Origin of the sequence: Maribacter forsetii DSM 18668 (assembly GCF_000744105.1) — a bacterium.
Lineage (GTDB): Bacteria > Bacteroidota > Bacteroidia > Flavobacteriales > Flavobacteriaceae > Maribacter > Maribacter forsetii.
In genome coordinates this window covers 692,058-749,728 of sequence record NZ_JQLH01000001.1, presented here as the reverse complement: position 1 = coordinate 749,728, position 57,671 = coordinate 692,058, and the positions used below count along the sequence as shown (strand labels likewise).

The 57,671-nt window shown below is 35.6% G+C and carries 54 protein-coding genes and 1 tRNA gene (2 of these 55 cut by a window edge); 24 read left to right on the top strand and 31 right to left on the bottom strand.

Annotated features, from left to right (window positions below):
* On the top strand, positions 1 to 687 hold the 3' portion of the coding sequence (tamL, locus tag P177_RS03160) for a translocation and assembly module lipoprotein TamL (protein WP_036151759.1). 1,635 nt of this gene lie to the left of the window's left edge; only the last 687 of its 2,322 coding nucleotides appear in the window; its start codon lies beyond the left edge, outside the window; its stop codon occupies positions 685 to 687.
* Between the two features lie 4 nt (positions 688 to 691).
* Here the strand turns inward: tamL and P177_RS03155 are convergent, their stop codons facing one another.
* The 18 genes from P177_RS03155 to P177_RS03070 all read right to left on the bottom strand — a co-directional run bounded on the left by P177_RS03155 (position 692) and on the right by P177_RS03070 (position 17,226).
* Positions 692 to 1,693, bottom strand: a complete 1,002-nt coding sequence (locus P177_RS03155) for a metal-dependent hydrolase (protein WP_036151757.1) — start codon at positions 1,691 to 1,693, stop codon at positions 692 to 694.
* A gap of 8 nt (positions 1,694 to 1,701) precedes the next feature.
* Positions 1,702 to 4,101: a hypothetical protein gene (locus P177_RS03150; protein WP_036151755.1), complete on the bottom strand. Its 2,400-nt coding sequence runs from the start codon at positions 4,099 to 4,101 to the stop codon at positions 1,702 to 1,704.
* A 49-nt stretch (positions 4,102 to 4,150) separates the two neighbouring features.
* Positions 4,151 to 5,923 (bottom strand): MutS-related protein, encoded by a 1,773-nt coding sequence (locus P177_RS03145; protein WP_036151753.1) that lies wholly within the window; start codon positions 5,921 to 5,923, stop codon positions 4,151 to 4,153.
* A gap of 88 nt (positions 5,924 to 6,011) precedes the next feature.
* Complete coding sequence (locus P177_RS03140; protein WP_036151751.1) at positions 6,012 to 6,494, bottom strand: ExbD/TolR family protein; 483 nt, start codon at positions 6,492 to 6,494, stop codon at positions 6,012 to 6,014.
* A gap of 4 nt (positions 6,495 to 6,498) precedes the next feature.
* Complete coding sequence (locus P177_RS03135; RefSeq protein ID WP_036151749.1) at positions 6,499 to 7,116, bottom strand: ExbD/TolR family protein; 618 nt, start codon at positions 7,114 to 7,116, stop codon at positions 6,499 to 6,501.
* Between the two features lie 199 nt (positions 7,117 to 7,315).
* Entirely contained in the window at positions 7,316 to 7,852 is a 537-nt protein-coding gene (locus P177_RS03130; RefSeq protein ID WP_051941691.1) for a DUF2199 domain-containing protein, read from the bottom strand.
* A 40-nt stretch (positions 7,853 to 7,892) separates the two neighbouring features.
* Complete coding sequence (locus P177_RS03125; protein ID WP_036151747.1) at positions 7,893 to 8,246, bottom strand: MmcQ/YjbR family DNA-binding protein; 354 nt, start codon at positions 8,244 to 8,246, stop codon at positions 7,893 to 7,895.
* Between the two features lie 78 nt (positions 8,247 to 8,324).
* Positions 8,325 to 8,684: a Dabb family protein gene (locus P177_RS03120; protein ID WP_394330711.1), complete on the bottom strand. Its 360-nt coding sequence runs from the start codon at positions 8,682 to 8,684 to the stop codon at positions 8,325 to 8,327.
* A gap of 53 nt (positions 8,685 to 8,737) precedes the next feature.
* A complete protein-coding gene (locus P177_RS03115; RefSeq protein ID WP_036151740.1) occupies positions 8,738 to 9,364 on the bottom strand; it encodes a DUF4230 domain-containing protein in 627 nt (208 codons plus the stop codon).
* Positions 9,357 to 9,716: a DUF4260 domain-containing protein gene (locus tag P177_RS03110; RefSeq protein ID WP_036151739.1), complete on the bottom strand. Its 360-nt coding sequence runs from the start codon at positions 9,714 to 9,716 to the stop codon at positions 9,357 to 9,359. The genes P177_RS03115 and P177_RS03110 overlap by 8 nt, the downstream gene beginning before the upstream one ends.
* A gap of 2 nt (positions 9,717 to 9,718) precedes the next feature.
* A complete protein-coding gene (locus P177_RS03105; protein WP_036151736.1) occupies positions 9,719 to 10,465 on the bottom strand; it encodes a cyclase family protein in 747 nt (248 codons plus the stop codon).
* 102 nt (positions 10,466 to 10,567) lie between these two features.
* The gene (gene hemW / locus P177_RS03100; protein WP_036151734.1) at positions 10,568 to 11,701 is read right to left on the bottom strand and encodes a radical SAM family heme chaperone HemW; all 1,134 of its coding nucleotides are present in this window, start codon (positions 11,699 to 11,701) and stop codon (positions 10,568 to 10,570) included.
* Between the two features lie 65 nt (positions 11,702 to 11,766).
* On the bottom strand, positions 11,767 to 12,132 hold the full coding sequence (locus P177_RS03095; RefSeq protein ID WP_036151732.1) for a four helix bundle protein: 366 nt from the start codon (positions 12,130 to 12,132) through the stop codon (positions 11,767 to 11,769).
* Positions 12,133 to 12,197: 65 nt separating this feature from the next.
* The gene (gene ruvC / locus P177_RS03090; protein ID WP_036151729.1) at positions 12,198 to 12,755 is read right to left on the bottom strand and encodes a crossover junction endodeoxyribonuclease RuvC; all 558 of its coding nucleotides are present in this window, start codon (positions 12,753 to 12,755) and stop codon (positions 12,198 to 12,200) included.
* Between the two features lie 5 nt (positions 12,756 to 12,760).
* A complete protein-coding gene (locus tag P177_RS03085) occupies positions 12,761 to 13,237 on the bottom strand; it encodes a hypothetical protein (protein WP_036151727.1) in 477 nt (158 codons plus the stop codon).
* 42 nt (positions 13,238 to 13,279) lie between these two features.
* Entirely contained in the window at positions 13,280 to 14,419 is a 1,140-nt protein-coding gene (locus P177_RS03080) for a tetratricopeptide repeat protein (protein WP_036151725.1), read from the bottom strand.
* Between the two features lie 3 nt (positions 14,420 to 14,422).
* Positions 14,423 to 16,867: a M56 family metallopeptidase gene (locus tag P177_RS20315; protein WP_051941689.1), complete on the bottom strand. Its 2,445-nt coding sequence runs from the start codon at positions 16,865 to 16,867 to the stop codon at positions 14,423 to 14,425.
* On the bottom strand, positions 16,864 to 17,226 hold the full coding sequence (locus P177_RS03070; RefSeq protein ID WP_036151723.1) for a BlaI/MecI/CopY family transcriptional regulator: 363 nt from the start codon (positions 17,224 to 17,226) through the stop codon (positions 16,864 to 16,866). The genes P177_RS20315 and P177_RS03070 overlap by 4 nt, the downstream gene beginning before the upstream one ends.
* 144 nt (positions 17,227 to 17,370) lie before the next feature.
* On the opposite strand from P177_RS03070, the gene P177_RS03065 reads away from it, so the two are divergent.
* A complete protein-coding gene (locus tag P177_RS03065; RefSeq protein WP_036151719.1) occupies positions 17,371 to 17,886 on the top strand; it encodes a DUF456 domain-containing protein in 516 nt (171 codons plus the stop codon).
* 8 nt (positions 17,887 to 17,894) lie between these two features.
* Here the strand turns inward: P177_RS03065 and P177_RS03060 are convergent, their stop codons facing one another.
* Together P177_RS03060 and P177_RS03055 are read right to left on the bottom strand one after the other, a co-directional pair.
* Positions 17,895 to 18,452: a nitroreductase family protein gene (locus tag P177_RS03060; protein ID WP_036151717.1), complete on the bottom strand. Its 558-nt coding sequence runs from the start codon at positions 18,450 to 18,452 to the stop codon at positions 17,895 to 17,897.
* A 147-nt stretch (positions 18,453 to 18,599) separates the two neighbouring features.
* Complete coding sequence (locus tag P177_RS03055; RefSeq protein ID WP_036151715.1) at positions 18,600 to 19,493, bottom strand: LysR family transcriptional regulator; 894 nt, start codon at positions 19,491 to 19,493, stop codon at positions 18,600 to 18,602.
* Positions 19,494 to 19,577: 84 nt separating this feature from the next.
* Between P177_RS03055 and hutH the strand changes: the two genes are divergently transcribed.
* The 4 genes from hutH to hutG all read left to right on the top strand — a co-directional run bounded on the left by hutH (position 19,578) and on the right by hutG (position 25,594).
* The gene (gene hutH, locus P177_RS03050; RefSeq protein WP_036151713.1) at positions 19,578 to 21,152 is read left to right on the top strand and encodes a histidine ammonia-lyase; all 1,575 of its coding nucleotides are present in this window, start codon (positions 19,578 to 19,580) and stop codon (positions 21,150 to 21,152) included.
* A 4-nt stretch (positions 21,153 to 21,156) separates the two neighbouring features.
* Positions 21,157 to 22,410, top strand: a complete 1,254-nt coding sequence (gene hutI / locus P177_RS03045) for an imidazolonepropionase (RefSeq protein ID WP_036151711.1) — start codon at positions 21,157 to 21,159, stop codon at positions 22,408 to 22,410.
* A gap of 55 nt (positions 22,411 to 22,465) precedes the next feature.
* Positions 22,466 to 24,466 carry a urocanate hydratase gene (locus tag P177_RS03040; RefSeq protein WP_036151709.1) on the top strand — a complete coding sequence of 667 codons (2,001 nt, stop codon included), beginning with the start codon at positions 22,466 to 22,468 and terminating at the stop codon, positions 24,464 to 24,466.
* 171 nt (positions 24,467 to 24,637) lie between these two features.
* A complete protein-coding gene (gene hutG, locus P177_RS03035; RefSeq protein ID WP_036151707.1) occupies positions 24,638 to 25,594 on the top strand; it encodes a formimidoylglutamase in 957 nt (318 codons plus the stop codon).
* 183 nt (positions 25,595 to 25,777) lie between these two features.
* On the opposite strand, the gene P177_RS03030 is transcribed toward hutG, so the two are convergent.
* A complete protein-coding gene (locus P177_RS03030; RefSeq protein WP_036151705.1) occupies positions 25,778 to 26,131 on the bottom strand; it encodes a hypothetical protein in 354 nt (117 codons plus the stop codon).
* A 105-nt stretch (positions 26,132 to 26,236) separates the two neighbouring features.
* Entirely contained in the window at positions 26,237 to 26,695 is a 459-nt protein-coding gene (locus tag P177_RS03025; protein ID WP_036151703.1) for a COG2426 family protein, read from the bottom strand.
* Between the two features lie 234 nt (positions 26,696 to 26,929).
* Here P177_RS03025 and P177_RS03020 point away from each other — a divergent pair, with 234 nt between their 5' ends.
* Entirely contained in the window at positions 26,930 to 28,321 is a 1,392-nt protein-coding gene (locus P177_RS03020) for a Gfo/Idh/MocA family protein (protein WP_036151701.1), read from the top strand.
* Here the strand turns inward: P177_RS03020 and P177_RS03015 are convergent, their stop codons facing one another.
* Positions 28,322 to 28,795, bottom strand: coding sequence for an Lrp/AsnC family transcriptional regulator (locus P177_RS03015; RefSeq protein ID WP_036151696.1), 474 nt, complete (start codon positions 28,793 to 28,795; stop codon positions 28,322 to 28,324).
* A gap of 504 nt (positions 28,796 to 29,299) precedes the next feature.
* On the opposite strand from P177_RS03015, the gene P177_RS03010 reads away from it, so the two are divergent.
* Together P177_RS03010 and P177_RS03005 are read left to right on the top strand one after the other, a co-directional pair.
* Entirely contained in the window at positions 29,300 to 30,490 is a 1,191-nt protein-coding gene (locus P177_RS03010) for a pyridoxal phosphate-dependent aminotransferase (RefSeq protein ID WP_036151694.1), read from the top strand.
* A gap of 125 nt (positions 30,491 to 30,615) precedes the next feature.
* Entirely contained in the window at positions 30,616 to 31,803 is a 1,188-nt protein-coding gene (locus tag P177_RS03005) for an AEC family transporter (RefSeq protein ID WP_209435179.1), read from the top strand.
* Positions 31,804 to 31,806: 3 nt separating this feature from the next.
* Here P177_RS03005 and P177_RS03000 read toward each other — a convergent pair whose 3' ends face one another.
* A complete protein-coding gene (locus P177_RS03000) occupies positions 31,807 to 33,159 on the bottom strand; it encodes a Gfo/Idh/MocA family protein (protein ID WP_036151691.1) in 1,353 nt (450 codons plus the stop codon).
* A 144-nt stretch (positions 33,160 to 33,303) separates the two neighbouring features.
* On the opposite strand from P177_RS03000, the gene P177_RS02995 reads away from it, so the two are divergent.
* From P177_RS02995 to P177_RS02970, 6 genes are all read left to right on the top strand, one after another.
* Entirely contained in the window at positions 33,304 to 34,182 is an 879-nt protein-coding gene (locus tag P177_RS02995; RefSeq protein WP_036151689.1) for a nucleotidyltransferase family protein, read from the top strand.
* 266 nt (positions 34,183 to 34,448) lie between these two features.
* Complete coding sequence (locus tag P177_RS02990; RefSeq protein ID WP_036151687.1) at positions 34,449 to 34,814, top strand: DUF7009 family protein; 366 nt, start codon at positions 34,449 to 34,451, stop codon at positions 34,812 to 34,814.
* 82 nt (positions 34,815 to 34,896) lie between these two features.
* Positions 34,897 to 37,194 carry an FdhF/YdeP family oxidoreductase gene (locus P177_RS02985; protein ID WP_036151684.1) on the top strand — a complete coding sequence of 766 codons (2,298 nt, stop codon included), beginning with the start codon at positions 34,897 to 34,899 and terminating at the stop codon, positions 37,192 to 37,194.
* Between the two features lie 239 nt (positions 37,195 to 37,433).
* Positions 37,434 to 38,297 carry a UDP-2,3-diacylglucosamine diphosphatase gene (locus tag P177_RS02980; protein WP_036151681.1) on the top strand — a complete coding sequence of 288 codons (864 nt, stop codon included), beginning with the start codon at positions 37,434 to 37,436 and terminating at the stop codon, positions 38,295 to 38,297.
* Positions 38,294 to 39,328 carry a glycosyltransferase family protein gene (locus P177_RS02975; RefSeq protein WP_036151679.1) on the top strand — a complete coding sequence of 345 codons (1,035 nt, stop codon included), beginning with the start codon at positions 38,294 to 38,296 and terminating at the stop codon, positions 39,326 to 39,328. Before P177_RS02980 ends, P177_RS02975 begins: the two co-directional genes overlap by 4 nt.
* Before the next feature lie 74 nt (positions 39,329 to 39,402).
* Positions 39,403 to 40,758 carry a GH1 family beta-glucosidase gene (locus P177_RS02970; protein ID WP_036151677.1) on the top strand — a complete coding sequence of 452 codons (1,356 nt, stop codon included), beginning with the start codon at positions 39,403 to 39,405 and terminating at the stop codon, positions 40,756 to 40,758.
* A 141-nt stretch (positions 40,759 to 40,899) separates the two neighbouring features.
* On the opposite strand, the gene P177_RS02965 is transcribed toward P177_RS02970, so the two are convergent.
* The 6 genes from P177_RS02965 to P177_RS02940 form a co-directional block, all read right to left on the bottom strand.
* A complete protein-coding gene (locus P177_RS02965; protein ID WP_036151675.1) occupies positions 40,900 to 42,078 on the bottom strand; it encodes an acyl-CoA dehydrogenase family protein in 1,179 nt (392 codons plus the stop codon).
* Positions 42,079 to 42,133: 55 nt separating this feature from the next.
* A complete protein-coding gene (locus P177_RS02960; protein ID WP_036151673.1) occupies positions 42,134 to 42,847 on the bottom strand; it encodes a tRNA1(Val) (adenine(37)-N6)-methyltransferase in 714 nt (237 codons plus the stop codon).
* Between the two features lie 10 nt (positions 42,848 to 42,857).
* Complete coding sequence (locus tag P177_RS02955; RefSeq protein WP_036151671.1) at positions 42,858 to 43,571, bottom strand: LytR/AlgR family response regulator transcription factor; 714 nt, start codon at positions 43,569 to 43,571, stop codon at positions 42,858 to 42,860.
* The gene (locus P177_RS02950) at positions 43,568 to 44,653 is read right to left on the bottom strand and encodes a sensor histidine kinase (protein ID WP_084684616.1); all 1,086 of its coding nucleotides are present in this window, start codon (positions 44,651 to 44,653) and stop codon (positions 43,568 to 43,570) included. The genes P177_RS02955 and P177_RS02950 overlap by 4 nt, the downstream gene beginning before the upstream one ends.
* Before the next feature lie 112 nt (positions 44,654 to 44,765).
* The gene (rimM, locus tag P177_RS02945; RefSeq protein WP_036151669.1) at positions 44,766 to 45,293 is read right to left on the bottom strand and encodes a ribosome maturation factor RimM; all 528 of its coding nucleotides are present in this window, start codon (positions 45,291 to 45,293) and stop codon (positions 44,766 to 44,768) included.
* Positions 45,294 to 45,306: 13 nt separating this feature from the next.
* Positions 45,307 to 45,870, bottom strand: coding sequence for a 30S ribosomal protein S16 (locus tag P177_RS02940; protein WP_036151667.1), 564 nt, complete (start codon positions 45,868 to 45,870; stop codon positions 45,307 to 45,309).
* 401 nt (positions 45,871 to 46,271) lie between these two features.
* Between P177_RS02940 and dnaE the strand changes: the two genes are divergently transcribed.
* The 6 genes from dnaE (at position 46,272) to P177_RS02910 (ending at position 53,162) form a co-directional block, all read left to right on the top strand.
* Positions 46,272 to 50,708 carry a DNA polymerase III subunit alpha gene (gene dnaE / locus P177_RS02935; protein WP_036151664.1) on the top strand — a complete coding sequence of 1,479 codons (4,437 nt, stop codon included), beginning with the start codon at positions 46,272 to 46,274 and terminating at the stop codon, positions 50,706 to 50,708.
* A gap of 211 nt (positions 50,709 to 50,919) precedes the next feature.
* A complete protein-coding gene (gene trxA, locus P177_RS02930) occupies positions 50,920 to 51,237 on the top strand; it encodes a thioredoxin (RefSeq protein WP_024481982.1) in 318 nt (105 codons plus the stop codon).
* 127 nt (positions 51,238 to 51,364) lie between these two features.
* Positions 51,365 to 52,294 carry a DUF58 domain-containing protein gene (locus P177_RS02925; protein WP_036151660.1) on the top strand — a complete coding sequence of 310 codons (930 nt, stop codon included), beginning with the start codon at positions 51,365 to 51,367 and terminating at the stop codon, positions 52,292 to 52,294.
* Between the two features lie 72 nt (positions 52,295 to 52,366).
* Positions 52,367 to 52,440: transfer RNA gene (locus tag P177_RS02920), tRNA-Asp, on the top strand.
* Between the two features lie 55 nt (positions 52,441 to 52,495).
* A complete protein-coding gene (locus P177_RS02915; RefSeq protein WP_036151657.1) occupies positions 52,496 to 52,759 on the top strand; it encodes a GIY-YIG nuclease family protein in 264 nt (87 codons plus the stop codon).
* Positions 52,760 to 52,898: 139 nt separating this feature from the next.
* Positions 52,899 to 53,162, top strand: a complete 264-nt coding sequence (locus P177_RS02910) for a GIY-YIG nuclease family protein (RefSeq protein WP_036151655.1) — start codon at positions 52,899 to 52,901, stop codon at positions 53,160 to 53,162.
* 170 nt (positions 53,163 to 53,332) lie between these two features.
* Here the strand turns inward: P177_RS02910 and P177_RS02905 are convergent, their stop codons facing one another.
* Positions 53,333 to 53,602 carry a hypothetical protein gene (locus P177_RS02905; protein WP_036151652.1) on the bottom strand — a complete coding sequence of 90 codons (270 nt, stop codon included), beginning with the start codon at positions 53,600 to 53,602 and terminating at the stop codon, positions 53,333 to 53,335.
* A gap of 244 nt (positions 53,603 to 53,846) precedes the next feature.
* Here P177_RS02905 and P177_RS02900 point away from each other — a divergent pair, with 244 nt between their 5' ends.
* The 3 genes from P177_RS02900 to P177_RS02890 form a co-directional block, all read left to right on the top strand.
* Positions 53,847 to 54,326 (top strand): UpxY family transcription antiterminator, encoded by a 480-nt coding sequence (locus tag P177_RS02900; RefSeq protein WP_036151648.1) that lies wholly within the window; start codon positions 53,847 to 53,849, stop codon positions 54,324 to 54,326.
* Positions 54,327 to 54,896: 570 nt separating this feature from the next.
* Positions 54,897 to 56,243 carry an undecaprenyl-phosphate glucose phosphotransferase gene (locus P177_RS02895; RefSeq protein ID WP_036151645.1) on the top strand — a complete coding sequence of 449 codons (1,347 nt, stop codon included), beginning with the start codon at positions 54,897 to 54,899 and terminating at the stop codon, positions 56,241 to 56,243.
* Between the two features lie 65 nt (positions 56,244 to 56,308).
* On the top strand, positions 56,309 to 57,671 hold the 5' portion of the coding sequence (locus tag P177_RS02890) for a GumC family protein (protein ID WP_036151642.1). The gene runs 938 nt beyond the window's last position; the window shows 1,363 of its 2,301 coding nt (coding positions 1-1,363); the start codon lies at positions 56,309 to 56,311; its stop codon lies off the right edge, out of view.

Genomic DNA, 57,671 nt, shown 5'->3' with positions numbered 1-57,671 from the left:
GACTTAGCAGGAAATGCATTGAGTTTGTTTAGCGGAGGCTCAAATACCATTTTTGGATCAGAATATGCACAATATGCAAAAGTGGATGCTGATCTACGACTCTACTTACGTTGGCAAAAAGAACGCACGTTAGTATCTCGTTTATATGCAGGCTGGGGTGTACCGTATGGAAATAGCACCACTTTACCTTTCGTTAAACAATTTTACTCTGGCGGTCCATATAGCGTGCGGGCATTTGACATAAGATCCATAGGTCCTGGTAATTTTTTACCGGACACCGATGATGATACTACCGATTATTACGACCAATCTGGTAATTTAAAGTTAGAAGCCAATGTAGAGTATCGTTTTCCACTTTTCTCCTATTTAAAGGGTGCATTTTTTGTGGATGCAGGAAATGTATGGCTAACGGGCGATTATTCTAGTCTAATAGAAGATGAGTCTACCAGTACTTCATCTGTTTCACTTTTTACTGATGGCAAATTTGAAAAAGACTGGTTAAGCGAAGTAGCGGCAGGTGTAGGTTTTGGTGTTCGTTTAGATATTCAAAGTTTTGTAATTCGCTTAGATTTAGCTTCGCCACTGCGTATACCCTATTTAGAAGAAAACGAACGTTGGAATGTACCTTTCTTTGGAAATGTGGATAATAACATGACCTTGAATTTCGCTATAGGCTATCCATTTTAAGAAACTAATTTCCCCAAATACGTTGCCATAGCGCAACCATTAAACGTTTGGCGTCTCTTTTGAACTTCGGTCTTTCTTCCACAATTAAATCATCACCATTAGGTACTAGTTTATAACTGAAAGCAAATTGATTTTCATTATCGTCCAAACTAATGAGTCCGAATCTTAGGTCGTTAAAATACAGCTGTCCGTCATTTTCGGTAATCGTATACCAGCCTTCGGTTATTTTTATAAGTCGCTCTATTTTATCGTTACTAGACCATTTACCCAGTAATTCATGATTTTTAGGATACGATGTAAACGAGATAGACTGCGTATCAAAGAAAGAATAATCTCCCATTAAGTACGCATCATCCGTTTCTATATTAGCCATCCAAAGGACTGTATTCAAAGGTGCTGGACGCGTATTTATTTCTCGATAAGATATGTTCTGAGTTTCAAGCCCTTGTTCAAATTTTTGAAAAGCTACTCCTTTTAAAACCAAAGTCAATATTAAATAAGAAGTACTAATTAATAGTCCGAGTTTTATATACTTACTGCGCTTATCAGAAGTCCGTTTTTGAAACATCGCCAATATAACAAATGTGATGAATGGCACCGTATAAAGTGGATCTATCACAAAAATACTTTGAAATGCTAAACGGGTTTTAAAAGGCCAAAACAATTGTGTGCCCCAAGTGGTAAAAGCATCTAACAACGGATGCGTAAAGAGACCCCAGAACATTAACTTAGACCACTCTTTCCAAGTAGCGGATTCTTTTTTATTTATTTTCCACACCAACCAACCGAATATGGGTGCAAACATTATTGAAAAGAAAATGGAGTGACTAACTCCCCTATGCCATTCGGTAGCTGTAACCGTATCTAAAAAATACCGCGTAATTACATCTAGATCGGGTATCGTACCTGCAATAGCCCCATAAAGCATGGCTTTGTTCCCTATTTTCTTACCAAGTACCGCTTCCCCAACGGCTGCGCCAAGAACAATTTGTGTTAATGAATCCATTTAAAATATTATTCGATTATAAGACTTTGTTCTGCTGAAATTAAATCGCCCTCTGCACTCATGCCCTCAACGAAAAAGGTCACATTGGTCTGCAGTGTATTTAAAATTTTAAATGTGCCTACTCCATTTTCATCAGTCTTTAATTCAGGAACCCAATGTATAGTGCCAAAATTCTCGAATTCATTAGAAAGGTACGAAGTGTATTTAGGGGTATAGAATTTCTTAACAGGTTCAAATCCTTTTTTAAGTTCGTACTTAAAAACATTCTCATCTTTACCATACTGATCATTATAATCCCTTGGCAATCTTCTGGTATAAATACGAATTACGCCACCGGCGCCCCTTGCTCCTTCCCACGACCCATTTTTATCAATCATAAAACTTTCTATTTCGCTTGTAGGCATTTTATATAGAATATCAAAGTTTGGTAAACGGGCATTATCTAAATATATAATAGGAACAGGATAAGTATTAGCTGCAGAAAAGGAAGATGGAAGAATTGACCTAATTAAAACCCGAGTTATACTACTAAATTCTAGACCCTCCATCACATTATAACCCCTTGACCGAATAATATCGGTAACATATGGTAATTGAAATTCTAAACTTTCACTAACTTCAGTCATCCTATTTGCCACGTATTTAGGAATTAGAGAGTTCTTGACGACAGTAGTTTTAATCTTATCTTCAACAACCGTAACCTCATTTAGATTTATGGTATTATCAGAAGAAATCAGATCTGGCGCATTATTTATTTTAAAACTATTTTCATCTTCAAATTCTACTTTTTCTTTCCAAATAGTATCCATTTCATCGGGGATTGTCCCTAACTTCATATTCAAACCTATATTTGGTTTTGCCAATTTTCCATTCTTTACAATTAACGTAAAATCCAAGGTTTCACCTTTTACAGGAAAATTTTTCTGAATCAAAAATCTATTGTCTAAAATGTCTAAATATCTACTACGACCATCAGGAAAACTAACTAAAAGCTTTTCTTCTGATGTAACTCCTTTATTATAAATAGTTCCTTCTAAATCTATTCCCTTTTCAAATTCATAAAACTGACCAGGAGGTCCTTTAAATACATCGGTCCAATCATATCTAGACCAACCTTGGGTCATCAATAAAAGATCTAGATCATTCTCTTTCTTAGAGGTAACATCCTTAAAATAATATTTTGGATTTTCAATAAATCCTTTTACATAAGGTTTTAAATAGAATGCACTATAAATGGAGTTTTTTTGATTGTAAGAAATTGTATTGCCAGGTAAAACAGAGACACTTAAATTTTGTTGCACATTACCGGTATCAAGAAGTTTGACTTGAATATTTAAAGAATCGCCCTCTGTAGTTATTTTGCTTACCTTCAACTTAGTGTCTAAAAGATCTGCATGATTAAAAACCAATCGTTCTGCAATTGGCTTACCATCTGGATTAAATAACGTCAAGATATTCAACCCTTTATTAAGCACCTCTTTATTTAAAACTTTTGATACAAATAGTTTATTCTTGGGGAAGGTAATGGGGATTCTATTGGCGTGACCATCTTTATGTACCAGCAAATAAAACTGTTTTTCATTAATAATTTCCTTTGTAGCCTCGTTTGTTGTTAAACTAATAATGAACCGGTCATCATCAACATTCTTTACACTAAAAGAGATACCTACTTTAGAAGGTTTTTGGAGTGTATTGGTTTCCACCCTACCATCGTCAAACTCTATTTTAGCCACGTATTCAACACCCGATTTAGGATTAAAATTAAATTTTCCCAAACCAAAAATTGATGTATAGAATCTGGCTACCTGAGTATTATCGCTATCGAATACAGACCCTTCTACAATTCTAACACCATATCCGTTAGCATCAGTAACTTTAACTCCCATAACACCAGGCGCGTCTTCAACGAAGTTACCGCCTTCAGGCAGAAACTGGATATCATAATCTTTAATAGATTTAGCCTTTTCAATCGGTTTTTCATTTAAAATGGTGATTTTCTGAACAAAAGAATCATCTTCTTTAAAATTCTTCATCCAATTTGTACTTGTACGAAGATAATACTCACCACTAGCAAGCATTGAATCTACGACAATACTACCTTTAAAATAACCATCACCTGCTTTAAAATGATAGTTGTTAAATTTCTTTCCGTCGGCATTATACAAGCCTACATGAACCGTTGTAGTCTGACTAAAGGGTTTATTGTTATGCCTATCGTAAACATAACCCTTTAACCATACTTCTTCATTGGCTATATACGTTGTTTTGTTAGTGTGTAGAAATACAGACTCTCTTGGTAATTCAAAATATTTCAGGAATTTATCCTTGACCAAATTGTTACCAATTTCATTTTGAGCTAGAAGAATATTTGAAAAAAGAAAAAGGAATAAAAGCGAAATTCTATGCATAAAAAAGACGGAAAATGATTACAATTTTAAATCTAAGAATAAAAAAGATTTATTCAATAATCCCCATCTTCTTTAACAAAAAGGAAGCGTTCATATTTTGACAAATACCGTCTTTGAACGTGTAATCAAAATGTAGTTCGTTATCTATGATTTCCGCGTCAAAATAATGGTTCTTTACTGCATTATATTCATTTGCGACTTCGCAAAGACTAAGATCATGCGTAGCAATAATGCCAGTAGATTTACTCTTTACTAAACGCTCTACAAACTTTCTTGAACCCAATGCCTTATCAGTACTATTAGTTCCCTTTAAAATTTCATCTAAAACAATAAAATAACGGTCCGTTTGTATTTCATCTACAATGTATCTAAGGCGCTTTAATTCTGAAAAGAAGTAAGACTCATCATCTGTCAATGAATCTGTGGTACGCATACTGGTAATTAGTTTTATTGGGGAATAACTTACAGATTCAGCACAAACTGGCAACCCCACATTAGCCATCATAATCTGTAATGAAACAGTTCGTAAGAATGTACTCTTACCAGCCATATTTGCACCGGTAATGATAAAGAACTGTCCGCCATCAATAGTAATATCATTCAATACACTTTTCGCTGGATCTAATAACGGGTGACCTGCATTTTTAGACTTTAATACCACTCCGTCATTGGTAATCGTAGGATATGTGAAATTCGGATGATTAAAAGCGAAGTTCCCTAAACTACTATACGCATCAAAAAATGCGATGGCATTGAACCAAATTTCTACACTTTTACCATGCGCCTCAATCCATTTTTCAATAGCAAGACAATCAGTTAATGAGCGAAGGAAAAATCCGTTTGCAAATATTAAATATAGTAGATTATTATTACGGTCTAGGTTGCTTAAAAGTGATGCAAATTTCTTTAGAACTTTAGAATTATGTTCACCATTGCTTAAAATATTTTCTTTTTGCTTTTTCAATAAATCTGATGTAAAATCAGTCTTTTCTATCATTGCCAATAGTTGATTGTACTGGTCAAAAGTAGATTTCATTTTGGTAGCACTCTGTCCTAAATTGGTTACCTTTTTTGTAAATAGACCAACAATAATCATTCCTAGAACTAACCATGAAATCAAAACAGATTCTGGTAGGTAATCCAAAAAGTATGCAATAAAAATAGCCACTGAAATAATTGAAAATACTAGCGGAATAAATTTCATTGCCTTGGGCACAAAAGATTCGTAATTCTTTAACCATTTAGCAATAGTATGTGTAGAAGTTTCCGTTTTCGTTAATGCTGCCATCGCAGAAAACTCTTGTCGCCAATCAACTTTTTTACCAATTTCAGTAATTGCTTCTTGCTTTTCGGCAATATCGTTAATCGAATTCTCCTTATAAATATCGGCTAATAAAAGGCTACCTTCAGTAAGTTTTGTCCTATTTGAAATTTGATAAAAAGAACCTTCACCAAACAAGTCTATATCTTGGCTGAAAAAATGAATGTCATCGGCAAATTCTTTTCCGTTAGGTAATTTAGAAAAGTCTCTTTTTAGCACTTGTAACTCTACTTGATTGAGATTTCTCAACTCTTCAATTTTAGCTTTTTGAAGTTTTAGATTTGTGTACTTACTTACTAAAAACAAGAACAATGGTATACCAACAAATAACACGGCAACCACATATTTGGCATTTACCGAAGCGAAATAAAGTGCAGCTATTGTACCTAAGAATATCAGTAATCGTAACGTGCTAAATAAAAATAGTTTCTTATTTAAAACTTCAATAAGCTCCTCAAACTTTTGTACGCGTTGGGTGTAAAATTCTTCTAAATTATTCATGAATATCAACCTATTATAGAAAAGGTAAAGATAGTCTTAGAAAATGGTTTCTATAAATGGAAAGTAGATTTAAAACATTCATTTCATTCTATAAGTTATCTTCAGCAGCACCTTCATAAGTGGTATAGTTTATTTTCAACAAATTCACCACACGCAGTTCGCTTTTAAGGTCTTCTATTATTCCCATTTTCACACCAACGTCTGCTTTTATGGAGACTGTTGCAACACTTTTTAAATGTTCTGGCATTGACGACAAGGCTTGCAATGCATAATCGCCGACTTCATCTACAGTAATAAATTTATTATCCATTTGAATTCTGGGCTCATCTCCCAAATTTGTATTACTGTCGTTAGTAGGCTTACCCACATAAATTTCAATAACCCTATCTTTCTTGTCCAATTTTTCAGTTTCAGTTGCGGTTGGCAAGGTATTCTCCACCAATAAATTTTGATTCTTCATAACGGTAACCGTCATAAAGAAAAAGAGAAGTATAAAAACAATATCAGGTAATGATGCTGTTGATACAGGAGGCAAGCTTTTACTAGATCTATACTTGTTGAATTTTATCATGGTCTTAGTTATTTACGGTTTCTGGTTCTAGAATTTTCTGTGGATAAAGTGCTCTTATTATTTCCAGTCGTTCTTTCAAAACTTTCTTTTTATCCTCGTTAATTTCTTCATTGTAATAATCGGAATAAATGGTTTTATAAGGAGTATTGAACAATCGTAAGCTCTCTCTATCTCGTAATTCATTATAAGCTGCAATAACTTCATTTTGCACAGTTACATAAACCGGATAACTACTATTACGCTGTGCCTTTAAAGAAATAATAGCTTTATCAGGATTCTCAGAGGAATCTGCGAATCTATTTCCTTTACAATAATTACAATATCCTTCTGCTTCTAATGTTAATCCTCCGTTATCAATAAACGCGATTACTTTCTCTCTAAGGTTTTTAGGGTCTATAATATCTCCTTCTGCCATTATTAAATCAGCATCATTTATGCGGATTTCAAAAAGGTTTCTCTCTTTGATATCTACAATAGCATTATTATCATCAGGAGGCATAATACGGTTTAGTCCCGCATCATTTTCTATAGAAGTGGTAACTAAGAAAAAGATGAGTAATAAAAAAGCGATGTCAGCCATTGACCCGGCATTTACTTCTTGAGGGTTTCTGTGGTTTTTCATAAATAGTGGTTTTATACACTATTAAGTACTGAAAATTGACCGCTAACGAAAAGTTATAATGAGGGAATGGTGGTTTTGAGTGAGGGAATGGGATATTATTTACCGTTTGGTAATATCACAGTCTAGCATTAAATGTATATGACACCCTCATTTTTAAAATAGAATTGACCTATAGATTGCGTATTAGAGCTATTTAAAATTACCCTATATTATTAAGCATTTCATCTATACGATTTACTGCTTCTTTTTTAGAAATACCCTCATAATAGTCTTTAACTAAAGGATGGTCAAAATCTTGATGTGGAAAAATCTCAGGTCTACTATTACCTGTTTTAGTTATAACATCACAAGGAATTGAAAGCGTGTTTCCATATTCAGCAATATTACTACATAACCACCCAAAATATCCCACTTCATGATTAGAATTATTATAATTCTCCTTATAATCAGAATAACTTTTTTCACTTAAGGAAACCCAAAGACCATATTCAAGAGTTTCACAAATATCATTTACTTTTTGGGTAAGCGTCACCCTAATGAAACGGTCAATTTGGTCAGGATGATGAATTTCACAAAAATCCGTATCCAGTTTTCCTATTTCTTGTTTTTCCTTATCAGAAAGATTATGATAGTTAGTAGGAGAATTAAAAGCTAAAGCTGGCCAATCAGAATGTATTTTTCCGCATTCGGAGCATGTAAATGCAGGTGGTACTTTCTTTTTTCTTTTCCAAAACATTAATCTTAATCTTTTATTTATTGTTGAAAGATCAAACAAATCACAACGCCTCCAACTCCGCCTTCACTTTCTTAGTCAATTTAGAAACCACCAAATTGTATGAATGATCAATAAGTTCTTTTGTAAGGTCTTTGGATATTTTATCTAAGTAAACAGTGTTCCAATGCTTTTTACTCATGTGCCAACCTTCAATAATGCCATCATGCTCTTCACGAAGTGCTAAAGCTCTTTCTGGGTCGCATTTTAAATTAACGCGAAGCGGAACATTATCCAAGCCACAAAGGGCAAACATTTTACCCATAACTTTGAATACCAGCGTCGTCTCATTAAAAGGAAAAGATTCTGTTACTCCTTTTTTTGAGATACAATAATCTCGGTATTCTTCAACGTTCATGCTATTGAGGTTTTAGAACATAAATTAATTAAGGTCAAATACAGCAAACAGTACCCGACCTTAAAATTATGGTACTTTTTAGATACTAATAGAATCGTAAACGATGACCTTAGACCATAGGCTTTCAGACTCGGCAATAAACACCTTGTGCGGTGCCTCGTCTTGATATGCCTGCTGAGATTCAGCAGAATCGAAACTTACGATTAAAGAATACGTAAATGAACCATCTACCACATCTCTACTCGCTTTTGGCGGCTTGCCAATAAATTGTGTTTTAGCATATGCCGAGTTATCTAAAAACTTACGTAAAGAAGTTTCAAAAGCAGTTCGGTCTGCTTGATTATCAGGGTTTTTCAACCAAAAAAATACAGTATGGGAAAAATTAGCGTCGAATTCAGTCATTTTATCATCATTTTGACCAAAAGTTACAGAGGTCATTAGTGTTATTGCAAGGATACAAATTACGTTTTTCATAATTAAATCTTAGTTGTTTATTGTTTTTCTTCGAGTAATTCTATTTGTTTCTGCGGAATTTTAAGTGCGGAATAATCTAATGTCCAACCTATGGTCTCTACAATTTTTTCCATTATCAAAACTGTCTGCAAGGCTTCTTTTCTTGCGTTATCCATTAGTCCGCTTTCAGGAATCTTTTCCTTTATATGTGCTTTGGCTTCCGCATTTAATTTGGTTAAATCATCTGGAGCAAAAAAGTTAAAAAATCCACTTTTAATATCATAAAACTCCAGTTCTGGTTCAATACTTAGTACTTCCGGTTGCGGAAAATTATCAAGAACTATTTTTTTCTTTTTCTCATCGGCATGCATTAAAAGTTTACTTAGATCATAGCCTATATGTGCTTTAGCTTTTATAACTACCAAAGCCTTCTTTTTACTACTCACCAAACTCATGAAATCTTTTACATTTTCATACTGGTAGATTTCTGCAAATTCACCTTCTACAGATATCAATTTGCAAACACTTTTCATCTTCTCTAACAACACGGTAGATTGGTGTGTTGTAATCTCTTTACTTTTCTTGCCTTTAAAAAAATTAAAAAGCCAATACATGCCAATAGCCCCTAAAACCAGACCGAGAATCGTATCAAATATATTATCCATTGTTATTTCCTATTTCGCCTAAATGCGTAAACTTAAACCCTTTATCATATTTGAGTCCGTAACCAAAGATACGGTCCATGGCGGTATGTATAAAAAGAATTGTACCTATTAATTGTATTATGGGTAACATAAAATAAATACCTACAAAGTATAATAGTACGGCGAATCCCCTATGGTGAAAGGTATTATAACACACAGCACCTATTTTGGAACCTAGTAAATAACCCAACATTGAAATATCTGGCGTAAGTATCAAAACTGGCAACCACCACCATTGATAACCTAATAGACCGAACATAAAAATACCCAACACCATTAAGGCGAGTTCCTCTAATTTTAGTAGATTTCTCATAATTATTCTATTTTATAAAGCACCGGTCTGCTTGGGCTAGCGTCATTCTCAAAAGGTGCCACCTGCAAGTTTACAAAGTACACACCATCAGCAATTGAATTTGGAACATAAATAAACTCGGTAATAGTAGCGTTTAATCTCACCTCTCCATTAAAGTTCCAAAATGCCTTGTGCGCCAGAAGCTTGCCATCATCTTTTTCCTTGTCTACAGATGGCAAGTCGATCAACAAATGCTCCACTCCCAAATCTTTTAATAACACCATGGCATCCTCTAATATGTAAGGCGGGTTGGTATGCGAATACTGCCTATTTCGTTTTGATGCCAGATTCGGTAGCGTTCTTATCACTAATGCCTTTGGGGTATTACCGCCAAGTAACTTTTGAAATTGATCTTTTGTAATGACCAAATCTCCTTTTTCTTCAGATGGTGTAATCGTAATCACCTCAGCCAAAAAGAAAAACTGTTTTAAATGCTGATTTATAGATTGATGCGCTGCAGAAATATGACCAACACACTCCGTATGCGTACCATGGGAATGCGGATTGAATGAAATATCATAAAAATTAGTACTAGAACCTGCCGCAATACTCCCTGTAAAATTAGTTTCTCTATGGGGCTCTATTGTTGGAGCATCAATATACCAAGCATTTACATTATCATCGTTATTAGTAATAGGTATGGAAATATCTAGGGGTTTAGATAGGTCTATTTTGTACTCGTTGGCATTATAGGTTATGATAGTCTTCATTTTACAATTTGTAAATTTATGTGCAGACGTATGGTTAAGGCTTATCTTTTAAGAGTTAGAAAATTACGAATTTTTAGATTGCTCATAACAAGCTTCTTTCATCTATTTCAAATTCAACATAAACAAATCTGCCGCAATGCCGTCTGCTAGAAACATCCCTTTTTTAGTGGTCTTCAGAATGTCACCATCAACAAAAAGTAAATGCTCTTCTAGAAACTTATCGGCTTGCATTAGCGCATATTCTTTGTATTGAGGTCCGAATTCAGTTGATATTCTAGCAAGAGACACACCCCAGATAGTCCGCAAGCCTGTCATCACATACTCGTTATATTTATCGGTCGAAGAAAGTACTTCCACCTCCATAGGTAATATATTCTGCTCTATGGATTTTATATACTTAGGGTTATTATTGATATTCCATCCTCTACGCACTCCATCAAAAGAATGAGCGGACGGACCAATGCCTATATATTTTTTCTGCTGCCAGTAGGCGGAATTATTTTGAGAATAATACCCTGGTTTTCCAAAATTGGAAATCTCATAACAATCGAATCCTGCTGCAAGCAAAGTATCGTTCAGCAGGTTAAAATGCTCTTGCGTTTCTTCGTCAGATGTAGGCGTAATCAACCCATCATCCACGAACTTCGCAAGTGCCGTTTTGGGCTCTACCGTAAGGGCATAACTAGAGATATGGGGAATATTAAAATCAAGTGCTTTATTAATATTTTGCTTCCAGCGTTCTAAAGTCATATTGGGCATTCCATAAATAAGATCGATGGAAATATTATCGAAATGCTGACTCGCCAATTGCAAACACTTTTCAGCTTCCAAAGCATTATGTGCCCTGTTCATCAATTTTAAATCTTCCTCAAAAAATGATTGAATGCCTATACTTAAACGATTTATAGGACTGACTGCCAGTTGTAGTATTTTCTCTTCGGATAAATCATCAGGATTCGCCTCTAACGTAATTTCCGGATTGTCTACAACATTATAATGTTCACGAACCGCTTCTATCAATTGCTCAATTTCCTTAGTTTCTAAAACAGAAGGTGTACCTCCACCAAAATAGATAGTAGCTACTTGCTCGCCTTTAAACTCTTTTTTTCGGAGCTCTAGCTCTTTGCTCAATGCTTTCACCATCGCCTCTTTCTTTCCCATAGTGGTAGAAAAATGGAAATCACAATAGTGACAAGCCTGCTTGCAAAATGGTATGTGGATGTAGATACCGGACATAGTTTCAGTTTTCAGTGGGCAGTACCAGTATTCAGTAGGCAGTACCAGTTTTCAATTTACAGTTCTTAGTTTGAACCAAATTTACTTGGGTTATTAATCATATAGTTTAAAAGCTTACCAACTTCTTCACTATCTTTTATAAAATCATTAAATGTTATTTGGTCAATATATTCACATTTTAATGCAAACTCTAGCCAAGTCTGAGTTTCTGAATTTTCAGCATCGCTATCAGTTAACTTACTTATAAAGTGCTTAGGATAACTTCTTTTACGATAGGCTTCTGCAATATTAGCGCTCACACTTCTAGACGAACGTCTAATTTGGTCAGTCAAAGAATATTTCTCTTCTTTAGGAAAGGATTTTGAAGTATGAAATATCTTCATTGCAAGTGCAAAAGACTTTTTGTAAGCCAACAAATCTTGAAACTGCATATATTATTTTTACTGGTTACTGCTACTGATAACTGTTACTGAATACTGGTACTGCCCACTGAAAACTATTTTTTAACTCGTTTCTCATTCTGTTTCACAAAAGCATCCCAGCCAGAATAACTTTTACCGACCACATCAACTCTCCCTTGATTATAAAAATGACAAACGGCAGCAGCAAGTCCGTCAGTGCTATCTAGATTTTTTGGGAGTGTTTTTAGTCCCAATACGCTTTGTAACATTCTAGCGACTTGTTCCTTACTAGCATTACCATTTCCGGTTACCGCCATTTTAATTTTTTTGGGCAGGTATTCGGTAATCGGTATTTGACGTGATAGTCCCGCTGCCATAGCAACTCCTTGTGCACGCCCTAGTTTAAGCATCGATTGTACGTTCTTACCGAAGAAAGGTGCTTCAATGGCAATCTCATCTGGGTGATAGGTATCTATCAATTCGATAGTACGCTCAAAAATGAGTTTTAATTTGGTGTATGGGTCGTTATATTTTTGAAGAAGCAATTCGTTCATTTGAATAAACTCCATTTTTTTACCTACCACTTTTATGAGTCCGAAACCCATAATAGTCGTACCTGGGTCAATACCCAAAATTATTTTCTCGTTCGCCAAAATGCTTAGTTTGTATTTAATTGAACCGGAATTCGATATTTGGTATTCACCGGAATTCCTCTTTTTAAAGCAGGTGCAAGTTTAGGAAGATTCTTTAAGCTTTGCGTAATAACGCCATCAAATTCTGGCATTTGGTTTAATACTAGTTCATTTTTATAAATATCGGCAACTCTTATTTTACCTAGGGTATCAATGACAAAAATAACCTCAACGGTTTCACTTTCCTTATCGGTCAAGGTGAATTCAAAATCATTCAAGGTTTCTTGAAAATGGGAGATTAAGGTTTCTTCAAAGCAAATCTTTTGCTGTTCTTTGGTAACCGCTTCATCGCAAGTATAGAAAAACGGATAAGAATCTACACTGTTCCAATCCATATGGCGCAATTCCTCATCTATAAGCTCTTGCGTTCTTTTTTGTTTAGATTCAAAGAACGAACATGAACTTATAAGTATCATAAAAAGGAAAATTACAACTCGTTTCATTACACCTGTTCTACAAGTGAAATTACGATTTTTTTAAGGAGTTTAATCTTTGGTAAAATGGATTTCTTCCTTTAACTCAGAAATACGTTTTTTGGCAGTTTCATAATAGTACGGATGCTGATTCGGATAATTTTTCAAGAAATTCTCATAATAGCCTAATTTCTTCTTCAAGTCAGTACCAAACTGATCGTACGTGGTGGCTATATTGTAATAGATAAACGCATTAGATGTATCTTCTTTATGTGCTCTTTCGAATAATTTGAACGCCTTTTCTAAATCTTTTTGCTCACGGGCGATATATGCCAATTGATTATAGCCATTTGCAAAAATGGGTTTTTGAACAGCCATTGCTTTGTTAATATAAATTTTAGCGCTGTCTAATTTGCTTTCTTTCTGATAAACACTGGCTAGGTCAAAATACGTCTGTGAATTGGTATCATCTCTCTTCAATAAAATGGCATAAGCTTCTTTAGCCTTTTTAAACTCCCAATTTCGCCTATAGGAAATGCCTAGTTTTTCATAGACGTAATCTTTATCCTCTCCTAATTCTAAAAGCCGTTCGAATAAAGGAATTGCTTTCTCGAATTGAGAATCATTAAATAGTACCAATGCATGTAAATTAATGAGAGAGACATCATTCTCATAATAATCCAAACCCTGTAAAATGTATTTTAAAGCATTATCGCGCTCTTGCTTAATAGTGTAATGTTTTGCAAGCTGAAACAGACTTCTAAGATGTGTACTATCTAATTTAATTGCTTTTTCGTAATGTTTTAAACTTGAGTCTGCAGCATCTAAATGACGATTGACTTCCCCCAAATAAAATTGAAATTCCGGATTAGTTGTATTGAGATTGGACAAATTGATAAACACAGGTTTTGCCTCGTCAAACCTATTTACTTTCAGCAATAATTTTCCAAGTTCAAATTGTGCGAGTTGATTTTCAACATCTTCATCGACCACATATTGATACTGTATAATAGCTTTTTCATAATTGCCAACGGCATTGTAACTTCTTGCTATCTGAAGCGCAGCAGAAAGTCCGCCAACTTTGGAATATTCATTAATCGCCTTTGAATAATTCCCTAAAGTATATAAGCTATCAGCAATAGCTAAAGCCGAGGTTTGAGCCTCGACTTTAATCTGTAATAATAGCAGTGTAAATATAAAAAGATGCTTCACTTATTACTTTTTAATTCTAATTTCAACCACTCCCTTTTTACCTTCTTCACCATATTTTTCTATGGCTTTTTCATCTTTTAAAATAAAAATACTTTCTATAGTATTTGGATCAATAGCTTCCATTTCTAGTTTAGTGATTTTTCTATCATTAACATAGTACAAAGGCTCCATTTCCATATCATCTGAAATTTCAGAAACCATATTCGCAGTATCATCCTCTTGTAATTGAAATTGAACCGGAATCGAAAAAGGTACGTTCACAGCCTTACCCGATTGCTTTCCAGGTGTCATTTCTGGTAACCTCGTAATAATGCGTTCTACCTCATCTTCTAACAACTTATCTGGACCACGCATTTTAATATTTTCAATAGTGCCTTCTGAAGAAATGATGAACATAGTATTTACTCGCCCCTCTATATTCGCATCTCTAGCTGCTTTTGGATAATTAAAATATTTACCAATATGTTGCTGCATTTTCTCATTAAAGCAAGCGCGCTTATCGTCTGCATCTTCACAGCCTGGAAAAATTGGGACCTCATCAACTACAGCATAAGGAACATCATTCTCATTTCCGTATGTTTTTTCATCTAGTATAGAACTATCACTATCATCTAATTTGAATTGAATAGGAATAGAAAATGGAACATTAACCGCTTTGCCAAATTGTTTACCAGGTTTCATTTCTGGTAACTTCTCAATAATGCGCTCTACCTCATCTTCTAATAATTTATCAGGACCACGCATTTTAATATTTTCAATTTTACCCTCTGAAGAAATAATGAACATGGTACTTACTCGCCCTTCTATATTAGCATCTTGGGCAGCTTGCGGATAATTAAAATGCTTACCAATATGCCGCTGCATTTTCTCATTAAAGCAAGCACGTTTATCGTCTGCATCTTCACAACCAGGAAAAATTGGGACTTCCTCAACTACTGCAAAAGCAACATTGACATTATCCATATCTTCAAATTCTTCTTCACTTACAATCTCAACACTTCGAGACTCAATACTACCCCTTATATCTTTATTATCGGTCTTTATTAAAAAAACATTTGTGTCATCATAAAGAATGATATTCGTTAAATAATCAGGTTCATTTTCTAAACTAACTAACAATTCATTGAATTTTTGTAATTCATTTGAACTAAGCTTCGATGTTTTATTTACTTTATATTTTAGAAAATCTGATGGATAAGCCCCTAAACTGTTATCATAAAAAGTAATATCCTTTCCGAATGCTTTAACCGATGATTTTAGGTCATTATCCATTAATTTATAAGCTTTTCTTTGACCTATAAAACTATTATATCCATCAGTAGAAGGTGGCTGTAACGTTGCTAACTCAATGTTTTCACCCGGATTTTCTTTAATATAACCTTTAAATACCTTCTCCATGACTTCATTTTGTAAGACTTTATATAGAAAAAATTCATGTTTGGTAATTTCTTGGTCAATATGCTTATATTTTTCCGCTAATCCAGAAGTATATAAGTAATTCATATCCAAATTATTCACTTTAATTTTATCCTTTATTTCTGAAATTAAAAGCTCATCATTTTCATTGATTACTTGACTATCAGTTGTGGTCTTATTCATTTTACAACTAGTATATAGCAGCATTCCCAATACCATTGGCACAAGAAGCAAATACTTCAACTGCCAAACTTTTTTTGATTTTGATTTTTGTAACATGATTATTCGTTTTTTGATTAATGATTTTGTAAAAAATTGATTGATGAATGATATATGTTCGGTTTGAAAAACCTGAGCCAGCAACTGCTCATAATGATCTGATTTATGCTCTTTTGATACTTGAGCATCGGCAATAAATTCATGTAGTTCTGAAATACGATTTTGATATACGTACACTAGCGGATTAAACCAGCCTACAATTCTCATCAACTCAAAGAACAACAAATCGTATGTATGCCTTTGTTTTATATGTACCAATTCGTGAGCTATTATGGTATCATGTTTCATCTTCAATACTTTATCTCCAATAAAAATGGATTTAAAGAACGAAAAAGCAATATTGCTGTTTGCTATAACAATCTGGGTAAACAAAGGGTAAGAAATCTTTTCTCCGCTTTTTCTCAATAGATACAACTGTCTAATTTTTAATCCGAATAACACCATTGCTACAAGCATTCCACCATACAGCACTCCTTCTTGCCAAGTCACATTCCAACCCGTTGATTCTTGAACCTGTACTACTACATCTGTATTTTGTAATCCCCATAAATATTCTGGGTATTGGGCAAATGTCTGCGGCACTTGCTGCTTAAAAGCTTCTATTTTTACCCAAGGTAATATCAAAGACAAAACAAAGGTTCCGATTAAATACAGCCTATTCCATTGAAAAAACGTTTCTTTCTTTAGAAAAAAGTCATAAATAACTAAGAAAAGAAGTTGAAAGGCGATGCACTCCAAAATGTATTGTATCATGGTTTTTCCTTTTTAATTTCATTTAAAACAGATTCCAATTCCGATAGGCTCATATCATTCTTCTTCATAAAAAATGACACCATACTTTTAAATGAACCTTGAAAATAGCCGTCTACCAATTTGTTGATGGATTGATTACTGTAATCTGATTTCTTCACCAAAGGGAAATACAAATATCCTTTACCTACTTGTTCATGATCAACAAAACCCTTGCTTTCTAAAATTCTAACAATTGTAGAAACGGTATTATATGCCGGTTTTGGTTCAGGTAATTTTTCAATGATCGATGCTACGTTACATTTCTGTAATTCCCATAACACAATCATTACTTCTTCCTCTGCTTTTGTCAACTGCTTCATTCAACTAATCTTTTAGTTCTACACCCAAATATAACTAAATATTTAGTTTAAACTAATTTTATAGTTGAAAAAATTTATTTTGATAGGTGATCATGTAACAAATGCAACCTATATTAGTCTTATAAGCAACACTTACTATTTACAATGGATATATTTTTATTAGTTCTAGGCTTTATATTAATGCTCGTAGGTATTCTAGGAAGCTTTTTACCCGTTTTACCCGGACCTCCAATTAGTTGGGTAGGTTTACTGTTATTATATTCTACCAGCGCTATTACCATGAATTGGACGTTTTTAGGTATTACACTAGCTATAGCCTTAGTAGTTTTTGGATTAGATTACGTAATACCAGCCATAGGAACAAAGAAGTTTGGAGGTACGAAAGCGGGAGTTATAGGAACCACGGTAGGATTATTGGTTGCTTTAATATTCCCAGTTCTAGGACCATTCGGAATTATTATATGGCCTTTTGTGGGTGCTTTAGTAGGAGAATTACTGAATAAAGCAGACAAAAAAACCGCTACGAAAGCGGCTTTTGGTTCTTTTTTAGGATTTTTAACAGGTACATTTTTAAAATTTATGGTCGCCATTGTTTATTTGGGACTCTTCATTTCAAAAGCTTGGGAGCATAGTAATGCCCTATTTCCTTTCTTTAATTAAAGGAGATATTACTCCGTTATCCATTCTGTTTTACTTTCAATAGGCTCACGTTTACCTTCACCAAATTCTCCATCAAAATTACCCATATAGAAAAATCCTAAACATTTTTCACCATTGGCTAAGCTTAAAAACTCCCCCATGTGTTTTATGAGTCCCGGTGAAGACCAATACGACCCAATGCCCATATCCGTGCACTGCAACCACATATTCTGAACTGCCATAGCAACTGCAGCAACCTCTTCCCATTCCGGAATCGATTCATTAGGATCTCTTTGCATGCAAATTGCAATAATAGTACTTGCCATTTTAGGATTTTCCTGCAGCTTTTTAATCTTCATTGCTTTTGGCTTAGGATCAAGCTCTTCATATTTTTTAGATAAGAAATTACCTAACCTACCTTTTGCTTCCCCTTGAATCACTTTAAATCGCCATGGCTCTGTACACTTATGGTTAGGTGCCCAATTTGCCGCTTCTAACACCTTTTCTATATCTGCCTTCGTAATTGGTGTATCATTATATTGCACCGGAAATACCGATCGTCTCTTTTTGATTATATCTAATATCATATTTTCGTTGTTCGTTGTTCGTTAATCGTTAATCGTTGCGCGCATAGCGCAATTCGCAGCAAGCTCTATTCTCTATCTTCTATTTTCTCCCATTTGTAACCAAAGTAAAATTAAGATTTGAAAACCTCATTCTATGTTACATAAGTATTAAAACTTGTCTTTTAAAAGCAACTCCATACAATTCTTAAGTACAGGGTTGGTATGTTCCTTTTTCCATATCACCGATAGTTCTGCTCGTTGGGGAATATCATTTAACTCCACAAACTTCACCTTCATTTGAAATCCGTTTTGCAAAGAAGTAGGTACAATTGCAATACCCATGTGATTTTCTACCAGCTTAAAAATGGTATGTGCATGAACCGATTTGTGCGAGACTTTAGGTACAAAGCCCGCATCTTTACAAATACTCATAATGGTATCGTAGTATAAAGGACTATATGCCTGACTAAATAATATAAAATCTTCTTTGGCAAATCTTTCCATACCGTCAAATTCCCTGGTCAGCATAGGGTACCTTTCTGGTAAAACCAAAGAAAAGGTATCGGTGAAAACGGTTTTCATTTCTAATGTACTGGGTACTCTAGATACCCGTACAAAACCCATATCTAACTGATCATTTAAAACGGCATCTACTTGAGCAATATTTGACAATTCTTCTAAAGATGTTTTCACTTTGGGGTAGACATCTTTTATCTGTAATAATAACTTAGGAATCACCTGTTGCATGGCAGAACCTAAAAAGCCAATTCGTAATTCGCCACTATTACCATCGCCCACCAATTTTAATTGCCGCTCTACTTTTTCAAGATGATTTAAGATATATTCAACCTCCTTTTTTAAATAGTGACCAGCAGGTGTAAGCGCCACTTTCTTCTTGTTTCTTTCAAATAATTGGGTCTCTAAAATCTCTTCCATCTGCTTCACCTGCCTACTGAGTCCCGGTTGGGAGATAAACAGTTTTTCCGCAGCCTTTCTAAAGTGCAATTCTTGCGCTACCGCTAGGAAATAGGTAAGGTGGCGCAATTCTATTTGATTACTCATAGTTATGAATTGATGACAAAATTGATATTACCAAGTATTAAAAATAGGTATTAATTTTAAGAAAAATACTGAAAAGCGAAAGCTATGAGCAAACAGGCATTTAAATTAGGCGAAGATTGGCTTACTACAGGTACAGCAATGCAAATTGTAAACCATGAATATACTATTACACTTTCTAAAGCTACAGAACATAAAATAAACGAGAGCTGGAAAATTGTACAGAACATTGTAGAAAAAGGTCTTCCTGTGTATGGTATCAATACCGGATTTGGACCATTATGCACAACGAAAATATCAAAATCGGAAACCAATATTTTACAGACCAATATACTTCAAAGCCATAGTGTAGGTATTGGCGAACCTATAGCAAAAGATATTGCTAAATTAATGTTGATCCTTAAAGCACAATCTCTTGCAAAAGGATATTCCGGTATAGCATTGAACACCCTTAGGCGTATTATATGGCATATAGAGAACGATGCTATTCCAGTAGTTCCTTCTCAAGGATCTGTGGGCGCTTCGGGAGATTTGGCGCCATTATCCCACCTGTTCTTACCACTAATTGGTTTAGGTAAGGTAGAATACAAGAATGAAACGATAACTACTGAAACCCTTTTCAAAAAAACAGGATTGAATCCAATTGAATTGGGACCAAAAGAAGGGCTGGCATTGATAAACGGCACACAATTTATAGCTGCACATGCCGTAAAAGTGGTAGCACAATTACATTCTATTTTAGCTCAGGCAGATGTTATTGGTGCTATGATGATAGAAGGTTTACAGGGTTCAGTTAAACCATTTTATAACGAGCTTCATGCACTTCGTCCTTTTAAAGGTAATGTGCATGTGGCAAAACGAGTAAAGAAATTATTAAAGGGCTCTGAAATTATGGAAGCCCATGTAGATTGCGAAAAAGTTCAAGACCCCTACTCCATCCGTTGTATTCCGCAAGTTCATGGAGCTTCAAGAACAGCTTGGTTACATTTAAAAGAATTATTAGAAGTAGAGTTAAACTCGGTTACTGACAATCCCGTAATTATAGATGAAGAATTGACCATTAGTGGTGGTAATTTTCACGGTCAACCTTTAGCCATGGCATTGGATTATGCGTGTTTGGCTGCATCGGAAATCGGTAATATTTCAGACCGGCGTATTTATTTATCGTTAGAAGGAAACAGTCCTGGTGTACCCAAATTACTTATGAACGACACCGGCATCAATTCCGGATATATGATTTTACAATACACCACCGCAGCATTGGCAAGTGAGAATAAGGGACTTTGCTTTCCATCAAGCGCAGATAGTATTCCTACTTCCCTTGGGCAAGAAGATCATGTGAGTATGGGCTCTATTGGTGGCAGAAAAGCATTGCAAGTCATAAGCAATGTAGAGAAAATATTAGCTATTGAGTTGTTAACAGCAGCACAAGCATTTGAATTTAGAAAACCCCTAAAGTCCGGCATTTATTTAGATGAAGTACATAATGCAGTACGTGAGCAAGTAGCTTTTGCAAGTAAAGACCGGGTATTTGCAGACGATATTGAAAAAGGTCTTGCTATGATAAAAGATCAGACCATACTTAAAGTTATAGACCGTGTACAAGCAGAACATAACATATCTTTAAAGACAAAACACTCAGAAGAGTTCGAAAACTACTAATCTAATGACAAAAAGAACACTTATAGGTCCGTTTAAACAAATCATTCCTATGACCGGCATGGCATTGAAAGGTGCAATTGCCGACCATGAGCTTGATGTTATTATTGAAGGCGGAATTGTTATAGAAAACAAGGTAATACTAGCCACAGGAAATTTTGATGACTTGAAATCAGAATATCCTCAAGCAGACATCCAATTATTAAAAGGAAATCATGTTTGTCTTCCAGGCTTTGTAGATGCCCATACCCATATTTGCTTTGGTGGCTCGCGCGCCAAAGATTACGCCATGAGAAATGCCGGTAAATCATATCTGGAAATTGCAAATTCCGGTGGTGGTATTTGGGATACCGTTACCGAAACCCGAAAGGCGAGTACTGAAGAATTGACCAAAAACACCATTAAAAGAGCCAATCGGCATTTAAAAAATGGCACCACTACACTAGAGGTTAAAAGTGGATACGGATTAACAGTAGATGAAGAATTGAAAATGCTTCGCGCAATTAAAGAAGCGAACAAGCAAGCATTACCAGAATTGATTTCTACGTGCCTTGCAGCGCATATGTTACCAAAAGATTTTGAGGGAACAGAAAAGGAGTATCTAAAACTAATAAGTGAGAAGTTGTTCCCTGTTCTTAAAGAAGAAAACCTCACCCATAGAATGGATGCTTTTATTGAACAAAGCGCTTTTTCTGCCGATGATATTCAGGCGTATTTCTCAAAAGCTAGCGACATGAATTTTGATATTACCGTACATGCAGATCAATTCTCAACAAGCGGAAGCAAAGTTGCCGTAAATCATAATGCTCTTAGCGCAGACCATCTAGAAGCTAGTACAGATTCAGAAATTGCACTTTTATCAAACAGTGATACCATTGCCGTAGCATTACCTGGAGCCTCTATAGGGTTAGGATGCGATTTTACACCCGCACGTAAATTATTGGATGCCGGTGCAGCAGTTGCCATTGCTAGTGACCACAACCCTGGCTCTGCACCAATGGGCGATTTACTGACCCAAGCCAGTATTCTGGGAACATTCGAAAAACTGACCAATGCCGAGGTCTTGGCAGGAATCACATTTAGAGCAGCGGCAGCTTTAAAACTAGAAGATCGCGGCAAATTGGAAGCGGGACTTTTAGCTGACCTGGCGGTATTTCATTCAGACAAATACCAAGATATTCTATACAACCAAGGAAATCTAAAACCATGTATGATTTGGAAAAATGGTGAGTTGGTTTTTGATAGACATAAAGCCCCCTAGCCCCCAAAGGGGGAACTCTTAAAATATTCTAATTCTATAGCTCAAAATATTAAAGATGGATTTTAAGTCAGAAATACAACAAGGGATACCTACTGAATTACCTCCAAAAAAGGAGCGTTCTTCAGCGGTTAGTCACGCCCCAAACCGAAAGCAGATATTATCTAAAGAAGAAAAACAATTGGCGATTAGAAATGCCTTGCGTTATTTTCCGGCGGACTGGCATGCGGTATTAGCTCCTGAATTTGCTGAAGAATTAAAGACCTATGGCAGAATTTACATGTATCGTTTTCAACCCTCTTATAAGATGTATGCCCGTGCTATTTCAGCATATCCGGCACAAACTAGTCACGCTGCAGCCATCATGCTCATGATTCAGAATAATCTGGACCCTGCCGTTGCACAACATCCGCAAGAACTTATTACCTATGGTGGTAACGGAGCCGTTTTCCAAAATTGGGCGCAGTACCTATTGACCATGCAGTATTTATCTGAAATGACGAACGAACAAACCTTACATATCTATTCCGGCCATCCTATGGGAATGTTTCCGTCATCTAAAGAAGCTCCTAGGGTTGTGGTCACAAACGGAATGATGATTCCGAATTACTCCAAACAAGACGATTGGGACAAATACAATGCACTAGGTGTCACCCAATACGGACAAATGACTGCGGGTTCGTATATGTACATTGGTCCTCAAGGTATCGTTCACGGCACTGCCATTACTGTAATGAATGCTTTTAGAAAAGTGTTAAGCGCAGATGAAAATCCCAATGGAAAAATATTCTTAACTGCGGGATTAGGCGGAATGAGCGGTGCACAACCAAAAGCCGGTAACATTGCCGGATGCATCACCATTTGTGCAGAAGTGAATCCGCTTGCAGCAAAAAAGAGGCATGAACAAGGTTGGGTAGATGAATTGATTGAAGATTTAGATGTTTTAGTAGCAAGAACAAAGGAAGCGACCTCTAAAAATGAAATCGTTTCACTGGCGTTCATTGGCAATGTGGTCGATGTATGGGAACGTTTTTTTAAAGAGGACATATTCATTCACCTTGGTTCAGACCAAACTTCTTTGCATAATCCGTGGGCAGGTGGTTATTATCCAGCAGGATTGACTTTTGAAGAATCTAATGAAATGATGAATCAGGATCCTGATGCGTTTAAAACAAAAGTGCAAGAATCGCTACGTAGACATGCAGAAGCCATCAATCAGCATACAGCAAGAGGCACCTATTTCTTTGATTATGGCAACGCCTTTTTGTTAGAAGCTTCAAGATCCGGTGCCGATGTAATGGCAGAGAACAAAATAGATTTTAAGTATCCGTCTTACGTTCAAGATATATTGGGACCCATGTGTTTCGACTATGGATTTGGGCCATTTCGTTGGGTATGCTCTTCTGGAAAAATAGAAGATTTACAAAAAACCGATGCCATTGCATTACGTGTATTAAAAGAAATAAAAAAGATTGCACCCCCAGAAATTCAACAGCAACTATCAGACAATATCAAATGGATATCCGAAGCTGAGCAAAACCGTTTAGTGGTTGGTTCCAAAGCACGAATTTTATATGCCGATGCCGAAGGAAGGGCAAAAATAGCCTTGGCTTTTAACGAAGCAATTGAAAATGGAGAATTAAGTGCCCCTGTAATTTTAGGTCGGGACCACCATGATGTTAGTGGCACAGATTCGCCATACAGAGAAACTAGCAATATTTATGACGGTAGCAGGTTTACCGCAGACATGGCCATACATAATGTGATTGGCGATAGTTTTAGAGGAGCAACTTGGGTTTCTATACATAATGGCGGCGGAGTTGGTTGGGGTGAAGTCACCAATGGCGGATTCGGAATGGTATTAGACGGATCTAACGATGCAGCACGTAAATTAAAAAATATGCTTTTCTACGATGTAAACAACGGAATAGCCAGACGTAGTTGGGCTAGAAACAAAGAGGCGATGTTTGCTTTACAACGTGAAATGGAAAGAACGAAAACCCTAAAGGTTACGGTACCAACATTAGTTGATGAAAAACATATAGAAAATTTATTCTAAAACACTTTACAAAATTACAACACACTAAAAATGAAACAAATACTAATTTAACATATATAAAATGTAAGATTTATACTACTTTTCCGTTCTATTAAAATACTTTTTAGAATTTTAAATTCCCCCAATTTTTAGGCAGTTTAAGATTTCATAATTGCTAAAAAAAAGAATTACATGTCCATTTATAAGTTAGCAAATACCGATAATTGGTTTGGACGAAGCTCTGAACAACAACTTTATCTGCACGAAAAAGTATCATTTTCTAACCTAAACGAACCTTTCTCTGTTACCACTAAAAAGACTATTGCATTATTAGGCTATAACAGTGATGAAGGGGTTAGGCGCAACCAAGGAAGAGTTGGTTCAGCCATGGCCCCTGATGCTATTCGAAAGCAATTAGGTAAAATGCCAAATCATTTAGACAAAGATACCCAACTACTAGATTTTGGAAATTTAGAATGCAAACATCAAAATTTAGAGGAACTACAGAAAAAATGTGCCAATGCAGTAAGCTTTTTAATAGAAAATAGAACAACCCCAATACTTATTGGAGGTAGTCATGATTTATCTTATGCTCATTATAATGGGTTATTACAACATATAAAACCTGAAGAAAAAATAGGAATTATAAATTTTGATGCTCATTTTGACCTAAGGGCTAATACAAATGGCAATAATTCTGGCACCCCATTTTACCAAATTGCCTTAGACCATAATAAAAATGGTCAGTCTATCAAATACATGCCTTTAGGCATACGTAAAGATGCCAATACCAAAGACTTATTTGAATTCGCAGAGTTGCACCAAGTCAACTACCTCTTTCAGGAGTACTTTAACATGAACTACCTTGAACATGTACAATTAAGGATTATTCAATTTCTTGAGGATGTAGATTATGTATACACTACAATAGACTTAGATGGATTTTCTTCCGCTTTTGCACCAGGTGTAAGCGCACCTTCACCAATGGGTTTTTCTCCAGATATTGTAAATGAAAGTTTAAAACTTATTATAGAGTCCGGGAAATTAGTGGGGTTAGATGTGGTAGAACTAAACCCAAAGTATGATATTGATGACCAAACGGCAAAGTTAGCCGCCTCATTATTGCATTACGTAATACATAAACTATAGGGTTAAAACAAAAAAAGCCTCCCTTAATGGAAAGCCTTTCATTGGGTTCTATCGATTAAATTCGATAAACACAATTGCCTCAAATTGCTTTGAGACACAACACAACGCCGTAAAGGTAATAAGAGTTTTTTAATTAAAAAACGGTCTGTTCATTTCTTGTAATAACTATACTACTTTTAAATATTATTGCCCCTCATCAGCTTTGAACAATTTATAGATATATTGCTTCTCTTTTAAAGTGAATTGCTTCTCTTCAAACCAATCATGAATCCGTATTTTTTCATTTTCTATTTGGGCATTTCTAATTGCTTTTAAAGAAACAATATGCCAATGCGAGCCCTTATTCCTATTAACAGAATAGCCAACATCTTCCATAATATAGGACTGTTTAGGTCTATTAATAAGTCTTACCCCATTCTTTAAAACCGCCAGGGTTTCGGTAAGTCGTACTACTTCAGAAAAAGAATAACGTGCAAAATCGCTGAATCCGTTCTGTTCAACATTATATAATTTGTCTCCAATTTTAAGGGTATCCATAGCTCAAAAAAGCTACAAATTTAAAAGGACAAGTCAGTTAATGAAATTAAAATTGGGTATAGTTATTCACAAAATAAATGGATAAAAAATCTTGGAAATCACATATTATGCCATTCCCTTCATGGTCAACAAAGTAGTTGCCCAAACTATCAAAGAAGATAAAAATATACCTATCGTATTCGCCAAAAAGGCTTTCTTTCTTTCAATCTTAAATAGGTAGCTAGCAATACTACCGGCATAAACACCAGTACCCGGTACAGGTAACATTACAAAAAATATGAGTCCGAAGAAACCATACTTCTTAATTTTATCTCCAGAACCTGTTTTTGCCCTTCTTGCTACAAATAATGCGTTCTTTTTATAAAAATGCCATCTCAACAAATACCTATTAACGGTATTTAAAAAAAACATCATAATAGGAAACACAAGAACATTGGCTAAAAAACAAACTACAAATACCACATAAATATTAGCCCCTTGCAGCAGACCATAAGGTATACCAACTTTAGCCTCTCCTAGTGGGGAGATGCTCCAAAGTGCTGCTATAAGTATATCTTTCAACAATTGTCTTTTTTAAGCGAATGCAAAATTACGTTGTTCTAGAAAAAAATAATGCCATTTATTTCATAAATGTTGTCAATTGGTCAATTATACAGGTGAATGACCGTAAAACACCTAGCGTTGGACTTAAGGAAATGAAAAATCCAAGATTATGATATGACACCATAGGCCTTAGACCATAATTAATCGGTATTTTTAATAGCTTACAACAACAACTAATTTCAACGCTTATCCATCATGACAAAAAAGAATTCTAGAAGGTCGTTTATTAAACGAGCTTCAATAACCTCTGCTGCTTTAAGCTCAACTCCATTTCTACTTGCAGCATCAAAAAATGAACCTCAGCTCTTACAAAGAGATTATTCTTTTCAAAACTATCGCATAAATGACCAAATTAACATAGCCTTGATCGGCACGGGTATTCAGGGTATTTATGATACTCAGGCCGCATTGCAAGTAGCAGGTGTAAAACTCGTAGCCGCATGTGATTTATACACGGGCAGATTAGATCGTGCAAAAGAACTTTGGGGCGACAATATTTTTGTAACAAGAGATTATCGCGAAATTTTAAATAGAAAAGATATTGATGCCGTAATAATCGCAACTCCCGATCATTGGCACCAAACTATCACCGTAGCAGCACTAAAAGCAGGTAAACACGTGTATTGCGAAAAGCCAATGGTACAGAATTTTAATGAAGGGCAAGAGATTATAAAGGCACAAAAGAGTTCTGGTAAAATCTGTCAAATTGGTAGCCAAGGTATGGCATCTCTTGGTAATGAAAAAGCAAAGGAACTTTATGAAGATGGTGCTATTGGCGATATTGTAATGCTGGATATGTATAATGACCGTTATTCATCTGAAGGGGCTTGGCAATATCCTATTCCCACAGATGCTACCAACGAAACAGTTGATTTTGATACATTTTTAGGCAGCGCTCCAAAAGTAGCTTATGACAACAACCGTTTTTTTAGATGGAGAAATTATCAAGATTATGGCACAGGCGTTGCTGGTGATCTATTTGTTCATGCATTTTCCTCTTTAAATTATGTCATTAGTTCAGACGGTCCTAATAGGGCTTTGGCAACCGGAGGTCTTCGCTATTGGAAAGATGGTAGAGATGTCCCTGATGTTTCCATAACGCTGTATGATTACCCAGAGACCGAAACCCATGCTCCTTTTAATGCTGCATTTCGCATTAACTTCATTGCCGGTAGTGGCGGTGGTGGTGGTTTCAAATTGATAGGCACCGAGGGCGAAATGGAAATAGACCAGAATTCGGTTACCGTAAATCGTTCTAAACTAGGCATGGAGCCAAGTGGATATTCTATGATATCGTTTACAGAAGATATGCAAGCAAAAATACGAGATGAATATGCAGCTAAAAGATTAAACACTAGAGCTGGCAGCTTGGCGACTGGCACAACAACCTGGAAAGCACCAAGAGATTATAAAGGAGCTCATTATGATCATTTCTATAATTTTTTCACCAGTATTAGAGATAACGGAAAAGTAATACAAGACCCAAAATTCGGATTAAGAGCTGCAGGCGCAGCACTTTTGGCAAACGAAAGTTATTCTAGAAAACAACCTGTAAATTGGAGTCCAAAAGAAATGAAACTGCTGTAATTAATCTTCTTCAACCTCTACGAATTGAATATGGCGTTCTAAATTCTCTTCTATAGAAATAAAAGATTCTATACCACGTATTCCAGAAATGCTAAGAATTTCATCTTGATACACCTGCTTGTAGTGAAAGCTATCTCTTGCATGCATCTTTATGAATACATCGTATTTTCCGGTTACGTGGTGTATTTTCACTACTTCTTCAATCTCGTTCAACCTCGCCATAACTTTTTTGAAAAGACTTATTTCACTTAAAAAAATACCTAAGAAAATAGTCATTTTCCAACCCATTTTAGCATAGTCTAAACTTAAAGTAGCGCCAGTAATTAATCCCATTTCTCTCATCTTTCGCATTCGCATATGTACCGTTCCCGGAGACACAATCAATTTCTTGGCTACATCCGTATATGGTGTTTGTGCATTTTCAGCTAAAATGTTTAAAATATTAAAATCAACCTGATCTAATTTGTTTCTCATCTGTGCTAATGGTTTAAATGGCTATTTCAATAAAAGCTAAATTTTAATTGAACAATTGTAGGCTTTTACACTATTTTAACAAAAATAATTTATAGTTATCTAATTTTTCGTATTAATATGACAATAAAAAAGCCAATAATTGAGGTTTTGTTTATTTTTATGTAATCAAATTATTGATTACATAAAAAGCACCTTTAACCCAAATATTACCAATTTGACATATTTCAATTAATCAATTATTTAAAATTGAATTTACAGGTATAATTGAGGTTAAAAACTATCAATTCCACAATAAAAACAACCATGACCACCCCCTATACCTATCCTTATATATAATAGGTATTTCCATAATTCTTGAACATTCGATAATATTGTTTAATCAGAAACATCAACAATTATCGGCACAAAAACAGTGACTTTACACAAACAAAAAGGTCGTATTTCTATCTCCTTTTTATGATGTATAAAAACAGTCTTATTACAACATTTCAAACTTAAACACATATGAAAACATCAGTAAACAGAAGAGATTGGCTTAAAAAAGGAGTACTTACCGCAGCAGGTGTAATGGCAGCACCTTATTTAACCTATGGTGCGTTCCCGTCGCAACCTATAACAGTAGATGCGAAAGGAAATATACCTTACACTCCGTTTTTTAAAGAGTACCTACCCTATTCACCAACGAAACCTTTAGAGCTTGCAGCAAAACTGAATGCGAACGAAAATCCATACGGACCCTCACCAATGGCTGTCTCTGCAATGCAGGAATATGCACCAAAAGGGAACAGATATGCTTGGAAAGAGTTGTATCAACTTATGGATAAGATCGCTGTAGAAGAGGGTGTAAAGCAAGAGAATATTATGATGGGACCTGGGTCTTCCGATCTATTGGAGAAAACAGCGATGGTATTCTTCCAAAATGGAGGGAACATTGTTTCTGCAGACCCAGCATACATGTCGCTAATCAAAGTTGCAGAAGCAACAGGAGCAACATGGAAACCGATTCCTCTAAAAAAAGATTGGTCTCATGATTTAGCAGCGATGGAAGCTGCTGTTGATGACGAGACTAAATTAGTATACATCTGTAACCCAAATAACCCAACAGGTAGTATGACCGACCATACAGAACTGATTGATTTCTGTTCTCGTGTATCTGAAAAGACTCCAATTTTTGTTGATGAGGCATATTTAGGTTTTTTAGACGATGCAGCTAAAAAGAGTATGGTATCACTTATCAACCAAGGTAAAAATGTAATCATTGCGCGTACGTTCTCTAAAATACAAGGTATGGCAGGTTTACGTGTCGGCTATGTAGTTGCCCAACCGGAAACATTAAATATTATACAAAAAATCACCCGTGGCGGCATGGGTATTTCCTTACCATCAGTATATGCCGCAATGGCAAGTATGGATGACACTGTCTTTAAAGACAAATCTAGAAAACTGAACAAAGAATGTAGGGAATATGTTTATGAAAACCTTGATCGCCTAGGTTTTGAATATGTGCCCTCGTCTACCAGTTTTATCATCTTCCCCATACAAATGGACGGAAAGCCGTTTTTAGAAAAAATGACTGCGGAAGGTGTTGGTGTACGAGCTTTTGAAATCTACGGAAAAAACTGGTGTCGAGTTAGTATGGGTACTATGGATGAGATGAAGTTATTTACGACCGCACTTGAAAAAGTGCTCGTTTAAGTTAGAATTAGTCCCGGAGTTGAAGAGAGAGAAGAATTGCCTTGACACAACTACCTTGAATTCAACTCCTTCGGACTAATTATAGATACAGCACTGAGAACTTCATTAACGAAACCTACCAAAAAATGGATTTTGCATTACAAAAAACCCTTGAGTTAATTCTTATAATTGGCATTGGGGTGTTATTACAAAAGAAGGTTGCAAAGCAAGATTTAAAAGGTGTTAAGGTCCTTATTTTAAGTGTGGCCCTACCAGCGACTATTTTTGTAGCCCTTTTAAAAATAGAACTTAACGGAACCTTATTGGTTTTTCCGCTAGCAGCCTTAACATTTAACCTTCTCATGTTATTGGCAACCAAATACTTTTTGGCAGCATCATTACACAAAGAAGAAAAAAGTAAAAAACGGACCTTGATGATGCTTTTACCATCTACCGCACCCGGTCTTTCCTGTTTTCCATTTATTGTAACTTACTTAGGTGACGACACTTTGGCACTGGCCGCACTCGCAGATATTGGAAATAAAATATTTGTTTTGATTTTACTTTATATGTTAGCCATGCACTGGTATAGAAAAAACGCTGTTATAGAAAAACAAGAATCTTCTTCTGCCAAGTTAAAAGGTCTATTTATATCATTGATCAATGAACCTATAAATATTGTAATCGTAGTAGGTTTATTGATGTTAGGCTTTGGACTAAACCTCTCTTCACTACCATCATTTTTTCAAAATACAGCGTTGAGCATTAAAGATCTAATGACACCGTTAGTACTACTATTTATTGGTATGGCGGTTAGAATCAATAAAGGAGAGTTCAAACTGATCATTTCTATGCTGTTTCGTAGAATGGGACTTGCCTTTTTATTGAGCGGTCTTTTTGCATATGCCATACCTGCATTGACACCGGCAATGATATTATTATTAGTTGTATTTCCTCAAAGTGCCTGTAGCTTTTGGCCATTTGCACATATGAGTGCCATACAGTCAATGGAGGGGAAAGATAAACAACCCAACCCAACTTTCGATGTTAACTTCGGATTGAATATTTTGGCATGCTCCCTACCTTTTTCCACCTTGTTGATTATAGGGATATTTTCGTTTAGCGATTACTTTATAAATCCAATAACTTTACTTGGTTTAGGCGCTCTTATTTTAGCAATTTCCTTTGCTCCAGATATACTTAAAGCTAACAGTTTCAGAACAGACAGAGAGCGAAAAATTACCCGTAATTCTCTAAGAAAAAAAGTAAAATTAACGATTGCCAAAGACAACTACGAAAACAAAAATTCTTTGAACGACGCCAAGGCAAGCTAAAAGCTAAAACGTTTCCTTCATCCATTCATAAGGTTTTCTTTTCATCCAAAGGCCTCGAGTAAAATCTGGAAAATCCTGAGGCTCACCGTTATTGGCAATAGAAACTTCTGAAAGCGGTGTTACCGCACTCCATGCCGCAGCATCATAAGCATCTAAAGGTGGAGCAATATTCTGCTTAGCAGATTCTACGAAGGAGTTCAATACAAAAAAGTCCATTCCGCCATGCCCTGCATTTAATGCATATTCCCCGTATTTTTCCCAGAGCGGGTGGTCATATGTATCTAACCAAGATTGCGCATCATCCCATTGATGTGGTTCAGATTTCCCTTCCACATAAATTCTGCTACCATCAACTTCCCAGAGTCCGTTTGCACCTTGCGCACGAAATCCTAAAGAATAAGGTCTAGGTAGGTTACAATCATGGGTAATAATAATGGTTTCTCCATTTGCGGTATTAATGGTTGAAGTAATTACATCGCCCTGCTTAAACTTTACTTTTGCATTAGGGTGCTCTTCTCCTCCTTCTTTTACAATGTAATTGTGTAGCCCAATACTTTTTGATGCATGCGAGGTCATTGACATAAACCGATTACCGCGATTAACATCTGCCATTACGGCTACAGGACCCAAACCATGAGTTGGGTATACATCTGCATTTCTTTTTACGGAATGCTCTGTACGCCATTTAGATTCCGATATTCCTTTTTCACCAAATTCAACACCCTTACCATAAGCCGTTTTACCATCATTGAATTTTACGTGTCGTAAATCGTGCTGATAGCCACATCTGTAATGCACCATTTCACCAAATACGTTTTGTTTCACCATATTCAACACCGCTAACACATCTCTACGGTAATTCACATTTTCTAAGATCATCATATGCGTACCGGTGCGCTCATGGGTATTTACCAAATCCCAACACTCTTCTAGCGTATTAGAGGCAGAAACCTCTACTCCTGCATATTTACCCGCTTCCATAGCATCTACCGTCATGCGTGTGTGCCATAACCAAGGTGTAGCAATGATTACGGCGTCAACCTCTTGTAAAGCCAATAGATTCTTATAATCATGTTCATTTGCACCAAATACTTTTGGACGCTTGCCCTTTGCATCAGCTATATGTTTATTGGCAATTTTTATTCTCTCTTCGTCCACATCACAAATTGCAGTGACATTTACATCTTTTCTAAGCAATAAATTCTGCAAATGGTTGGTTCCTCTCAACCCTACACCAATTAAACCAACATTCAATTTATCTGCAGCGCTAAAACTATTATGTGCAAAACCTGGCACTGCAAATAGTCCCATACCTGCCAATGATGTACTTCTAATAAAATTTCTTCTTGTGGCCATTTAGTTGTGTAGTTTATGAACATTGAATTTATAAAAAGTTACCGATACATATTAAATAATTATCAAGTTTATAGATGTTACAACCAATAAATTGTACGAATTTTAAACACATTCCCTATTTTTACCCGGTAAATACAGAAAATTATGACATTACTTTTAATGGCTGCCGGTAGCGGTAGTAGATATGGAAAGCTAAAACAGTTTGATGATTTAGGACCTAATGGTGAGTTTTTAATGGAGTTTGCCATTTACGATGCCATTCAGAATAATTTTGAACAAATTGTAGTTATCACAAAAAAAGAGAACGTTTCTTTTTTAGAGGAGCACCTTTCTAAAAGAATACCAAGCAATATAAAACTAAATGTTCTTGCACAAGAACTTACAGATTTACCTGATGGAGTTACTTTCACTGGTGAGCGCAAGAAACCTTGGGGTACCGCTCATGCAGTATGGACAGCAAGAAAAGTAATTAACGGACCATTTGTTGTAATTAATGCCGATGATTTTTATGGACAATCTGCTTATAAAAAAGCAGCTGATTTCATGAAAACCGATGATAGCGCATATGCACTTTTAGGTTATACACTAAAAGATACGTTGTCTGAACACGGCTCAGTATCAAGAGGTGTTTGTGAAGTAAATGGCGACAATCTGGTTTCTGTACAAGAGCGACTTAAACTTGTACAAAAAGAAAATAGCATTGTAGATGAAGATACCAATCTAGAATTTACCGGTGACGAACAAGCTAGTATGAATTTTTGGGTTTGTAGACCATCTATCTTTGATAAGATCGAATCTGAATTTAGAATATTCTTGAAAGACGAAGACCGCATAGCAAATAGCGAGTTATATATTCCTCTAATGATACAAGAAATGTTACAGGCAAATGAAATTGAAGTGAAATGTATTCCTTCTGGTGGAGATTGGTTTGGTGTAACTTATGCAAGTGATAAAGAAAAAGCAATGAACAGCTTAAAAGAAAAATCGGATTCAGGTAAATACCCTGCTCCTATTTGGAAATAAGATTTTCGTTAGTATGAAATAAGACCCATTAAATATTCATTTAATGGGTTTTTTTATGTTCAAAAATGACCTAAACTAAAAAGAGTCCAACCTTGACAGACCGGACTCTTTTACGAGAACACTATATGAAAATGAAAAAATTTTAATTCGTTTTTAAGAACAATGTAAATGTACAGGTAAGGTTAAATATTAAAAACAAATTGATGTCAACCCCTTATATTTTGTTGTCAGATGGTCTATTTTTGTTGTGAACTCAATTTATAGCTATGAAAATTAGAATAAAAGGTGATTCCGTTCGGTTTCGACTAACCCAAACAGAAGTAAAATCGCTATCTCAAGAAGGAGAAATATTTGATAAAACTAATTTTGGCCCTGCACAATTCAATTACGGCGTGGTATTAAAAAAAGATATTGACCACCTTCAAGTTAGTTTTAAAAACAATGCGGTAGTTTTAGAAATGCCGCAAACAGATGGTAAGGTTTGGTTTAGTAACGATATTATTACTTATGACCATACTATGAAAACAACTTCAGGAAATAATCTTTATCTATTATTAGAAAAAGATTTTACTTGTTTGGATAATACTATAGAAGATCAGTCTGACAATTACCCAAACCCAAAGTTGAGTTAAAGTGTCTTGTTTTAATCGTTTAGATTACAGTTTTAATAGAAATGATTATAATCGTTACTTCTACATTTACTAAGTTTAGAGTATGAATGCAAAAAACGAACGTAACGTCTCTTTTAGAGGATCTGAAGAATTTCTTGATATTGAAATAAAAGAGCCCATAACCCATGCTGCAGGGTATTTGGGTGTTCGTGAAGCTTTAAAGCATACTTTTAAAGAAATGGGCGTTCTACGATCCATGCGCACATTATTAAGCATGAACCAAAAAGATGGTTTTGATTGCCCTAGTTGTGCATGGCCAGATCCAGAACATCCATCACCTGTTGCAGAATATTGCGAAAACGGAGCAAAAGCCTTAGGTGATGAAGCTACTACAGAAAAAATTGGCGCAAGTTTCTTTCAAAAACATTCAGTTGAAGAATTATCTAAACTAACCGATTACGAATTAAATAAATTTGGTCGTTTGGTAGAACCTATGGTTTTAAAACCAGGTAGCATTCATTACGAACCCATTTCTTGGCAAGCAGCTTTTGATTTAATAGCATCTGAATTAAAAAAATTGAACAATCCAGATGAGGCAATTTTCTACACCTCTGGTAGATCAAGTAATGAAGCAGCTTTTATATACGGAATGTTTGCACGTGCACTAGGTACCAACAATTTACCAGACTGCTCTAATATGTGCCATGAAAGTAGCGGTGTTGCATTGGGCGAAACTTTAGGCATAGGAAAAGGGTCCACAACTTTGGAAGATCTTTACGAAGCCGAGGTTATTTTGATAGCTGGTCAAAATCCCGGTACTAACCATCCAAGAATGTTATCTGCTTTAGAAAAATGTAAGCAGAACGGCGGTAAGGTTATCAGCATTAATCCACTTGAAGAATCTGGTCTCCTAAATTTTAAAAATCCACAGCATGTTGGTGGATGGATCGGTGGTGGTGAAGACATGGCAGACATTCACTTGCCCGTCAACATTAACCAAGACATCCCTTTGGTGAAATTGATGTTGAAAAAACTAGTCGTGTTAGAAGAAAAATCAAATGATGTCTTTGACCATGCATTCATTGAAAAATATACCGATGGATATGAGTCTTTAATTTCCGATTTAAAAAATTACAACTCAGAAGAACTACTGGCACAAACAGGCGTATCTGAAGAAAAAATAGATGAAACCGTAGCATTACTAGCTAACAAATCTAAAATTATAGTGTGTTGGGCAATGGGACTGACCCAACATAAAAATGGTGTAGAAAATATTAGAGAGTTCATTAATCTTCTTTTACTTAAAGGAGCCATAGGCAAACCAAATACCGGTACCTGCCCAGTTCGTGGGCATAGTAACGTACAAGGAGACCGCAGTGTTGGTATTCAGCATTTTGTTGATAAGGCAATGAACGAACGTATTAAAGAACACTTAGGTTTTACACCACCAGATCACGAAGGTGTTGACGTTGTAGGTACCCTAAAAGCCATGTATGAAGGCAAGGCAAAAGTATTTATGTGTTTAGGCGGTAACTTTTTAATGGCAGCATCAGATACCGAGTATACTGCAAAAGGTATTCAAAACTGTGACCTTACGGTACAGATCAGTACAAAACTGAACAGAACACATTTAATTACCGGTAAAACAGCTCTTATTCTACCTACTATTGGTAGATCAGAGAAAGACATGAAAGATGGTAAACCACGTCATTTTACTGTTGAAAATAGTATGGGTCGCGTAAAACGCTCTAAAGGAATTCTAAAACCCGCTTCTGACACTATCATGAGCGAGCCGGAGATTATTGCCAATATGGGACATGCTTACTTTGGAGAAGGCCATCCTATGAATTGGAAAGCTTTAGGCGCAGATTATGAGCTTATAAGAACCCAAATAGATCAAGTAGCTAAAGGTTTCAACAAAACAGAAGAACGTTCAGTTGGTGCTGGTTACTACTTACCAAATAATGTACGTGAACTAGACTTTAGCATGTTACCCAATGGAAAGGCTCAATTTACCATTAATAAATTACCAGAACATAAATTGGCAAAAGACGAGTACATGTTAATGACCATTCGTTCTCACGATCAGTTCAACACCACTATTTATGGTTTAGATGATCGTTATAGAGGCGTGTATAATGCACGACGAATCATTTTCATGAATATTGATGACATGAAAGCTGTGGGGCTTAACAAACTAGATGTTGTAGATATTACCAGCACTTATGATGAAATTATTAGAACCGCACATAATTTCAAGGTAGTACCATATAATATCCCATCAGGTAATTTGGCTTCTTACTTTCCTGAAACCAATGTATTAGTACCGTACAACCATTTCGCAGACCGTAGCAAAACACCTATAAGCAAATCGGTTAAGGTGAGATTGGTAAAGAAATAGTTAACCAACACACCACTGACATTCAATTACATAACAATCTGGTAACTCAAAAATAAGTTAGCAGTAACCTATCTATTCTATTATTTTTTGAAACTTTACGGTCATATGTTTCAGTACATGAAATCTATTGAATTGACCGTTTTCCTACATACCCTTCTTGCATTTCATGCCAAGTTGGAGGTCAATCTGCCCCCCTTTACTTTCTTAAAAGTTTCAGTTCAAAAACCTCTAACCATTTTATGAAAAAAAGACCAGTTGATATTGTGGTCATATCTGATGTTCATTTAGGAACATACGGCTGCCACGCCAAAGAACTTTTAAAATATATGAAATCAATTAAGCCAAAAGAAGTAATTCTTAATGGTGATATTGTAGACATCTGGCAATTTAGTAAGCGCTACTGGCCCAAATCCCATATGAAGGTGATCAAGCTTCTATTAGAATGGGTAGCGAAAGGTATACCAGTTCATTACGTAACAGGCAACCATGATGAGCTTTTGCGCAAATTCTCAGGTAATAAAATGGGGTCATTAAGTATTGTCAATAAAATGGTAATTCCGCTTGAAGATAAAAAAGCATGGATTTTTCATGGCGATGTGTTTGATGTAACCATGCAACATTCTAAATGGGTTGCGAAACTTGGTGCTAAAGGCTATGATTTCTTGATCTTATTGAATAGAGCCATAAACTTCATTAGCAAGAAAATGGGCAAGGGACCTATCTCTATGTCCAAAAAAATTAAGAACGGCGTAAAATCTGCCGTCAAGTTCATTAATGATTTTGAACAGATAGCAGCGGATATTGCCATAGAAAACGGATATGATTATGTGATTTGCGGTCATATTCACCAACCGGAAATTCGTAATATAAAAACAGAAAAAGGTGAAGTTACCTACCTTAATTCTGGAGATTGGATAGAAAATTTAACTGCTCTAGAATACCATAATGGAAAGTGGAAACTCTATTCATATCTAGAAGACCAGCTAACTATAGACCATAAAGAGGATATTAAGGAGGAAACATTTGTATTAGAAAAGGCAGAGCTTTTTCAAAGTTTGCTAGAAGAGTTTAGAATTAGTGGAATGACACAGCAGAGTAAATGAGAGTACTATATGCAATTCAGGGTACCGGAAACGGACATTTAAGTAGAGCGCGAGACGTAATACCAGCGTTATTAAAACACAACATCTCGTTAGACATTTTAGTTAGTGGCATACAAGCGGATATCAAGCTACCCTACCCTGTTAGATATCAGTTAAAGGGGCTTAGTTTCATCTTTGGTAAAAAAGGAGGCGTAGACGTCTGGAAAACCTATTACAGGGCAAATTCTATGCGCCTGCAGAAAGAAATAAAGAGTATTCCTGTAGAAGATTACGATCTGATCATAAATGATTTTGAGCCGGTAACGGCATGGGCATGTAAGTTAAAAAACAAACCCTGCTACAGCTTTAGCCACCAAGCTGCAGTTTTATCTGACTTAGCACCAAAACCAAAGAAAAAAGATAGAATGGGCAAATGGATCTTAAATAACTATGCCCCAACCAGTCAACAGTATGGCTTACACTTTAAATCTTATGAAGAAAACATCTACACTCCCATAATTAGAGATGACATTCGTTCTGCAACAATTACAAAAGGGGAGCACTACACGGTATACCTACCTTCATATAGTGATGAGAAATTATTGAATTTTTTAAGCAAAATGAAGAGCGCAAAATGGGAAGTTTTTTCCAAGCACAACACCTATGAATATTTCAATAAAAACATTCATATAAAACCCATTACCAATGAAGCTTTTGTAAAAAGCATGGCCTCTAGTAAAGGTGTTTTATGTGGAGCTGGTTTTGAAGCCCCTGCAGAAAGTCTTTACATGCAAAAGAAATTGCTCGTAATACCTATGAAAGGGCAATATGAGCAGCAATGCAATGCTGCGGCATTGGCAGAAATGGGCGTTCCGGTTATAAAATCGCTTAAAAAAAAGCATTTAGACAAAGTAAGACACTGGCTAGAAACCGATACAATTGTACCTGTTAGCTACCCGGATAATACAGATGAAATCGTTTCTAAGCTTTTAGAAGAATCTCTAGTAAACAACCACGCAGCAAGTTTGCCTGGCATTGAATTGAAAGTATAACTATAATTTCGACACGAGCATCGGAACTATTAAATCTCGACCATCGAGTAATTCCCTAAAAGCATCCTATATCATTGAAAGAACATAAAGAAACCATTTTGAACGCATCAGATTTTGGTGAGGATTTTACATGGGGAGTATCTACGGCAGCATATCAAATTGAAGGCGCACACAATTTACATGGTAAAGGACCTTCTATTTGGGACAAGTTTACCGCCACACCAAAAGTGATTCTTAACGGAGAAAACGCGAATGTGTCTTGTGACTTCTACCATAAGTACAAGGAAGATATTTTGTTAATGAAATCCATGAATATTGATAACTATCGTTTTTCAATCTCATGGCCAAGGGTTTTACCTAATGGTATAGGCACTATAAATGAAGCTGGTATACAATTTTATAATGAAGTCATAAATTTTTGTTTGAAGCAAAATATTACCCCGTGGATTACTTTATACCATTGGGATCTACCTCAAACCCTAGAAGAAAAAGGAGGATGGACGAACAGGCAAATCGTTACATGGTTTTCAGAGTTCACTCAAGTATGTGCTAATGCTTTTGGCGACCGGGTGAAAAATTGGATGGTAATGAACGAACCTATGGTTTTTACTGGTGCCGGATATTTTTTAGGAGTGCATGCGCCAGGTAAAAAAGGATTGAAAAACTTTCTACCTGCCGCTCACCACGCGGTTCTTTGTCAGGCAGAAGGTGGCAGAATACTTCGAAAACTAGTACCTAATGCCAACATTGGCACTACATTTTCATGTTCACAGATTACACCTTATAGAAAGAACAAAAGAGATAGAAAAACCGCTATTAAAGTTGACGCCTTACTCAATCGTTTATTCATTGAGCCAACACTTGGTTTGGGTTACCCCACAAAAGAAGCTCCCGTACTAAAAAAACTACAGCCCTATATTAAATCTACGGATATGGATGATTGTAAGTTCGATTTTGATTTTATAGGAATTCAAAACTATACACGTGAAAAAGTAAAATACAGTCTTTTAGTACCATACATAAGAGCCAAGATTGTTAAAGCCAGTAAAAGAAACGTTGCTACTACATTGATGGATTGGGAAGTTTACCCACCTAGCATTTACAATATGATTGAAAAGTTCAGCAACTATCCACAAATAAAAAATATAATTATCACCGAGAATGGAGCCGCTTTTAAAGATAAGATAGATGGTGACAACATTACCGATATGAAACGGACCGACTTTCTACAACGCTATTTAAGGCAAGTATTAAAGGCAAAACAAGCAGGGTTAAATATTCACGGATATTTCGTGTGGACATTTACAGATAATTTTGAATGGGCAGAAGGTTACCATCCAAGATTTGGATTGGTACATATTGATTTTAAAACACTAAAAAGAACAATAAAATCTTCGGGAAAATGGTTCTCTCAATTCCTTTCTAACTAAAATAAAGGCACAAAAAAAGCCGATGCTCCCACCGGCTTAAGCTTTTATCCAAAATAAACATACACACATCTTACTTGCGCAATGCAAAGATATATTGTCATTCTTTATGCTATGTTAAGGCTACTATAGTAAAATGTTACTTTATTGAAAAGCGGGCATACCCGTAATATCCGCACCTGTAATTAATAAGTGAATATCATGCGTACCCTCATAAGTAATTACACTCTCTAAATTCATCATATGGCGCATAATGCTATACTCACCTGTAATGCCCATACCACCTAAAACCTGTCTTGCTTCACGAGCTATTTTAATAGCCATCTCCACATTGTTTCTTTTCGCCATGGAAATTTGTGCGGAAGTAGCTTTACCTTGATTTTTTAATTGCCCTAAACGAAACGCTAATAATTGCGCTTTGGTGATCTCAGTAATCATTTCCGCTAATTTCTTTTGCTGCAATTGTGTTGCTGCAATAGGCTTACCAAATTGAATGCGCTCTTTTGCATATCTTAATGCCGTATCATAGCAATCCATAGCAGCACCTATCGCACCCCATGCAATTCCAAATCTAGCGGAATCCAAACAACCCAAAGGCGCTCCCAATCCAGACTTATTCGGCAACAGATTTTCCTTTGGAACTTTTACATTATCAAATATCAATTCTCCTGTAGCCGAAGCCCTTAAAGACCATTTATTATGTGTTTCTGGTGTGGTAAAACCTTCCATTCCACGTTCCACGATTAAACCGTGAATACGACCTTCTTCATTCTTTGCCCATACTACAGCTATATCGCAAAAAGGTGAATTCGAAATCCAAAGTTTGGCACCGTTCAACAAATAATGATCACCCATATCTTTGTACTTGGTTTCCATACCGCTAGGATTGGAACCATGGTTAGGCTCTGTTAACCCAAAGGAACCCATCCATTCACCAGAAGCTAGTTTTGGCAGGTATTTTTTGCGTTGTTCCTCAGTGCCGTAAGTATAAATTGGGTACATCACCAAAGAAGATTGCACAGATGCCGTAGAACGCACACCACTATCTCCCCTTTCAATTTCTTGCATAATGAGTCCGTAACTTATTTGATCTAAGCCTGCACCACCATATTCTTCAGGAATGTACGGTCCAAAAGCTCCAATCTCTGCAAGACCTTTTATTATCTGCTTTGGAAATTCTGCCTTTTGGGCATATTCTTCAATGATTGGAGATACATCTCTCTTTACCCATTGGCGTGCAGCATCGCGAACTAGCAAATGTTCTTCAGAAAGTAAATCGTCTAAATTATAATAGTCTGGTGCTTCAAATAAATCTGGTCTCATAACAATGCTTTTATCAAAGATAATTAAAGAAATATAACATTTTACTACACTAAAGTTACATTTTTAAATAAAACTCTTTAGTCAAGTCCACATACTCAGCAGTATATACATGCCTATCAGTTTCGATGATTAATTCTGTGGTATCGAATTCTTTGGCTACTCTAGAGAACGTCAATAACACACGTTTTATTTCTGCTGTCGGGTTTCCTCTAACATGTAAACACTCATTCAGAAATAAACCTTCACCTTCAGCTCTTTTCACAAAAGCATCTTTTTCCTTAAAAGGTATAATTGTGGTGAACACGCCATTGTAAGACAACAACTTTGAAACTGCCGCCACTAGTTCTTCAAAAGGAAGAAACTCATTTTGCCGTGCCTGATCTCGTTGTACATTTCCTGATGCAACATTTTCTGAATAAAATGGAGGATTACAGACTATCAACTCATACTGATCTTCAATTTCATCAACAAACTCATCCAAACCGGCATGATAGCAGTATAACCTATCTCCCCATGGGGATAATTCAAAATTCTCCACACACTGCTCATAGGCATCCGCATCTATTTCTAAGGCGTCAATTACCTCAGCGTTGCTTCTTTGTGCCAACATCAATGCAATAACTCCTGTACCGGCACCAATATCAAGAATAGATTCTGGATTATTATCTACTGTAGTCCAAGCACCCAGCAATACGCCGTCCGTACCAATTTTCATGGCACAACGGTCTTGATTAATACTAAATTGTTTAAATTTAAATAGTTCGCTCAATGTATATTTTCTAATCTGTTAAGTTATTTAATATTCTACTTTTTGCATCTGCAAGGTAGCTTCTACCAATGGTATATCTAATACCGCCAATTTCAACACTATTTCCTTCAACTACATTTACCTTATCTACTGCAATCGTGAAAGATCGATGTATTCTGATAAAATTATCTCCAGGGAGTTCATCTGTAAAACTGCTCAGTGTTCTATGAATGATATATTTAGCAGTAGGGGTAATAATCCTGATATAATCCTTAAGGCTTTCTATGACCATTATTTCCTCAAGATATATTTTCTGAAGTTTCTTTTTATCGACCTTCACAAAAATAGATGGCTTCTCGTCCTTTTCCAAAGAGCTATTGCCAAAACCTTTCTTTAGCCCTATTACACGATCTACAGATTTAAAAAAACGTGGTAATGAAATAGGCTTAACCAAATAATCTATCGCCTCAAGCTCAAAACTCTTTAATGCATGCTCTTCATGTGCCGTGGTCATAATGACAAACGGCTTTTTATGTAGGGTACTCAAAAATTCCAATCCATCCAGAAAAGGCATATTAATGTCCAAGAACATAATATCTACTTGGTTATCTCTTAAAAAAGTCGATGCATCTAACGCATTAGAAAAGGTACCTTCTAATTTCAATTCCTTAACTCTTTCTAAATAGTTTTTAAGCACATTTATTGCCAACGGTTCATCATCTACTACTATCACTTTCAAAATCATACTACCTTAAGCTTTAAAACAACATTGAACATTTTATCCTTCTCAAATATCTTTAATTCGTAATCATTTTTATCATACCCTAACTCTAAACGTTTTTTTACATTGGAGAGTCCTATACCTCCGCGTTTTACAGGATATACATATTCTGTATTTACGAGCGGAATGGAATTTGACACTTTAAAATCCATAAATCCGTCCTCTACCTTGACATCGATTTTAATCTTCATTTCCCCAATATTCTTATTTGCCCCATGTTTAAAGCAATTTTCAATAAGAGGAATCAAAAGCATAGGCGGAATCTTACAATTCGTAAGATCACCAGAAATATTCATATCAATCTTTAAAGAATCATCAAACCGAATACGTTCCAAATCTATGTAATTTCTTATACAATTAATTTCACTTGTTAAATCTTGACGCTGTTTTTTAGTGGCATACAGCAAGTATCGCATCAATTCCGATAATTTTAAAATAACTTCTGGTGCCTGATCAGATTTTTCTAAGGTTAAAGAGTATATATTATTTAAGGTATTAAAGAAAAAATGTGGTGAGACCTGAGACCTTAAAAAACGAAGTTCCGTTTTAAGTTGTCGCTTTTCTAAATCATGAAGTTTACTACTTTCCCTAATCCAATCTACGGTTAATTTTATAGCTGTAAAAAATGATATTACGTACACTTCACCTATCATACTTTGCACAGCAAAACCAATAGTTAACCTATCGATAATTTCTGAACTTTCCGGCATTACATCTTTACTTACCAAACAATAAGTAAGATTAAATTTTACCAATAGCATTAGTATTAATGCTGCTATTATAAAAAGCGTGTATTGGATATACTTTTTATTATAGATGAACTTTGGCATTAAATAATAAGCATTTAAATACGCTAAAAACATATGTATTGGAAACCCAATTATGTTGGTGTGTAGTGACAATAGAAAATTGTCATGTATAAATGACCAACGAAAAGTATTGAAGATGAAATATACAGACCAGAATAAAAAATGATGCCATGGTTTAATATCATTTGCACCAAAAAAATTAGGCTTTCGTAAAAACTTCATCAATCTAATATCCATGATGAAAAATTAATACTATTTCTACTATTAATTACTGTTAATAGTAATCTTTATTGGTTTTATCTTTTAGTATTTACTCTCCTAAATAGTACCTGCAAAAAGAAAATAAAAACTAGGACAAATACAGATCAACCAAACCTTCAGGTGTAGTTACAAAAATACTCTTGTTCTCACGATCTACTTTAGTGATAATATCGTCACTTACAGGTATCAATAATTGTGTTCCGTCTTTCTCCACTTCAAACAAAGCTTGTGCTGTAGTATCGTTAACGCTCTGTATTATACCAATATCACCGTGAACAGAATCTATCATGTTAAAACCGATAATTTCATGGTAATAAAACTTATTGCCTTTAAGCGTCGGCAACATGGTAAGGGGTAGATAGAGTCCGGATTTCATAATGCGATCCGCATCGGACTCTGATTTCACCTCTTCAAAATCTATACGAAGTAAGTTAGATTTATGAAGTCGGCATCTTTTAATAAAAAATGGAACCAGATTGTTTCCTAAAGAAACGAATACTGATTCCATGTTTTCGTATATCTCGGGGTCATCGGTATCTAGTTTTACTAATACCTCGCCTTTGAAACTATATTTTGAAACGATATTACCTAGGTAGAAACAATCTTCCTTACGCATCGTTTCTTAAAAATTATGCTTTATCATCTGCAGCAGGAGCTTCAGTAGCTTGCTCTGGTTCACCTGCAGCTTCAACAGCTTCTACTTCAGATTCAGCGTTTTCACCTTCAGCAACTTCTGGTAAAGCAGCAGCGGCAGCTTCAGCAGCACGCTTATCGTTTACTTCTTTTTCCGCTTTTAAGGCAGCAGCTCTTGCATCAGCTTTAACTTTATCAATACCACCAACTTTATCAGCAATAGCAGCTTCTTTTTCAGTAACCCAAGCATTGAATTTTTCTTCAGCTTGCTCTTCAGTTAATGCACCTTTACGAACACCACCTAATAAATGATGCTTTAAAAGTACACCTCTGTAAGAAAGAATAGCTTTAGCAGTATCAGTTGGTTGTGCACCGTTTTGTAACCACTTTACAGAACTATCAATATCAAGTTCAATTGTTGCAGGGTTAGTATTAGGATTGTAGATACCTAATTTCTCTAAGAATTTACCATCTCTTTTAGCTCTTGCATCTGCAGCAACTACCCAATAGAATGGTTTTCCTTTTTTACCGTGTCTTTGTAATCTAATTTTTACTGGCATATCACATTAATTTGTAGGGTGCCCGACCCTTGATTATTAATTCTAGTTTTTTTAACTCGTTCGCCATCAGCCAGCAAAGCTAATCCGAAAGCGGGTGCAAATATAATTTAAAATGCTGAATTGGCAACAATGAATTCAAGTTATTTCAATTGGCTTTTTCAAAAATGCAAAACAGAAGATTCAAAAATACAATTACCTAACAGTAAACACCATATACACTAGCCTTCCAGCTATTAATCAGCAAGCACAATTCTAACTATACTATTCATTTATTACTCATAAAAACCACTCGTTAATAACTCTTAGCAACTCCGCTTTTTCTAACAAGCACTTTTTAGTAATTTTATAGGCACTTTTTAGGTCACGTAACTGACCGCTTTTGAACACACAGAAAATTCGCTATGTACCTCATATTTGATACCGAAACTACCGGTCTTCCAAAAAACTGGAACGCACCTATTACAGACACAGACAACTGGCCACGTTGCATACAGATTGCATGGCAGCTGCATGACGATATGGGAAAATGCATTGAGCATGAAGATTATCTAGTTCGCCCAGAGGGATTCAACATTCCTTATGACGCCGAGCAAATTCACGGTATTTCTACTGAGCTTGCAGAACAAAAAGGTATTTCTCTTGCAGAGGTTTTGGAGAAATTCAACATTGCCATGTCTAAAACAAAATTCATTGTTGGGCAGAATGTAGGTTTCGATTTAAATATTATGGGTGCTGAATTTCATCGTTTGGGTGTTGAAAATCCGTTACAAGAACTTCCTGTTTTAGATACCTGTACAGAGCACACGGCACAATTATGCCAGATCCCTGGTGGTAGAGGTGGTAAATTCAAGTTACCAACATTAACAGAATTGCACCAATATTTATTCGGAGAGCCTTTTGGCGAAGCGCATAATGCAACTGCCGATGTTGAGGCAACCACACGTTGTTTTCTAGAACTTATCCGTAAGCAACAGTATACAAAAGAACAATTAGATGTTCAACCCGATTATTTCAAGAATTTCTCTGAGGCTAATCCGCAGGAAATTGAACTTATCGGTCTTAAACACATCAACCTTAAAAAAGCATCGAAAAAAATTGCCGATGCTCTTTGGGCAAAAGATACTGGCGGAGTTTCTCAAGAAGAGATAGAAGAAAACTTGGCTACTTTAGAGAACGCAAGTTTCTCACATTTACATAATCACACACAATTCTCCATATTACAATCCACCATAAGCGTTCCTGATTTGGTCAAAGCTGCTGCAAAAGCCAAAATGCCTGCAGTTGCCATGACGGATCATGCAAATATGATGGGTGCTTTTCATTTTGTAAACGGAGTGTTAAATCATAACAAAGGTGTTGTTTCTAGAAATGAAGCAAATCAGAAAAGATTTGAAGCCACACAAAACGGCACTTTAGAGGAAGATCAAGAGCCCTTAACCGAACTACCGGAACCTGAACAAGAAATAACTCCTATAATAGGCTGCGAGTTTCAGGTCTGTGAAGATCATACTAACAAATCACAAAAAGACAACGGCTACCAAATAGTAATGCTCGCCAAGAGTAAAAAAGGTTATTTGAACTTAGCCAAGATGTCATCTATTGCCTTCGTTTCGGGTAAATACTATGTGCCTCGTATCGATAAAAAAGTGGTTGAGCAGTACAAGGAAGATGTCATGGTTCTGACAGGAAACCTTTATGGTGAGGTTCCTAGTAAAGTACTTAACGTTGGTGAAAATCAAGCAGAAGAAGCTTTAATTTGGTGGAAAGAAACTTTTGGCGATGATTTATACATTGAAATCATGCGCCACGGTCAAGAAGATGAAGATCGTGTAAACCAAGTTTTGATACAGTTTGCCAAAAAGCACAATGTAAAATTGGTCGCCACCAATAATACCTACTACGCAGAAAAAGAAAATGCACATGCGCATGATATTCTTCTTTGCGTAAAAGATGGCGAAAAACAAGCTACCCCAATAGGTCGTGGTCGTGGCTATCGTTACGGATTGCCCAATTCAGAATATTACTTTAAGTCATCTGATGAGATGAAAGAGCTTTTTAAGGATATCCCTGAAGCTATCATCAATATTCAAGAAATCGTTGATAAAGTAGAGACTTTCACATTGGCACGTGATGTACTATTGCCTGCGTTCGATATTCCTGAAGAATTTCAGTTCGAGGAAGACAAGTTGGATGGTGGCAAACGTGGTGAAAATAAATTTCTACGCCACATTACCTATGAAGGCGCAAAGAAAAGATATGGTGAAATTACTCCCGCTATTGATGAGCGACTAGATTTCGAACTTCAGGTAATCGAAAAAACGGGCTACCCTGGTTACTTCTTGATTGTAGAAGATTTTATTAGGGCAGCAAGAACTATGGATGTATCCGTAGGTCCTGGTCGTGGATCTGCTGCAGGATCTGCCGTTGCTTACTGTTTATGGATTACGAATTTAGACCCCATTAAGTACGACTTACTTTTTGAGCGTTTCTTAAATCCGGATCGTGTAAGTATGCCCGATATTGATATTGATTTTGATGATGAAGGGCGAGGTCGCGTAATGGATTATGTAATCGATAAATATGGTTCAAATCAAGTAGCACAGATTATCACTTATGGTACCATGGCTGCTAAATCTGCCATTAGAGATACAGCTCGTGCGTTAGATTTGCCTTTGCAAGATTCAGATCGCATGGCGAAGCTCATACCCGATATGTCTAAGCTGAAAAAGATAATTGGGGTCGATGAAAAAATCTTGAGGTCGAAATTTAGATCAGAAGATTTAGAAAAGATAAATGAGCTTTTAGCAATTTCCGAAGGTGATGGTCCTGAATCAGAAACCTTAAATCAGGCGTACGTTTTAGAAGGTTCTGTTCGTAACACCGGTATTCATGCCTGTGGGGTTATTATTACCCCAGATGACATTACCAAGTTCGTACCCGTGGCACTTGCCAAGGATTCCGAAATGTACTGTACTCAGTTTGACAACTCCGTTGTGGAGGATGCCGGATTGTTGAAGATGGATTTCTTGGGATTGAAAACGCTGACCTTGATTAAGGATACCGTTAAGATCGTAAAAGCAAAACACGGTGTTGAGTTAGACCCAGAGAATTTTCCGTTAGATGATGTAAAAACATACGAGCTCTTTCAAAGAGGAGAAACAGTTGGTGTATTCCAATATGAATCTCCTGGAATGCAGAAACACATGAGGGCGTTAAAACCTACTGTTTTTGCAGATTTAATTGCCATGAACGCATTGTACCGTCCTGGTCCAATGGAGTATATACCGAGTTTCATTGCACGTAAACACGGTACCGAAGAGATTGTATATGACCTTGATGCTAACGAAGAATACTTAGCAGAAACCTATGGTATTACAGTATACCAAGAGCAAGTGATGCTCCTGTCGCAGAAGCTGGCAGACTTTACAAAAGGTGAAGCCGATGTCTTGCGTAAGGCAATGGGTAAAAAACAAAAGCATGTACTCGATAAAATGAAGCCAAAGTTCATTGAACAAGCTTCAGCCAAAGGACATGCAGTTGATAAACTAGAGAAGATTTGGAAAGATTGGGAAGCCTTTGCAGCCTATGCCTTTAACAAATCTCACTCCACTTGCTACGCATGGATCGCATACCAAACCGCATATTGTAAAGCCCACTACCCTGCCGAATATATGGCGGCGGTATTGAGTAATAATATGAATGACATTAAACAGGTTACCTTCTTCATGGAAGAATGTAAACGTATGGGCTTAGATGTACTAGGACCAGATGTTAATGAATCATACTATAAATTTGCCGTAAACGATGCAGGTGCCGTTCGTTTTGGAATGGGTGCCGTAAAAGGTGTTGGTCGTGGTGCGGTAGAAACCATCGTAGAAAACAGAAAAGAAGAAGGACCTTATAAATCCGTATTCGATTTTGCAAAACGAATAGATCTTCGTGCAGCAAATAAAAAAGCATTTGAAAGTTTAGCCGTTGCAGGAGGATTTGATTCTTTTGGCGATACACACAGAGCACAGTATTTTCATAATGAAGGAGACGGAGTCACGTTTTTAGAGAAGACCATAAAATATGGAGCTAAATTTCAAGAGAGCGAAAACTCTAGCCAAGTAAGTCTTTTCGGTGATACGAGTGAGGTACAAATACCAGAACCAGTAGTACCACCATGCGAGGAATGGGGTACCATGGAAAAACTTAGAAGAGAAAAAGAAGTGGTAGGTATTTATATTTCTGGTCACCCTTTAGATGATTTCAAAACAGAAGTAAAGGCATTTTGCAATGCTAACATAGCTTGCGTAAATGATCTACCTACCTATGTCAACAGAGAACTTACCTTTGCCGCAGTAATTACAGATGTACAACATAGGGTGTCCAAGAATGGAAAAGGTTGGGCAGCATTTACCATGGAGGATTATACCGACTCCTATGAATTTAGGATTTTTGGGGAGGAATATTTAAAATTCAGACACTTCTTAATGATCAATTCCTTTGCCTATGTAAAATTATTTGTTCGTGATGGGTGGATGAATAAAGATACCGGTAAAAAAGGAGATCCAAGAATGCAGTTCAATAGCTTTATGTTGCTACAAGAAGTAATGGAAACCTATGCCAGAAAATTGACGATAAAACTGAACATTGCCAACCTAAAAGAGGAAAATGTGCGTACGTTAAAAGACACTTTCACTAATCATAAAGGTGAACACCCTGTCAACTTTATCGTTTATGAAATGAAAGAAAAAATTAAGGTAACATTAAATAGTAGAAAGCAAAAAGTAAATATTTCGACCGAGTTATTACAACTTTTAGAAAAACAAGACGTTCACTTTAAACTGAATTAGAGCAATATTTATTATTTTTTTTACAATTGACATAGTGATTTAGGCATACCACATGAACTAAACTTAACTATTATTTAGCGGTACATGTAAGAAAAGAACTATATAAATAGATAAATTAGCTTGATACCTAAATAGGCAAAACGAATTGTTAGCCTGTAAGGAAACAGAAGAATAATTGACTAAATTTGCATAATCAATAAAAGATATTAAGATGGCATTAGAAATAACAGACGCTACTTTTGACGAGGTAGTTTTAAAAAGCGATAAACCAGTAGTAGTAGATTTTTGGGCAGCATGGTGTGGTCCTTGTCGTATGGTAGGTCCTATCATTGACGAAGTTAGTACTGAATATGACGGTAAAGCTGTTGTAGGTAAAGTTGACGTAGATGCAAATCAAGAATTCGCTGCTAAATACGGGGTACGTAACATACCAACTGTATTAGTATTCAAAGGTGGTGAAATTGTAAGTAGACAAGTAGGTGTATCACCTAAAAAAGTTTACACAGATGCTATTGACGCAGCTTTGTAAAAGCCCCATAACCCCCAAAGGGGGAATATAAAATTTAAAAAATCCTGCTAAAAGCAGGATTTTTTATTTAGTATAATTTTAATTCCTTGCATCCAAAAGTTCAACCGTCTTTATTATCTTTAGAAGTGTGAATCTACAATCAGAATTAAACAAGTCATCTTTATTCTCAAACCTAGAGCTACTAGCTAACCAAGTAGTAGAAGGTTTCATTAGCGGAATACACAGAAGTCCCTTTCATGGGTTTTCTGCAGAGTTTGCCGAGCACAAAATCTACAACAATGGTGAAAGCACCAAACATATAGACTGGAAGCTTTTTGCAAAGACAGATAAGCTTTATACGAAACGCTATGAAGAGGAAACCAATTTAAGGTGCCACATGATACTGGATAATTCTGCCTCTATGTATTATCCGCAGGTAGACAATTTAAGCATTGATTCCTTAAACAAGATAGGATTTAGCGTCTTAGCTATCGCTGCGCTAATGAACGTGCTTAAAAGGCAGCGAGATGCCGTAGGTTTAAGTATTTACTCTGATGCCTATAATTATTACGCACCTGAAAAAGGTAGTGAGCGTCATTTTCAAATGTTATTGGCACAGTTAAGTGCCGTTGGGATAGCAAAAAATCCACCAAAAGAAACAAACACTTATACTTATTTACATCAAATTGCAGAAAATATTAAGCGAAGAAGTCTCATTTTTCTATTTACGGATATGTTCCAGACCGAAAAAAACGATGATGAATTGTTCGAAGCGCTCCGCCATTTGAAATATAATAAGCACGATGTTGTACTTTTTCACCCGATCGATAAAAATCGCGAATTATACTTCAATTTTGAAAATACACCCAAAAGATTTGTCGACGTTGAAACCGGCGAACATTTAGACTTATATGCCGATAATATTAAAGAAGCTTATAATGAACGTATTACCGCGTATTTATCTGACATAAAAATGAAATGCGCTCAATATAAAATCAAATATGTGGACATTGACATACACCGAGATTTCTCAACAGTGCTCAATACTTTTCTCGTAGAAAGAAATAAATTTCTCTAGATTGAAAAAAAAGTAAAAAAAATGTTTGTGCAATTAAATAAACCACATATATTTGCACTCGCTAAACGCCACGGTCTGGTAGTTCAGTTGGTTAGAATACCTGCCTGTCACGCAGGGGGTCGCGGGTTCGAGTCCCGTCCAGACCGCAAAAAGCTCTCAAGAAATTGAGAGCTTTTTTTGTTTGTAACCTTTTTCTGTTTTATGACCAATCACTACGTATACATTATTTATTCTGCTTCGCACGATGTCTACTACAAAGGGTATTCTACAGATTATACCATGCGACTGGAACAACATAATCAAGGTAAAACAACATACACCAAAAACAAAGGACCCTGGAAACTCGTTTATGCAGAAGAATTAGATTCTAAAAAAGAAGCGCTTATAAAAGAGAAAATGCTAAAAAGGCAAAATAGACAATACTTACTTTGGCTTTTCAATCAAAAAACGAACCTTATAAAATAGGTTAGTATACCTGTCTCGGCTCAGCCGAGAGGGTCGCGGGTTCGAGTAACCGCTTGTCTCGGACCAGCCGAGATCCAGACCGCAAAAAGCTCTCAAGAAATTGAGAGCTTTTTTTTGTTTGTAACCTTTTTTCTGTTTTATGACCAATCACTACGTATACATTATTTATTCTGCTTCGCACGATGTCTACTACAAAGGGTATTCTACAGATTATACCATGCGACTGGAACAACATAATCAAGGTAAAACAACATACACCAAAAACAAAGGACCCTGGAAACTCGTTTATGCAGAAGAATTAAATTCTAAAAAAGAAGCGCTTATAAAAGAGAAAATGCTAAAAAGGCAAAATAGACAATACTTACTTTGGCTTTTCAATCAAAAAACGAACCTTATAAAATAGGTTAGTATACCTGTCTCGGCTCAGCCGAGAGGGTCGCGGGTTCGAGTAACCGCTTGTCTCGGACCAGCCGAGATCCAGACCGCAAAAAGCTCTCAAGAAATTGAGAGCTTTTTTTGTTTAAATACATTAGATTTTACTTTATAACTAAACTGGATGAATAAGATTTCAATTTAAACCAATTTTCTTCGCGATTTCATCATACGCTCTTGCATTATTTTCGCGTATAGAATCTGATTTTCCTCAATTTGTCTTTCCAAAGATGACACAGCTTTAACAGCCTTTTCTTTGATAGCACTTTCTACTTTGGAATCTTTGTGATGTTCAGGACTTTCAATTGTTAAATCATTTAATAAAGAGTTCAACTCATTAGAAACTGAATTTTCAGAAAGAGATTGTTTATTTACTTGTTTAGCACTAGACTTAAATAGATTTAAAAACATAAGGCGATAAGATTTTGGGTTACATTTAAAACGACCTAAATATGATAATAGTATAAATTAAGTAATCTTTTTCTTACAATAACATTATTTGAAACAAATTTTACAGTGCTTCAAACTACTAATTCACAATATTCTGAGGCTTTAGAACAAAAAAACACTTACGAAATCCCTATTTTAGGGCGCTTATAAATACTAGAAAAGCAAAAAGAGTGTTACCTAATTACAGAATCTACGTTTATACCCTATGACTAAAAACTGGTACGTACTTTATGTAAAACCCAAAAATGAAAAGAAGGTGGCCAAAAGGTTGTCATCTCATCAACTAGATGTCTATTGCCCAATGATCAAAGAAGTGAAGCAATGGAGCGATAGAAAGAAGACAATTGAAGTACCTTTATTTAAGTCATACGTTTTTGTAAATATTACGGAATGCGATAGGCAAAAAGTCTTTGAAGTTCCAGGTGTTGTTCGCTATTTATTTTGGTTGGGAAAACCTGCAATAGTCCGTGATATTGAAATGGAAACTTTAAAAAAATGGTTATCTGACGATACTGTCGAAAACTACAGTCTAACCAAATTAGAATCTGGCGATAGAGTAGCTATAAAATATGGTGCATTAAAAGATCAAAAAGCAGAAATTATAGAAGTAGGTAAAAAACGTGTTAAGTTAGTTCTAGAAGGCATGGGAGTTGTTCTTAATATGAAAATTAGAGACCTTGTATAAAAGTTCGTTTACACTTATAGTTTCCTTTTTTTAATTTCCCTTATTACTCAAGTAACCAAAGTCATACGAATGGTTAGAAAATTGAATTTCATCTACATTTCGAACATTAGGGTATTCACCAATTAAACGCACATTATAATCCTCTATTTCATTCTTACATATTCAAAAACATCACATGAAAATTGATAATAATTGTCATTAATTTATGCCAATGTCCAAGTAAAACTTCAATTAATATTTGCATTTCATAATTTATAATTTCGTTGTCGATAATTTTTGGAATGCAACTTTAAGCTACTTAAGTTTGTTTAACATTTTACTCCCCCGTAAAAATTTAATGAAGGTTTAAAGTAACTTCATTTTTAAAATTTCACAGCTACGATTGGTTCTATAAAATGGGGCTGACAATGCGGAGCGCTATACCCAATTCAAAATTCAGTTCTTTTTTTAAACAATAAGTATTCCGAATTCCTTTTACTCAAAGCAAGCAATGGTATTGATTTCCAAATCTACCAAAAAGCTTTAATAGCCATTACTTTACGTCCCTAATCAAGTTTTAATCCCAGCGAATTGAAAAAATCATTTTTTGTTATTCCACTTTCGTTCTTAGCGCATATTTTGATTGTTAACATCACTCTATATGCCTTAACACCTATCACATATTTAAATGCCTTCACTATTGCTTTTATTAATCTCTCGTGGTTTTTCATCACCTATAGTTTAGATTTTTACCCTACGGCAAGAAGAGAAAGTTTTAGTCAGAGTCTTAAAAATTTCTTTAAACTCTATATACTATTCGGGCTGGTCTACTTTACCTCTTTTGCATTTCTTAAACCTTACCCATATTCTTGGCAATACCTAAGTTTAGTTTATTTAATGATCTGTGCATTGTTAATGCTATTTAGAATATTTTTTTACTGGTCTAGAAATCTTGTTAGAACTAAAGAGTATGTACACACCAGAACAGTGGTTATAGGTAGGGATAAAAATCTAAAAAAGATAAGACGCATTTTTGATATCCCAGAGTATGGTTATAGATATATGGGGTATTTTGATAATTATAAATCAAACAGCCCAACGTACCTAGGCGATATACAAAGTAGCTTTGATTATATATTTGAAAACAATGTTGAAGAAGTATATTGTTTGGCCTCTCGTCTATCAAAAGATGAAATAAAGCATTTAATGAACATTGCCGACAATAGTTTTAAACGCATTAAAATTATACCGGATAACAAAGAACTATTTTCAAGGGCCATGTCTATTGAGTTGTATGACTCGGTACCTGTTTTAAACTTAAGGGCTTCTCCATTAGATTTAGATTACGCTAATCTTATAAAACGCATTTTTGATATTCTCTTTTCGTTATTTGTTATCGTAACTGTATTATCATGGTTAGTTCCTATTGTATTTATTCTAATGAAAATAGATTCTAAAGGACCATTATTCTTTAAACAAAAAAGACATGGGGTCAATAAAAATACGTTTTGGTGTTACAAGTTTAGATCTATGACTAAAAGTGATGATAGCGATACTAAGATGGCTACAAAAAATGATATGCGTGTTACCAAGCTTGGTAAAATATTACGGAAAACCAGTATTGATGAGTTACCGCAATTTTTTAATGTTTTAAAAGGTGATATGAGTATTGTAGGCCCAAGACCGCATATGGAGGTACATACCAAAGAGTATGAAACATCTGTTGAGAAATACTTAGTACGTCACTTTTTAAAACCAGGTATAACTGGTTTGGCTCAAGTAAAAGGATATAGAGGGGAAATTATTCATAAATCTGATATTATCAATAGAGTTAGATATGACATATTTTATATGGAAAAATGGTCTATTCTTTTAGATATTCAAATAATTATACGCACAGTTACTAATATATTTGTTGCAGATCAGAAGGCTTATTAAGGTATTTAAAACACAACAATTTATTATCTTCCCTAAAGAACACATAGTTTAGCTATTAGAATAAAATGAACGATACAAATTACCAAGCACAAATAGACGATGAAAACAATTTTCGTTCCACACTTTACAAATATGTAGGTCATTGGAAATTATTTATACTCTGTATCATAACGGGAATACTTCTAGCTTTCCTATACATACGCTATTTAGCAGTTAACAATTATGAAATTCAAGGTAAGATTCTAATCAACAACACCAACAATGGTAATGGCATTAGAGATAATGATAATTTCAGTAACATTGGGCTTATCAAAACTTCGCAAAGTATAGATGATGAAATTGGTATTCTAAGTTCTAACGGGATTATGGAAAATGTTATCACCAACAATTCCTTTAATATTGAGTATTATCATGAGGGTACTATACGAGATATAGAGATATATGGAAAAAATGTGCCTATTAAGGTAATTGCCGATGAAACTTCTGATAATTTAATTTACGACCAACCTATCTATGTTAAAATACTTGATAGTATCAATTATGAGTTACGATCAGTTCACAACAAGGAAGAATTAGTATCAAAGCATGCTTTTGGAGAGCTAATTGATCTACCGTATGGCACTTTTACCATAACATCAAAATTAGATTCTACAAATAACGACAATCAACTACCGCTCTATTTCAAAATCAAAGATAAAGATGATACTACATCCGGTTACCTTCGTAATTTTAATGTAGTACCCGCTAATAAGACAGGTAGCCTTTTAAACCTCACTTACATTTCAACACATTCTGAAAAAGGAGAAGATATACTAACAAAATTAATTGAGACGTACATTGACAAAACCATTAAATATGAAAACCAACTAGCCGAAAATACAATCAAAATGATTGATAACAGATTAAATCTTTTAGTTGGTGAAATTCAAGATGTTGAAAAATCGGTAGTTGATTTTAAAACACAAAATACAGTCACAGATGTTGCAAGTAATGCCGACGAGTACATAAAACAGGCAAACGACTACAAAGAGAAAGTAGCCAACTATCAAAGTCAAATTAATATCTTGACCCAAATTGAGCAAACCTTACTTAATACATCTATTAAAAACTCCATTGGTGGCGGTTATTCTATTAATGACCCTAGTTTAACCAATCAAATAAGTAAATACAACGAAATATTATTAGAGCGACAACGCTTATCACAATCTGCCGTCACCTCTAACCCAATGCTTGTAAGTCTAGATGCCAACCTAGTAAATTTGCGTCAGTCTATCTTACAAAATGTACTAAGTGCAAAAAATGGTCTTTCTATAGCAAAAGGTAACTTACAAGCAAATGCGAATAGATTTGATGCTCAGTTGGCTAGAGTACCAGCTATGGAAAAAAAATTATTGGATATTAGTCGTGACAAAGGCACTAAAGAAGGGC

What these genes read in the sequence shown, in the direction of transcription:
- P177_RS03085 (WP_036151727.1), bottom strand. Translation starts at nt 13,237, where the DNA reads ATGAAACGAGTTGTAATTTTCCTTTTTATGATACTTATAAGTTCATGT.
- P177_RS03030 (WP_036151705.1), bottom strand. Translation starts at nt 26,131, where the DNA reads ATGGATACCCTTAAAATTGGAGACAAATTATATAATGTTGAACAGAAC.
- P177_RS03055 (WP_036151715.1), bottom strand. Translation starts at nt 19,493, where the DNA reads ATGAGTAATCAAATAGAATTGCGCCACCTTACCTATTTCCTAGCGGTA.
- P177_RS02985 (WP_036151684.1), top strand. Translation starts at nt 34,897, where the DNA reads ATGAATGCAAAAAACGAACGTAACGTCTCTTTTAGAGGATCTGAAGAA.
- P177_RS03115 (WP_036151740.1), bottom strand. Translation starts at nt 9,364, where the DNA reads ATGGATAATATATTTGATACGATTCTCGGTCTGGTTTTAGGGGCTATT.
- P177_RS03155 (WP_036151757.1), bottom strand. Translation starts at nt 1,693, where the DNA reads ATGGATTCATTAACACAAATTGTTCTTGGCGCAGCCGTTGGGGAAGCG.
- P177_RS03010 (WP_036151694.1), top strand. Translation starts at nt 29,300, where the DNA reads ATGAAAACATCAGTAAACAGAAGAGATTGGCTTAAAAAAGGAGTACTT.
- P177_RS03020 (WP_036151701.1), top strand. Translation starts at nt 26,930, where the DNA reads ATGACAAAAAAGAATTCTAGAAGGTCGTTTATTAAACGAGCTTCAATA.
- P177_RS02905 (WP_036151652.1), bottom strand. Translation starts at nt 53,602, where the DNA reads ATGTTTTTAAATCTATTTAAGTCTAGTGCTAAACAAGTAAATAAACAA.
- dnaE (WP_036151664.1), top strand. Translation starts at nt 46,272, where the DNA reads ATGTACCTCATATTTGATACCGAAACTACCGGTCTTCCAAAAAACTGG.
- hutG (WP_036151707.1), top strand. Translation starts at nt 24,638, where the DNA reads ATGTCCATTTATAAGTTAGCAAATACCGATAATTGGTTTGGACGAAGC.
- P177_RS03125 (WP_036151747.1), bottom strand. Translation starts at nt 8,246, where the DNA reads ATGAACGTTGAAGAATACCGAGATTATTGTATCTCAAAAAAAGGAGTA.
- P177_RS20315 (WP_051941689.1), bottom strand. Translation starts at nt 16,867, where the DNA reads ATGATACAATACATTTTGGAGTGCATCGCCTTTCAACTTCTTTTCTTA.
- P177_RS02940 (WP_036151667.1), bottom strand. Translation starts at nt 45,870, where the DNA reads ATGCCAGTAAAAATTAGATTACAAAGACACGGTAAAAAAGGAAAACCA.
- P177_RS03135 (WP_036151749.1), bottom strand. Translation starts at nt 7,116, where the DNA reads ATGAAAAACCACAGAAACCCTCAAGAAGTAAATGCCGGGTCAATGGCT.
- P177_RS03110 (WP_036151739.1), bottom strand. Translation starts at nt 9,716, where the DNA reads ATGAGAAATCTACTAAAATTAGAGGAACTCGCCTTAATGGTGTTGGGT.
- P177_RS03120 (WP_394330711.1), bottom strand. Translation starts at nt 8,684, where the DNA reads ATGACCTCTGTAACTTTTGGTCAAAATGATGATAAAATGACTGAATTC.
- P177_RS02980 (WP_036151681.1), top strand. Translation starts at nt 37,434, where the DNA reads ATGAAAAAAAGACCAGTTGATATTGTGGTCATATCTGATGTTCATTTA.
- hemW (WP_036151734.1), bottom strand. Translation starts at nt 11,701, where the DNA reads ATGTCCGGTATCTACATCCACATACCATTTTGCAAGCAGGCTTGTCAC.
- P177_RS03060 (WP_036151717.1), bottom strand. Translation starts at nt 18,452, where the DNA reads ATGATATTAGATATAATCAAAAAGAGACGATCGGTATTTCCGGTGCAA.
- hutI (WP_036151711.1), top strand. Translation starts at nt 21,157, where the DNA reads ATGACAAAAAGAACACTTATAGGTCCGTTTAAACAAATCATTCCTATG.
- rimM (WP_036151669.1), bottom strand. Translation starts at nt 45,293, where the DNA reads ATGCGTAAGGAAGATTGTTTCTACCTAGGTAATATCGTTTCAAAATAT.
- P177_RS03070 (WP_036151723.1), bottom strand. Translation starts at nt 17,226, where the DNA reads ATGAAGCAGTTGACAAAAGCAGAGGAAGAAGTAATGATTGTGTTATGG.
- P177_RS02955 (WP_036151671.1), bottom strand. Translation starts at nt 43,571, where the DNA reads ATGATTTTGAAAGTGATAGTAGTAGATGATGAACCGTTGGCAATAAAT.
- P177_RS02900 (WP_036151648.1), top strand. Translation starts at nt 53,847, where the DNA reads ATGACTAAAAACTGGTACGTACTTTATGTAAAACCCAAAAATGAAAAG.
- hutH (WP_036151713.1), top strand. Translation starts at nt 19,578, where the DNA reads ATGAGCAAACAGGCATTTAAATTAGGCGAAGATTGGCTTACTACAGGT.
- P177_RS03145 (WP_036151753.1), bottom strand. Translation starts at nt 5,923, where the DNA reads ATGAATAATTTAGAAGAATTTTACACCCAACGCGTACAAAAGTTTGAG.
- P177_RS03065 (WP_036151719.1), top strand. Translation starts at nt 17,371, where the DNA reads ATGGATATATTTTTATTAGTTCTAGGCTTTATATTAATGCTCGTAGGT.
- P177_RS03140 (WP_036151751.1), bottom strand. Translation starts at nt 6,494, where the DNA reads ATGATAAAATTCAACAAGTATAGATCTAGTAAAAGCTTGCCTCCTGTA.
- P177_RS03095 (WP_036151732.1), bottom strand. Translation starts at nt 12,132, where the DNA reads ATGCAGTTTCAAGATTTGTTGGCTTACAAAAAGTCTTTTGCACTTGCA.
- P177_RS02990 (WP_036151687.1), top strand. Translation starts at nt 34,449, where the DNA reads ATGAAAATTAGAATAAAAGGTGATTCCGTTCGGTTTCGACTAACCCAA.
- P177_RS03005 (WP_209435179.1), top strand. Translation starts at nt 30,616, where the DNA reads ATGGATTTTGCATTACAAAAAACCCTTGAGTTAATTCTTATAATTGGC.
- P177_RS03130 (WP_051941691.1), bottom strand. Translation starts at nt 7,852, where the DNA reads ATGTTTTGGAAAAGAAAAAAGAAAGTACCACCTGCATTTACATGCTCC.
- P177_RS03040 (WP_036151709.1), top strand. Translation starts at nt 22,466, where the DNA reads ATGGATTTTAAGTCAGAAATACAACAAGGGATACCTACTGAATTACCT.
- P177_RS02975 (WP_036151679.1), top strand. Translation starts at nt 38,294, where the DNA reads ATGAGAGTACTATATGCAATTCAGGGTACCGGAAACGGACATTTAAGT.
- trxA (WP_024481982.1), top strand. Translation starts at nt 50,920, where the DNA reads ATGGCATTAGAAATAACAGACGCTACTTTTGACGAGGTAGTTTTAAAA.
- P177_RS02910 (WP_036151655.1), top strand. Translation starts at nt 52,899, where the DNA reads ATGACCAATCACTACGTATACATTATTTATTCTGCTTCGCACGATGTC.
- P177_RS03015 (WP_036151696.1), bottom strand. Translation starts at nt 28,795, where the DNA reads ATGAGAAACAAATTAGATCAGGTTGATTTTAATATTTTAAACATTTTA.
- P177_RS02915 (WP_036151657.1), top strand. Translation starts at nt 52,496, where the DNA reads ATGACCAATCACTACGTATACATTATTTATTCTGCTTCGCACGATGTC.
- P177_RS02995 (WP_036151689.1), top strand. Translation starts at nt 33,304, where the DNA reads ATGACATTACTTTTAATGGCTGCCGGTAGCGGTAGTAGATATGGAAAG.
- P177_RS03000 (WP_036151691.1), bottom strand. Translation starts at nt 33,159, where the DNA reads ATGGCCACAAGAAGAAATTTTATTAGAAGTACATCATTGGCAGGTATG.
- P177_RS03150 (WP_036151755.1), bottom strand. Translation starts at nt 4,101, where the DNA reads ATGCATAGAATTTCGCTTTTATTCCTTTTTCTTTTTTCAAATATTCTT.
- P177_RS02965 (WP_036151675.1), bottom strand. Translation starts at nt 42,078, where the DNA reads ATGAGACCAGATTTATTTGAAGCACCAGACTATTATAATTTAGACGAT.
- P177_RS03105 (WP_036151736.1), bottom strand. Translation starts at nt 10,465, where the DNA reads ATGAAGACTATCATAACCTATAATGCCAACGAGTACAAAATAGACCTA.
- P177_RS02950 (WP_084684616.1), bottom strand. Translation starts at nt 44,653, where the DNA reads ATGGATATTAGATTGATGAAGTTTTTACGAAAGCCTAATTTTTTTGGT.